This is a genomic window from Microbacterium oxydans (assembly GCF_900095745.1).
Taxonomy (GTDB): domain Bacteria; phylum Actinomycetota; class Actinomycetes; order Actinomycetales; family Microbacteriaceae; genus Microbacterium; species Microbacterium oxydans_B.
Genome location: NZ_FMIR01000017.1, coordinates 226,426 through 283,350 on the forward strand (window position 1 = coordinate 226,426; position 56,925 = coordinate 283,350).

General features: G+C 68.7%; 53 protein-coding genes (2 of these 53 cut by a window edge). 25 read left to right on the plus strand and 28 right to left on the minus strand.

What is annotated here, in order from left to right:
• Together rsgA and bcp are read left to right on the plus strand one after the other, a co-directional pair.
• Window positions 1-406: the 3' portion of a ribosome small subunit-dependent GTPase A gene (gene rsgA / locus BQ2383_RS11440; RefSeq protein WP_091034520.1), read on the plus strand. Its footprint begins 665 nt before the window's first position; 406 of the gene's 1,071 nt are visible here — the last part of the coding sequence; its start codon lies beyond the left edge, outside the window; it ends in the stop codon at window positions 404-406.
• A 9-nt stretch (window positions 407-415) separates the two neighbouring features.
• A complete protein-coding gene (gene bcp, locus BQ2383_RS11445; RefSeq protein WP_091033893.1) occupies window positions 416-889 on the plus strand; it encodes a thioredoxin-dependent thiol peroxidase in 474 nt (157 codons plus the stop codon).
• Window positions 890-927: 38 nt separating this feature from the next.
• Here bcp and BQ2383_RS11450 read toward each other — a convergent pair whose 3' ends face one another.
• On the minus strand, window positions 928-1,314 hold the full coding sequence (locus BQ2383_RS11450) for a hypothetical protein (protein ID WP_244175995.1): 387 nt from the start codon (window positions 1,312-1,314) through the stop codon (window positions 928-930).
• Between the two features lie 230 nt (window positions 1,315-1,544).
• Between BQ2383_RS11450 and BQ2383_RS11455 the strand changes: the two genes are divergently transcribed.
• Entirely contained in the window at window positions 1,545-1,793 is a 249-nt protein-coding gene (locus tag BQ2383_RS11455) for a WhiB family transcriptional regulator (protein ID WP_017203224.1), read from the plus strand.
• A gap of 63 nt (window positions 1,794-1,856) precedes the next feature.
• Here the strand turns inward: BQ2383_RS11455 and BQ2383_RS11460 are convergent, their stop codons facing one another.
• A complete protein-coding gene (locus BQ2383_RS11460) occupies window positions 1,857-3,341 on the minus strand; it encodes a sensor histidine kinase (protein WP_091033899.1) in 1,485 nt (494 codons plus the stop codon).
• 24 nt (window positions 3,342-3,365) lie between these two features.
• The gene (locus BQ2383_RS11465) at window positions 3,366-3,752 is read right to left on the minus strand and encodes an Rv3235 family protein (protein WP_091033902.1); all 387 of its coding nucleotides are present in this window, start codon (window positions 3,750-3,752) and stop codon (window positions 3,366-3,368) included.
• Between the two features lie 130 nt (window positions 3,753-3,882).
• On the opposite strand from BQ2383_RS11465, the gene BQ2383_RS11470 reads away from it, so the two are divergent.
• Entirely contained in the window at window positions 3,883-4,506 is a 624-nt protein-coding gene (locus BQ2383_RS11470) for a hypothetical protein (protein WP_091033904.1), read from the plus strand.
• Here BQ2383_RS11470 and BQ2383_RS11475 read toward each other — a convergent pair.
• A complete protein-coding gene (locus BQ2383_RS11475; protein ID WP_091033907.1) occupies window positions 4,494-4,772 on the minus strand; it encodes a helix-turn-helix domain-containing protein in 279 nt (92 codons plus the stop codon). The two genes, BQ2383_RS11470 and BQ2383_RS11475, sit on opposite strands and share 13 nt — an antisense overlap.
• Before the next feature lie 97 nt (window positions 4,773-4,869).
• Between BQ2383_RS11475 and BQ2383_RS11480 the strand changes: the two genes are divergently transcribed.
• Both BQ2383_RS11480 and BQ2383_RS11485 read left to right on the plus strand, forming a co-directional pair.
• A complete protein-coding gene (locus BQ2383_RS11480) occupies window positions 4,870-5,493 on the plus strand; it encodes an SAF domain-containing protein (RefSeq protein WP_091033909.1) in 624 nt (207 codons plus the stop codon).
• The gene (locus tag BQ2383_RS11485) at window positions 5,490-6,737 is read left to right on the plus strand and encodes an AAA family ATPase (RefSeq protein ID WP_091033912.1); all 1,248 of its coding nucleotides are present in this window, start codon (window positions 5,490-5,492) and stop codon (window positions 6,735-6,737) included. The genes BQ2383_RS11480 and BQ2383_RS11485 overlap by 4 nt, the downstream gene beginning before the upstream one ends.
• Here the strand turns inward: BQ2383_RS11485 and BQ2383_RS11490 are convergent.
• On the minus strand, window positions 6,661-7,887 hold the full coding sequence (locus BQ2383_RS11490) for a pyridoxal phosphate-dependent aminotransferase (protein ID WP_091033913.1): 1,227 nt from the start codon (window positions 7,885-7,887) through the stop codon (window positions 6,661-6,663). The genes BQ2383_RS11485 and BQ2383_RS11490 overlap by 77 nt on opposite strands.
• A 65-nt stretch (window positions 7,888-7,952) precedes the next feature.
• Window positions 7,953-10,754, minus strand: coding sequence for a preprotein translocase subunit SecA (gene secA / locus BQ2383_RS11495; RefSeq protein WP_091034522.1), 2,802 nt, complete (start codon window positions 10,752-10,754; stop codon window positions 7,953-7,955).
• A gap of 188 nt (window positions 10,755-10,942) precedes the next feature.
• On the opposite strand from secA, the gene BQ2383_RS11500 reads away from it, so the two are divergent.
• The 4 genes from BQ2383_RS11500 (at window position 10,943) to BQ2383_RS11515 (ending at window position 16,524) form a co-directional block, all read left to right on the plus strand.
• Window positions 10,943-11,563, plus strand: coding sequence for a PadR family transcriptional regulator (locus BQ2383_RS11500; RefSeq protein WP_091033916.1), 621 nt, complete (start codon window positions 10,943-10,945; stop codon window positions 11,561-11,563).
• Window positions 11,560-12,285, plus strand: a complete 726-nt coding sequence (locus tag BQ2383_RS11505) for an ABC transporter ATP-binding protein (protein WP_091033918.1) — start codon at window positions 11,560-11,562, stop codon at window positions 12,283-12,285. The genes BQ2383_RS11500 and BQ2383_RS11505 overlap by 4 nt, the downstream gene beginning before the upstream one ends.
• Complete coding sequence (locus BQ2383_RS11510) at window positions 12,282-15,122, plus strand: ABC transporter permease (protein ID WP_091033921.1); 2,841 nt, start codon at window positions 12,282-12,284, stop codon at window positions 15,120-15,122. Before BQ2383_RS11505 ends, BQ2383_RS11510 begins: the two co-directional genes overlap by 4 nt.
• Before the next feature lie 76 nt (window positions 15,123-15,198).
• Window positions 15,199-16,524, plus strand: a complete 1,326-nt coding sequence (locus BQ2383_RS11515; protein ID WP_091033923.1) for a hypothetical protein — start codon at window positions 15,199-15,201, stop codon at window positions 16,522-16,524.
• Window positions 16,525-16,599: 75 nt separating this feature from the next.
• Here BQ2383_RS11515 and hpf read toward each other — a convergent pair whose 3' ends face one another.
• The 5 genes from hpf to mtrA all read right to left on the minus strand — a co-directional run bounded on the left by hpf (window position 16,600) and on the right by mtrA (window position 22,215).
• Window positions 16,600-17,256, minus strand: a complete 657-nt coding sequence (gene hpf, locus BQ2383_RS11520) for a ribosome hibernation-promoting factor, HPF/YfiA family (protein WP_091033926.1) — start codon at window positions 17,254-17,256, stop codon at window positions 16,600-16,602.
• A gap of 135 nt (window positions 17,257-17,391) precedes the next feature.
• Entirely contained in the window at window positions 17,392-18,036 is a 645-nt protein-coding gene (locus BQ2383_RS11525) for a ComF family protein (protein ID WP_091033928.1), read from the minus strand.
• A 93-nt stretch (window positions 18,037-18,129) separates the two neighbouring features.
• Window positions 18,130-19,848 (minus strand): GerMN domain-containing protein, encoded by a 1,719-nt coding sequence (locus BQ2383_RS11530; RefSeq protein WP_244175996.1) that lies wholly within the window; start codon window positions 19,846-19,848, stop codon window positions 18,130-18,132.
• The gene (mtrB, locus tag BQ2383_RS11535) at window positions 19,845-21,527 is read right to left on the minus strand and encodes an MtrAB system histidine kinase MtrB (RefSeq protein WP_091033930.1); all 1,683 of its coding nucleotides are present in this window, start codon (window positions 21,525-21,527) and stop codon (window positions 19,845-19,847) included. The genes BQ2383_RS11530 and mtrB overlap by 4 nt, the downstream gene beginning before the upstream one ends.
• A gap of 7 nt (window positions 21,528-21,534) precedes the next feature.
• A complete protein-coding gene (gene mtrA / locus BQ2383_RS11540; protein ID WP_029261966.1) occupies window positions 21,535-22,215 on the minus strand; it encodes an MtrAB system response regulator MtrA in 681 nt (226 codons plus the stop codon).
• A gap of 106 nt (window positions 22,216-22,321) precedes the next feature.
• Here mtrA and BQ2383_RS11545 point away from each other — a divergent pair, with 106 nt between their 5' ends.
• Genes BQ2383_RS11545 through BQ2383_RS11565 form a run of 5 tightly spaced genes read left to right on the plus strand, consistent with a single transcriptional unit; the run spans window position 22,322 to window position 27,805 of the window.
• Window positions 22,322-23,689 carry a hypothetical protein gene (locus BQ2383_RS11545; protein ID WP_244175997.1) on the plus strand — a complete coding sequence of 456 codons (1,368 nt, stop codon included), beginning with the start codon at window positions 22,322-22,324 and terminating at the stop codon, window positions 23,687-23,689.
• The gene (locus BQ2383_RS11550) at window positions 23,686-24,327 is read left to right on the plus strand and encodes a DUF4129 domain-containing protein (RefSeq protein WP_091033933.1); all 642 of its coding nucleotides are present in this window, start codon (window positions 23,686-23,688) and stop codon (window positions 24,325-24,327) included. Before BQ2383_RS11545 ends, BQ2383_RS11550 begins: the two co-directional genes overlap by 4 nt.
• Complete coding sequence (locus BQ2383_RS11555; RefSeq protein ID WP_091033935.1) at window positions 24,324-25,529, plus strand: DUF4350 domain-containing protein; 1,206 nt, start codon at window positions 24,324-24,326, stop codon at window positions 25,527-25,529. Before BQ2383_RS11550 ends, BQ2383_RS11555 begins: the two co-directional genes overlap by 4 nt.
• 44 nt (window positions 25,530-25,573) lie before the next feature.
• The gene (locus BQ2383_RS11560) at window positions 25,574-26,497 is read left to right on the plus strand and encodes an AAA family ATPase (RefSeq protein WP_205829398.1); all 924 of its coding nucleotides are present in this window, start codon (window positions 25,574-25,576) and stop codon (window positions 26,495-26,497) included.
• Entirely contained in the window at window positions 26,498-27,805 is a 1,308-nt protein-coding gene (locus BQ2383_RS11565; protein ID WP_091033939.1) for a DUF58 domain-containing protein, read from the plus strand.
• A gap of 27 nt (window positions 27,806-27,832) precedes the next feature.
• Here BQ2383_RS11565 and BQ2383_RS11570 read toward each other — a convergent pair whose 3' ends face one another.
• On the minus strand, window positions 27,833-28,825 hold the full coding sequence (locus BQ2383_RS11570; protein WP_091033943.1) for a stage II sporulation protein M: 993 nt from the start codon (window positions 28,823-28,825) through the stop codon (window positions 27,833-27,835).
• 16 nt (window positions 28,826-28,841) lie between these two features.
• On the opposite strand from BQ2383_RS11570, the gene BQ2383_RS11575 reads away from it, so the two are divergent.
• Window positions 28,842-29,651 (plus strand): RDD family protein, encoded by an 810-nt coding sequence (locus BQ2383_RS11575; protein ID WP_091033945.1) that lies wholly within the window; start codon window positions 28,842-28,844, stop codon window positions 29,649-29,651.
• A 38-nt stretch (window positions 29,652-29,689) separates the two neighbouring features.
• Here BQ2383_RS11575 and ahcY read toward each other — a convergent pair whose 3' ends face one another.
• From ahcY to BQ2383_RS11600, 5 genes are all read right to left on the minus strand, one after another.
• Window positions 29,690-31,135: an adenosylhomocysteinase gene (gene ahcY / locus BQ2383_RS11580; protein WP_091033948.1), complete on the minus strand. Its 1,446-nt coding sequence runs from the start codon at window positions 31,133-31,135 to the stop codon at window positions 29,690-29,692.
• A 42-nt stretch (window positions 31,136-31,177) separates the two neighbouring features.
• Window positions 31,178-32,392, minus strand: coding sequence for an ABC transporter permease (locus tag BQ2383_RS11585; protein ID WP_091033950.1), 1,215 nt, complete (start codon window positions 32,390-32,392; stop codon window positions 31,178-31,180).
• On the minus strand, window positions 32,389-33,216 hold the full coding sequence (locus tag BQ2383_RS11590; RefSeq protein ID WP_244175998.1) for an ABC transporter ATP-binding protein: 828 nt from the start codon (window positions 33,214-33,216) through the stop codon (window positions 32,389-32,391). Before BQ2383_RS11590 ends, BQ2383_RS11585 begins: the two co-directional genes overlap by 4 nt.
• Window positions 33,213-34,139: an efflux RND transporter periplasmic adaptor subunit gene (locus BQ2383_RS11595; protein ID WP_091033953.1), complete on the minus strand. Its 927-nt coding sequence runs from the start codon at window positions 34,137-34,139 to the stop codon at window positions 33,213-33,215. The genes BQ2383_RS11590 and BQ2383_RS11595 overlap by 4 nt, the downstream gene beginning before the upstream one ends.
• Window positions 34,140-34,239: 100 nt before the next feature.
• Window positions 34,240-34,446 (minus strand): DUF3499 family protein, encoded by a 207-nt coding sequence (locus tag BQ2383_RS11600; RefSeq protein ID WP_029261978.1) that lies wholly within the window; start codon window positions 34,444-34,446, stop codon window positions 34,240-34,242.
• 77 nt (window positions 34,447-34,523) lie between these two features.
• Between BQ2383_RS11600 and BQ2383_RS11605 the strand changes: the two genes are divergently transcribed.
• A complete protein-coding gene (locus BQ2383_RS11605; RefSeq protein ID WP_244175999.1) occupies window positions 34,524-34,952 on the plus strand; it encodes a hypothetical protein in 429 nt (142 codons plus the stop codon).
• Between the two features lie 30 nt (window positions 34,953-34,982).
• Here the strand turns inward: BQ2383_RS11605 and BQ2383_RS11610 are convergent, their stop codons facing one another.
• The 4 genes from BQ2383_RS11610 to manA form a co-directional block, all read right to left on the minus strand.
• The gene (locus BQ2383_RS11610) at window positions 34,983-36,365 is read right to left on the minus strand and encodes a DUF5719 family protein (protein WP_091033958.1); all 1,383 of its coding nucleotides are present in this window, start codon (window positions 36,363-36,365) and stop codon (window positions 34,983-34,985) included.
• A complete protein-coding gene (locus BQ2383_RS11615) occupies window positions 36,362-39,388 on the minus strand; it encodes a glycosyltransferase (protein ID WP_091033960.1) in 3,027 nt (1,008 codons plus the stop codon). The genes BQ2383_RS11610 and BQ2383_RS11615 overlap by 4 nt, the downstream gene beginning before the upstream one ends.
• 100 nt (window positions 39,389-39,488) lie before the next feature.
• Entirely contained in the window at window positions 39,489-39,809 is a 321-nt protein-coding gene (locus BQ2383_RS11620; protein ID WP_081859873.1) for a WhiB family transcriptional regulator, read from the minus strand.
• 164 nt (window positions 39,810-39,973) lie between these two features.
• Window positions 39,974-41,104 (minus strand): mannose-6-phosphate isomerase, class I, encoded by a 1,131-nt coding sequence (manA, locus tag BQ2383_RS11625; protein ID WP_091033962.1) that lies wholly within the window; start codon window positions 41,102-41,104, stop codon window positions 39,974-39,976.
• A 68-nt stretch (window positions 41,105-41,172) separates the two neighbouring features.
• Between manA and BQ2383_RS11630 the strand changes: the two genes are divergently transcribed.
• On the plus strand, window positions 41,173-42,588 hold the full coding sequence (locus tag BQ2383_RS11630; RefSeq protein ID WP_091033964.1) for an O-antigen ligase family protein: 1,416 nt from the start codon (window positions 41,173-41,175) through the stop codon (window positions 42,586-42,588).
• Window positions 42,585-43,883, plus strand: a complete 1,299-nt coding sequence (locus BQ2383_RS11635; RefSeq protein WP_091033967.1) for an O-antigen ligase family protein — start codon at window positions 42,585-42,587, stop codon at window positions 43,881-43,883. The genes BQ2383_RS11630 and BQ2383_RS11635 overlap by 4 nt, the downstream gene beginning before the upstream one ends.
• Window positions 43,884-43,925: 42 nt before the next feature.
• On the opposite strand, the gene galE is transcribed toward BQ2383_RS11635, so the two are convergent.
• Window positions 43,926-44,915: a UDP-glucose 4-epimerase GalE gene (gene galE / locus BQ2383_RS11640; RefSeq protein ID WP_091033969.1), complete on the minus strand. Its 990-nt coding sequence runs from the start codon at window positions 44,913-44,915 to the stop codon at window positions 43,926-43,928.
• 148 nt (window positions 44,916-45,063) lie between these two features.
• Here galE and BQ2383_RS11645 point away from each other — a divergent pair, with 148 nt between their 5' ends.
• From BQ2383_RS11645 to BQ2383_RS19375, 3 genes are read left to right on the plus strand one after another with little or no spacing between them, the layout of a single operon-like run.
• Window positions 45,064-46,974 carry a glycosyltransferase gene (locus tag BQ2383_RS11645; protein WP_091033972.1) on the plus strand — a complete coding sequence of 637 codons (1,911 nt, stop codon included), beginning with the start codon at window positions 45,064-45,066 and terminating at the stop codon, window positions 46,972-46,974.
• Window positions 46,971-47,933, plus strand: coding sequence for a glycosyltransferase (locus BQ2383_RS11650; RefSeq protein WP_091033974.1), 963 nt, complete (start codon window positions 46,971-46,973; stop codon window positions 47,931-47,933). Before BQ2383_RS11645 ends, BQ2383_RS11650 begins: the two co-directional genes overlap by 4 nt.
• A 2-nt stretch (window positions 47,934-47,935) precedes the next feature.
• Window positions 47,936-48,547: a hypothetical protein gene (locus BQ2383_RS19375; protein ID WP_244176000.1), complete on the plus strand. Its 612-nt coding sequence runs from the start codon at window positions 47,936-47,938 to the stop codon at window positions 48,545-48,547.
• A 31-nt stretch (window positions 48,548-48,578) separates the two neighbouring features.
• Here BQ2383_RS19375 and BQ2383_RS11660 read toward each other — a convergent pair whose 3' ends face one another.
• Genes BQ2383_RS11660 through glf form a run of 3 tightly spaced genes read right to left on the minus strand, consistent with a single transcriptional unit; the run spans window position 48,579 to window position 51,278 of the window.
• Window positions 48,579-49,313, minus strand: a complete 735-nt coding sequence (locus tag BQ2383_RS11660; RefSeq protein WP_091033979.1) for an ABC transporter ATP-binding protein — start codon at window positions 49,311-49,313, stop codon at window positions 48,579-48,581.
• Entirely contained in the window at window positions 49,313-50,131 is an 819-nt protein-coding gene (locus tag BQ2383_RS11665; RefSeq protein ID WP_091033981.1) for an ABC transporter permease, read from the minus strand. Before BQ2383_RS11665 ends, BQ2383_RS11660 begins: the two co-directional genes overlap by 1 nt.
• A gap of 10 nt (window positions 50,132-50,141) precedes the next feature.
• Window positions 50,142-51,278: a UDP-galactopyranose mutase gene (gene glf, locus BQ2383_RS11670; protein WP_091033984.1), complete on the minus strand. Its 1,137-nt coding sequence runs from the start codon at window positions 51,276-51,278 to the stop codon at window positions 50,142-50,144.
• A 61-nt stretch (window positions 51,279-51,339) separates the two neighbouring features.
• Here glf and BQ2383_RS11675 point away from each other — a divergent pair, with 61 nt between their 5' ends.
• Window positions 51,340-51,768 (plus strand): GtrA family protein, encoded by a 429-nt coding sequence (locus tag BQ2383_RS11675; RefSeq protein WP_091033986.1) that lies wholly within the window; start codon window positions 51,340-51,342, stop codon window positions 51,766-51,768.
• Window positions 51,761-52,726, plus strand: coding sequence for a glycosyltransferase family 2 protein (locus tag BQ2383_RS11680; protein WP_091033989.1), 966 nt, complete (start codon window positions 51,761-51,763; stop codon window positions 52,724-52,726). Before BQ2383_RS11675 ends, BQ2383_RS11680 begins: the two co-directional genes overlap by 8 nt.
• 48 nt (window positions 52,727-52,774) lie before the next feature.
• Here BQ2383_RS11680 and BQ2383_RS11685 read toward each other — a convergent pair whose 3' ends face one another.
• Together BQ2383_RS11685 and BQ2383_RS11690 are read right to left on the minus strand one after the other, a co-directional pair.
• A complete protein-coding gene (locus tag BQ2383_RS11685; RefSeq protein WP_091033992.1) occupies window positions 52,775-54,070 on the minus strand; it encodes a nucleotide sugar dehydrogenase in 1,296 nt (431 codons plus the stop codon).
• A gap of 60 nt (window positions 54,071-54,130) precedes the next feature.
• Window positions 54,131-55,204: an acyltransferase gene (locus tag BQ2383_RS11690; RefSeq protein WP_091033994.1), complete on the minus strand. Its 1,074-nt coding sequence runs from the start codon at window positions 55,202-55,204 to the stop codon at window positions 54,131-54,133.
• Window positions 55,205-55,288: 84 nt separating this feature from the next.
• Here BQ2383_RS11690 and BQ2383_RS11695 point away from each other — a divergent pair, with 84 nt between their 5' ends.
• The gene (locus BQ2383_RS11695) at window positions 55,289-56,563 is read left to right on the plus strand and encodes an ArnT family glycosyltransferase (protein WP_091033997.1); all 1,275 of its coding nucleotides are present in this window, start codon (window positions 55,289-55,291) and stop codon (window positions 56,561-56,563) included.
• Here the strand turns inward: BQ2383_RS11695 and wecB are convergent.
• Window positions 56,509-56,925 carry the final stretch of a non-hydrolyzing UDP-N-acetylglucosamine 2-epimerase gene (wecB, locus tag BQ2383_RS11700; protein WP_091033999.1) on the minus strand. Its footprint extends 645 nt past the window's final position, so only the last 417 of its 1,062 coding nucleotides appear in the window; its start codon lies off the right edge, out of view — the gene reads right to left on this strand; it ends in the stop codon at window positions 56,509-56,511. The two genes, BQ2383_RS11695 and wecB, sit on opposite strands and share 55 nt — an antisense overlap.

Consider the following 56,925-nt stretch of genomic DNA (forward strand, 5'->3'; position numbering starts at 1 on the left):
CGTCGGCAAATCGACCCTCGTCAACGCGCTCGTGCCCACGGCTCTGCGCGCCACCGGACACGTGAACCAGGTCACCGGACGCGGCCGCCACACCTCCTCCTCTACCGTCTCGCTGCGTTACGAGGGGGCCGGTGGCAGCGGCTGGGTGATCGACACGCCCGGCGTCCGCTCGTTCGGTCTCGGCCATGTGGATCCCGCGAACATCCTGGCCGCGTTCACGGAGCTCGCGGCGATCGCCCAGGACTGCCCCCGGGGGTGCACGCACCTCGCGGATGCCCCCGACTGCGCCCTCATCGAAGCGGCGGAACGGGGCGAGCTGGGCGAGACCGGACGTGCGCGGCTCGACTCCCTGCAGCGGCTGCTCCAGACGTTCGCAGACAAGGCGGAGCAGGCTCCCGGACGTTAGGCTGGAGGCGTGACCCAGCGCCTCGAACCCGGAACCGCAGCCCCTGACTTCGCCCTCCTCGACCAGGACGGGAAGACCGTGCGTCTCGCCGATCTGCGCGGCCAGAAGACGGTGCTGTACTTCTACCCCGCCGCGATGACGCCCGGCTGCACCACGGAGGCCTGCGATTTCCGCGACAGCATCTCGTCGCTCCAGGGTGCGGGCTACCGGGTCGTCGGCATCTCGCGCGATGAGCCGGCCACGCTCACGAAGTTCCGCGAACGCGATGGACTCACCTTCCCGCTGCTGAGCGACCCCGACCACGCGACCCACACCGCCTACGGCGCGTGGGGCGAGAAGATGAACTACGGCAAGCTCGTCGAGGGTGTCATCCGCTCCACCTTCGTCCTCGACGAGGACGGCACGATCACTCTCGCGCAGTACAACGTGAAGGCCACCGGTCACGTGGCGCGACTGCGCAAGCAGCTCGGCATCGACGTCTGACACCCGGCGCTGAGTTCGCGCTCAGCGGCCGCGGGAACTCACTCCGCCGGGCGCTGCTCGGCCTCGCGTCGGGCGCTCGAGATCAGCAGCACGAAGCCCACCAGGCCGGGAAGCCCGACCCCGAGGGTGAATGCCCACGACACCGGCTGCAGCGTGAGGGATGCCAGCGCGAGGGCTACCGCGAGCACCTGGAACACCACTCCCCCTGACCGTGCCCACGACTTGCCGCTTCGAACACCGATCGCGAACGCCACGAGAGCGGCGGCGCCGATGAGGGTGAGCGCGATCAGTGCCAGCGCGGTCGGCAACGACGCCGCGTCGCCGGCGCCGAGCCCGACCAGTTCGATGACCGCGAAGACGAGAAGCGCCGCGGCTTCCGCGGCAAGCACCGCCGCTGCCGCGAGAGCGATTCCAGGTGCGCGCACAGCATCTCCCAAGCATCGAAAGAGGAGAAAACCCTTGATTTCGCGGTTTTCATGTAACAGAATAGAGAAAGTCATGTGCTCCCACAGCGGCGTGGGGCGAGCAATCTCGCTCGCATCACAAATCGCGGGCATTCCGTCCGCACATCACCAGGGTAGCCGAACCCGAACTGCTACCCGAATCCGAGAGGTCGCATCGCGACATCTCTTGAAATCCACACCGAGGAGCCCCCATGGACTGGCGCGATAAGGCCGCCTGCCTGACTGTCGACCCCGAGCTATTCTTCCCCGTGGGGAACACCGGCCCGGCCGTCGATCAGATCGAGAAGGCGAAGACCGTCTGCGCCACCTGCACAGTCACGGAGATCTGTCTGCAGTACGCCCTGGAGACCAGCCAGGACTCCGGCGTGTGGGGCGGTCTCTCCGAAGACGAGCGCCGCGCTCTGAAGCGTCGCGCCGCACGCGCACGCCGCGCCTCCTGAATCTGCACGAAGCGGCCTGAGACGAGGTCTCAGGCCGCTTTCGTCTGCCCTGCGTGCGTCAGGTCAGCGGTCGAGCCAGCGCAGAGGGATGTCGATGATCACCTCTGTGCCCTCTCCATCGCTTCCGTGCCACTCGATGGTGCCGCCCAGCTCCCCCTGGATGAGGGTGCGGATGATCTGCGTGCCGAGCCCCTGACCGATCCGCCCCTCGGGGAGACCGAGGCCGGTGTCACGCACCGTGACGCGGAGATTCTCCTCGGTCCGCGCGGCATCGATGGTGACGATGCCCTCCTGACCGGCGAGGCCGTGCTCGACGGCGTTCGTGACCACCTCGGTGAGCGCGAGGGCGAGGGGCGTCGCATACTCGCTCGGGAGCACACCGAACCGCCCGGTCGACTGCGTGCGCGCGCGTGTGTTCGGCGCCGAGGCGACCTCAGCCACGAGCTTGAGCACCCGGTGGAAGACCTCGTCGAAATCGACCTTCTGCGTGAGCCCCTGAGCCAGGGTGTCGTGCACGACCGCGATCGCATCGACGCGACGCATGGCCTGCGTGAGTGCATCTCGGGCTTCATCGGAGTGGGTGCGGCGCGCCTGGATCCGCAGGAGAGACGCCACGGTCTGGAGGTTGTTCTTCACCCGGTGGTGGATCTCGCGGATCGTCGCATCCTTGGTGATGAGCTCCTGTTCCTGATGGCGCAGCTCCGACACGTCGCGGCAGAGCACGATCGCGCCGATGCGCGTTCCGTGGTCCTTCAACGGGATCGCGCGCAACGACACCGTGACGCCGCGCGCCTCGATGTCGGTCCGCCAGGGAGCACGCCCGGTCACCACCACGGGAAGTGATTCGTCGACCTGCCGCGAGGGCGGGACGAGCCGCGTGGTGACCTCGGCGAGGGACTCCCCCTCGAGCTCGTCATCGAATCCCATGCGGTTGAAGGCGGAGAGTGCGTTCGGGCTGGCGAACGTGCTGATCCCGTCGACGTCGATCCGGATGAGTCCGTCCGACGCACGCGGTGCGCCTCGACGCGGTGAGGTCGGCGCGGCGAGGTCGGGGAAGCTGCCGTCCGCGATCATCCGGAACAGATCGTTCGCGCATTCGTCGAAAGTGATCTGCTGGCGAGAGGGCGTGCGCAGCTCGCCAAGGTTGGTGTGCCTGGTCACCACGCCGATCACGGTGGGCGGGGCATCTGCTGCGCGTCGTTCGCTCACGATCGGCACGGCGCGCACCCTGGTCGGAGTCTCCTCGAACCAGTCCGGCGACGACGAGTCCACGATCTCCGCAGACTCGAAGGCGCCCTGGACCTGCGTACGCCACTGCGGTCGTACCCGCTCTCCGACGATGTCGCGGTAGAACAGCGTCGCCGCCCCGCTCGGCCGCGCGTGAGCGACCGCGATGAAGGTACCGTCCTCCGTCTGAATCCAGATGACGATGTCCGCCGACGCGAGGTCGGCGAGGAGCTGCCCGTCACCGGCGAGTCGGTGCAGCCACTCGACATCGCTGTCGGTCAGGAGACCCTGGGCATGGGCGAGATCACTGAGGGTTGACACCCCACCAGCCTACGGTCAGATCCGTCAGAGGATGGCCAAGGACGTCGCGCGCCAACGCCGATCGATGCCGTCCAGCCGGACGGCGACCGCGCGCGTGCGCCCCGGCCCCGCCACCACGACGACGGCCTCGATCACGCCGTCAGTAGGCTCGGCCACGCGCAGCGACCTGATCGCGAATGCCGGTCGCGCCGGAGCGACACCCCGCGCGCTGCGCGCTCTCGCCGAGAGATTGACTCTGGTGACCAGACTCCGATACGCATCCTCGCTGAGCCAGCGGGCGAGCTGATCGACCTCCCTGACTCCGGCGAGAGCCTCGAGGACGCCGGTGGTGAGGCTCCGCAGGAGCGGTGCGGGGTCGGGAAGCTCGCTGGTCGGCGTGGGGTGGGCGGCGAAGTACTCGTGAGGCATCATGTCGGACTCTCGGTCGGGGAGGTCTGGAAGTCCGCCAGTACAGCACCGCGTCGTCCCCCGCCGGGGGCGCATCGAGCAACTATGTGGATAACTCGTACGTGAGATCTCCTCGTCGCCTACGCTCTGTCGGGTGCACTGGGACCGTCTGTTCGAAGACCTCGAAGGCCAGCTGGCGTCGGATTGGGAGGCGGAGCGAGCCGTGCTCGACGCCGAGTCCGAGCGACTACGCATCGCGAAGCTGGACCTGCGCGCCCGCCTCCGGACGTTGTGCAGCGCCAGCACCGACGCGACGATCGACCTCGTGAACGGACGACGGCTGCCGGTCACACTCCAGGCTCTCGGAGCAGACTGGCTCGCCGTGGTCTCACGCGATGTCGGCGGCGCCCGCCATGCGACGGGCACGGCAGCATCGGCGCTGATCCTCCCCCTGCACGCCGTCGCCGGCCTCACGACGGACCACGGCATGATCCTGGCGAGCCTCGATGACTCTACGACGGACGTACACCCGCTTCGCGAGCGGATGACGCTCGGATTCGTGCTGCGGGATCTCGCCCGACGGCGGATACCCGTGCACATCAGCGTGCAGGTCGGCGACGACGCCCACGGCACGATCGACCGCGCCGCGGCGGATCACCTCGATCTGGCGCTGCACGATCCGGGCCAGGCGCGTCTCGCCGGCGCTGTGCACGGCTTCCGCATCATCCCGTTCGACGCGCTCGTCGCCGTGCGTACCCCGGGAGATCAGCTGCGGTGAGCCGAGGATGTGCCCCAGACCTCAGGAAAGCTCGCGACCTGCGACTGCCTCCACAACGCCATGCGGCGGGCGATCTCCGATTCCTCCGCCAGGTAGTCCTCGAGACTCGACTCCTCCACCCGCCAGCGCGGCGGCGATCCGAGCTGCGCACCACGGAGTCTTCCTTCATGGAGGAGTTCGACCACCTCGTCCACACCGATGCTCAGGAGTTCGGCCACCTGCGCGGGGGCGAGGAATCGCGACGCGGGCCGGGTCGGGGGTGCCATCCCCTTATTCTCCATGACGGGGTCGGGAGGATCGGGCGCTCTGCCGTCCTGTGGATAACCGACGGTGCACGTGCGGGATTTCTGTGACGATATCGCCATGGCTTCCCTTTCTCGCCCTCGGCGTGCGTTCTGGGGCGACACCCGATTCCTCATCGGGATCGCCCTGGTGGCGCTCTCCATCACCGCAGTGTGGCTCATCGTCACCGGATCCGACCAGGCACGGCCGGTACTCCGAGCCGACCGCACCATCGTGGAGGGTGAGAAGCTGACCTCAGACGACTTCCAGGTCATCGAGGTGGGACTGGGCCTGTCTGCCGACGACTACCTCGGCCCCGAAGACCTGCAACCCGGCCAGATCGCGGCGCGCACACTCACCAAGGGCGAGATCGTGCCGTCTGCTGCGCTGGCGGATGCCGACCACGGCCGCAGCACCACGGTCGTCGTCGAGAGCAGCACCGGGATCCCCGGAGAGGTACAGGCCGGTTCGGTGGTCGACGTCTGGTTCGCCCCGCCTCTCGACGACGGTCGCACGTACGACACTCCACGAATCCTCGTCACGGACGTGGTCGTCCGCGACGTGATCGAGTCGAACGGCATGCTGGCCGACACCGCGGCGGCCCGGCTCGAACTCGTGATCGACAGAGGCGACACGGCCGACGTGCTCGCCGCGATCACCGAAGGCGCCTCCCTCTCCGTGCTGCCGGTCGGGGCCGGCTCGTGACGGCTGTCGTCGTGGCCATCCCGGAGCCGCGTGCGAGCGAACTGGCTGCGGAACTGGAGTTGGAGGGAGTCACGGTCCTCGCCATCCTGCCTCTCCCCACCGCCGAGTTCGACCTTCCTCGTGGTGCCGAGGCGATCATCGTGACGGCCGCACGTACAGTTCTCACGGCCGCGCTGGTCTCCACGTGCGATCGAGCAGGAGTCCGCATCCTCCCGCTCGGAGGAGCCGACAGCCGTCTGCTCGGACGCCTGGGCTTGTCCGCAGCCTTGCCGCCCGAGGCGGCCGGCTGGGAGATCGCGGCGGCGTTGCGCGCCGATGCCGACCACGTGCCCGCACCCCGGTCACTCCATCCGCACCGAGTCATCGCCGTGTGGGGGCCGCATGGCGCACCGGGCCGCTCCACGATCGCCATCGAGCTCGCAGTGGAACTCGCACGGTCCGGGCGCAGCACCGCCCTGGTCGACGCCGATACGGTCGCTCCGTCGCTCGCGCTGCTGCTCGGGCTCAGCGACGACGCACCCGGGATCGCTGCGGCCTGCCGTCGGGCCGAGCGCGGCGCCCTCGACGCCACGGAGCTGACCCGGCTCGCCACGATGGTGTCCTGCGGCGGCGGCGAGGCCGTCGAGGTGCTCGCGGGTATCAACCGCCCGAGCCGATGGCCGGAGCTGGGGGCAGCCCGTCTCCGAATGGCTTTGGGCGCCTGTCGTGAATGGAGGGAGGAGACGGTCGTCGACGTGGCGAGCGCCTTCGATGCAGACGACGAGGTGACCTACGACATCGCCGGGCCTCGACGCCATGCCGCGACGTCGGCGACGCTGAGCGAAGCCGACCTGATCGTCGCCGTAGCCGCAGCCGATCCGCTGGGGATCAGCCGCTTCCTCCGGGATCACGCGGAAGTGCGCCGGCTCACCGCGCCGACACCGGTGTCGGTCGTCGTCAACCAGGTCCGGCCGGGACCGCTCGGGATCGATGCCCGCGGGCAGGTGCGGCGCACCCTCGAGCGGTTCGCGGGCATCACCGACGTCACGTTCCTGCCGTTCGACCAGCGCGCCGCCGACGCGTCGTTGCTGCATGCCCGTCCGATGACGGACGTCACACCGCGCTCGACGCTCGTCGCGGGCATCCGAGGGCTCGCGGCGACGCTGTCTCCTGTCGACGCAGAGCCCGCTACTGGCGGTAGCTCGCGAGGAAGTTCCCCAGTCGCTCGACGGCTTCGCTCAATACTCGGGGCTCGGGGAGCGTGACGAGCCGGAGGTGATCCGGGGTCGCCCAGTTGAAACCGGTCCCCTGCACCAGGAGGATGTGCTCCGAGACGAGCAGGTCGTAGACCAGGCGGGCATCGTCTCTGATCTCGTGCACATTCGGGTCGAGCCGCGGGAAGGCGTACAGCGCGCCCTGCGGCTTGACGCACGAGACCCCCGGGATCGACTCGAGCCCTTCCCACGCGATATCCCGCTGCTCGTGCAGGCGACCGGTCGGCGCGATCAGCGCGTCGATGGACTGCACACCCGACAGTGCGGCCTGCACCGCGTGCTGGGCGGGCACGTTCGGACACAGTCGCGTCGACGCCAGCAGCGTGATGCCCTCGATGAATCCCTTGGCGTGGCCCTGCGGCCCGGTGATGACCATCCAGCCCGAGCGGTATCCCGCGACCCGGTAGGTCTTGGACAGCCCGTTGAAGGTCAGGCACAGCAGATCGGGAGCCAGCGTCGCGGTCGGGATGTGCACGGCACCGTCGAACAGGATGCGATCGTAGATCTCGTCCGACAGCAGCAGCAGCTCATGTTCCCGAGCGATCTGCACGAGCCCCTCGAGGATCTGACGCGAGTACACGACGCCGGTGGGGTTGTTCGGGTTGATGATCACGAGCGCCTTGGTGCGCGGTGTGATCTTCGAGCGGATGTCCTCGAGGTCGGGCTGCCACTCGTCATCCTCATCGCAGAGGTAGTGGACGGGGGTGCCACCGGCGAGGCTGGTCATCGCTGTCCACAGCGGATAGTCCGGGGCCGGGATGAGCACCTCGTCGCCCTCGTCGAGCAATGCCTGCATCGTCATGGTGATGAGCTCGGAGACGCCGTTGCCGAGATACACGTCGTCCGGGTCGAAGCGAGGAAAGCCCTCGATCTGCTCGTAGCGACTCACGACCGCGCGGCGGGCAGAGATGATGCCCTTGCTGTCGCTGTAGCCGTGCGCGGAAGGGAGCGCCGCGAGCATGTCATGCACGATCTGATGGGGAGCATCGAAGCCGAAGATCGCCGGATTCCCGGTGTTCAGCTTGAGGATCTTGTGCCCCTCGGCCTCCAGGCGCGCCGCCTCGACGAGGGCGTTTCCGCGGATCTCGTACAGGACGTTCTTGAGCTTCGACGACTGGTCGAAGTGGCGCGTTGGAGTCATCGGCCAAGCCTACAGCGACGAAAGGAGGGCCAATCCACGTGGACTGGCCCTCCTCTGCGCGGGAGCTACTTCTTCTTCTTGCCCTGGGCGCGGCGCTGCTCGCGGTTGCCGGCGGCCGGAGCCTCGGCATCGGTGCGCTGCCCGAAGGCGCCTCGCGGTGCCTCTTCCGGCTCGGTCTGCGGGGCCTGCGCGCGAGCCGCCGCCTGACGGACACGATCGGTTGCCGCCTGCTGGACCTGACCGCGATCGTTGCGGACCTCGACCTCGCCCGCGTCGTTCGCGGCGGAGTACTCGAGACGCTGCTCTCCCCCGTCGGAGGCGAGTCCCTTGGCCTCGACCTCGGCCGTCTGGGAGTCGCCGGCACGACGCACCTCGACTTCGAGGTTGTAGAGGTACCCGACGGATTCCTCCTTGATCTGCCCCATCATCGACTGGAACATCGCGTAGCCCTCGCGCTGGTATTCGATGAGCGGATCGCGCTGAGCCATCGCGCGCAGGCCGATGCCGTCCTTGAGGTAGTCCATCTCGTAGAGGTGGTCGCGCCAGCGGCGGTCGAGCACCTGGAGGACGACGCGACGCTCCAGCTCGCGCGTCGCCGCCTCGCCGAGCGCTTCCTCGCGCGTCTCGTAGGCGATCTTCGCGTCGGAGAGCAGCTCGCGGGTGAGTCCGTCGGCCGTGATACCGCCCTTGCGCCCCGCCGCCTCCGAGACGACCTCGTCGATCGTCACGCCCACCGGGTAGAGCGTCTTCAGCTCGGTCCAGAGCGCGTCGAAGTCCCAACTCTCGTTGTGCCCCTCGCCGGTGTGATCGCGGACCACGCCGCTGATGGCGTCCTCGATGAAGTGCTGGACACGGTCGGCGATGTCATCGCCCTGCAGGATGTGTCGACGGTCGGCGTAGATGGCCTCGCGCTGACGGTTCAGGACGTCGTCGTACTTGAGGACGTTCTTACGCATCTCGGCGTTGCGCGACTCGACCTGGGACTGGGCGCTGCGGATCGCACGGGACACGAGGCCCGACTCGATCGGCACGTCGTCCGGGAAGTTCGTGCGGGCGAGAATCGCCTCGGCGGCGCCCGACTGGAACAGACGCATCAGGTCGTCGGTGAGGCTCAGGTAGAAGCGGCTCTCACCGGGGTCGCCCTGACGCCCGGAACGACCACGGAGCTGGTTGTCGATGCGACGCGACTCGTGCCGCTCAGTGCCCAGCACGTAGAGTCCACCGGCCTCGATGACCTTCTCGGCCTCCTCTGCGACGATGCTCTTCATCGACTCGTAGGTCTCATCCCACGCGACCTCGTACTCCTCGGGCGTCTCGACGGGGTCGAGCCCCTTGCCCTTGAGCTCCTGGACCGCAAGGAACTCGGCGTTTCCGCCGAGCATGATGTCGGTGCCTCGTCCGGCCATGTTCGTGGCGACGGTGACGGCGCCCAGGCGCCCGGCGCGGGCGACGATCTCGGCCTCGCGTGCGTGGTTCTTCGCGTTGAGGACCTCGTGCTTGACGCCCTTCTTCGCGAGCAGGCGCGAGAGGTACTCGCTCTTCTCGACGCTCACCGTTCCGACCAGCACCGGCTGGCCGGCGGCATGACGCTCGGCGATGTCTTCCACGACCTGGGCGAACTTCGCGGTCTCGTTCTTGTAGACGAGGTCGGACTGGTCCTTGCGGACCATCGGCCGGTTCGTCGGGATGGGGATGACGCCGAGCTTGTAGGTCGACATGAACTCCGCGGCCTCGGTCTCGGCCGTACCCGTCATGCCGGCGAGCTTGTCGTAGAGACGGAAGTAGTTCTGCAGCGTCACCGTGGCGAGAGTCTGGTTCTCGGCCTTGACCGGCACGCCCTCCTTGGCCTCGATCGCCTGGTGGATGCCCTCGTTGTAGCGGCGTCCGACCAAGATGCGACCAGTGTGCTCGTCGACGATCATGACCTCGTCGTTCATCACGACGTAGTCCGTGTCCTTCTTGAACAGCGCGAGCGCCTTGATCGAGTTGTTGAGGAACGAGATGAGCGGGGTGTTGGCGGACTCGTAGAGGTTGTCGATGCCGAGATAGTCCTCGACTTTCTCGATACCGGGCTCGAGCACGCCGACGGTGCGCTTCTTCTCGTCGACCTCGTAGTCCTCTCCGACCTCGAGGGTGCGGGCGATCTTCGCGAACTCGGCGAACCAGCGGTTGGCCTCACCCGAGGACGGGCCCGAGATGATGAGCGGCGTACGGGCCTCGTCGATGAGGATCGAGTCGACCTCGTCGACGATCGCGAAGAAGTGCTCGCGCTGGACGAGGTCTTCCTTGCGCCACGCCATGTTGTCGCGCAGGTAGTCGAAGCCGAACTCGTTGTTCGTGCCGTAGGTGATGTCGGCGGCGTACTGCTCACGACGCACCGCGGGGGTCTGGCCGGAGACGATGATGCCGGTGGTCATGCCGAGGGCACGGAACACACGTCCCATCAGCTCGGCCTGGTAGCTCGCGAGGAAGTCGTTGACCGTGATGACGTGCACGCCCTTGCCGGCGATCGCGTTCAGATACGCGGGCAGGGTCGCGACGAGGGTCTTGCCCTCACCGGTCTTCATCTCGGCGATGTTGCCGAGGTGGAGGGCGGCGCCACCCATGATCTGCACGTCGTAGGCGCGCATGCCGAGCGTGCGCTTGGCTGCCTCCCGCACCGCGGCGAAGGCCTCGGGCATGAGCTGGTCGAGCGTCTCGCCGTTCTCGAAGCGCGCGCGCAGCTCGACTGTCTCGTTGCGCAGTTCGTCGTCGGTGAGCTTGGAGATGTCCTCTTCCAGCGCTCCCACTGCCTTGACGACCTGATTCAGGCGGCGGATGACCCGCCCCTCGCCAGCACGCAGCAGCTTCTCAAGAGGATTGGCCACGGATGTCATCTCCCTGTCAGTGGGTAAATCGCCGGCCGCCGGTGAACCCGACGCCAGGCATGCTTTGCCATGTTACCGGCCTGTGACCTGCACGTCGCCTGCACGAGGCTTCCGCGCGAAGATTCGAATAGTTGCCGAGTATGCATATACTCGGTATTGCATTCATCTCGACAACTAGGGAGCCCACCATGTCGGTACGTCAGAGCCTGCTCGCGATCCTCGATCAGGGCCCCTGCTACGGCTACCAGCTGCGGCACGAATTCGATCGACGCACCGGCTCCACTTGGCCGCTGAACGTCGGACAGATCTACAACACGCTCGAGCGTCTCGAGCGCGACGGACTCGTCGAGCGCGGTGACGCCGACGAGCAGGGTCATGTGTACTGGCAGATCACGGATGCCGGTTCCGCCGAGGTCGCGCAGTGGCTCTCCTCCCCCGTGGTGCGGACGCAGGCGACACGGGACGAGCTCGCGATCAAGCTCGCCGTGGCGGCGACGCTGCCCGGAGTCGATGTCTCAGCGGTCATCCAGTCGCAGCGCACGGCGTCGCTGCGACAGCTGCAGTCCCTGCAGCGGGCGAAGTACGCGGGCGGTGACGCGGACGGCCCGGAGGAGCTCTCCTGGGCGCTGGTCGTCGATTCGATGATCTTCGCCGCGGAGGCCGAGGTGCGGTGGCTCGACCACACGGAACAGCGTCTCGCGTTGCACCCGCGACAGGCGATGGCGCTCGAACTCGCGACCGAGCGCCCCAAGCGCGGGCGGCCCGCGAAAGCTGGTGCTCCCTTCGCGGATGCGGCTCCCTCACTGTGAGCGCCGAGACGGTCCTGCGCCTGGTCGGGGTGACGCAACAGTTCGGGGCGGGCGCGACGGCGGTCTCCGCCCTGTCCGGCGTGGACCTCGAGGTACGGCGCGGTGAACTCGTCGCCGTGATGGGTGCCTCGGGCTCCGGCAAGTCGACGCTGCTGGCCATCGCCGGCGGACTCGCTCGCCCCACCACCGGGGAGGTCGTGATCGAAGACGCCTACCTCAGCGAGCAGAGCGCGGCAGAACTCGCGCGCCTGCGCCGACGCTCCCTCGGATTCGTCTTCCAGGACTTCAATCTGATCCCCACGCTCACCGCGATCGAGAACGTGACGCTCCCGCTGGAACTCGACGGCTTCCGCACCCGGGTCGCCCGCCGCGCGGGGAAGGACGCCCTGCAGTCGGTCGGCCTGGCGGACAAGCTCGACTCCTATCCCGACGATCTCTCCGGAGGTCAGCAGCAGCGCGTCGCGATCGCCCGCGCCGTGGTCGGCGGACGACGACTCATCCTCGCCGACGAGCCGACCGGCGCACTGGATTCCGTCACCGGCGAACTCGTGCTCCGGATGCTCCGGGGACGAGTGGACGCGGGCGCGGCGGGCATCCTCGTCACGCACGAAGCCCGCCATGCAGCATTCGCCGATCGGATCGTGTTCCTCAGGGACGGGAGAATCGTCGACGAGACCCGGCGCGACGACGCCGAGGTGCTGCTGAGCGGGACGGGCCGATGACCTCGACCGTCGAGCGGCCGGAGACGAGGACGTCCGACCAGCCCTCCTCGTCCGTCCGACGGCCGGGGAGGCGTGCCCGCTGGCGCGTCGCCGCCCGGCTCGCGCACCGGCAGCTGCGCCGCACCCTCCTGTCGAGCGCGCTCATCAGCACCCTCGTCCTGCTCCCGATCGCCGCCATGACCGCCTATGCGGTCATAGGGGCGAGCATGATCGGCAGCCCACAGGAGCGCGTGACCGCGGAACTGGGACGGATGCAGGCGTGGATCTCGGTGGGTGGCCTGCCGGGAAGCGGATTCTGGCAGTCCCCCACCGACCCCACATGGACGGGATATCCCGACAACTCCGGCAATGCCCCCGAGGGGACGCCGATCGCGGATCCGACCACTGTGCTGCCGTCCGGCACCGAGGCGATCCGCGTCGTCGAGTCCACCGTGCGAGTGCAGACTCCCGACGGCTTGACGGGGATGCCCGCGTGGGGAGGCGAAGTCTGGGATGCGCGCTTCGAGGGACGGTACGAGCTTCTCGAGGGGACGACCCCGCGGTCCGGCAGCGAGATCATGGCGACCCCGGCCGCACTCGAGCGGCTCGGGATCGCGATCGGAGACGAGGTCGTCGTCACCGACGGCGAGCGCACCTACACCGTCGTCGGGACGCTGGGCTCCGCAGTTCTCTCCGATGCGACCTCCGCGCTCTTCCTGCCGGCGAGCGCTGGACTCTCCGGCGACGCCCGCTGGTATCTCCCCGACCTGTCACTCAACTGGCCGGAGGTCGAGAAGCTGAACGGAGACGGCGTCGTCGCCTACTCGCGGTCAGTGATCCAGGAACCGCCGGTCATCTCGGACCAGACGAGGGGCGGGTGGTCCGGAGCGGACGATGGCGCCCTGTGGACGGTGCTCATCGTGCTCGTCGCCGGCGGGCTCTTCGCCGCGTACGTGGTGGTGATGCTCGCGGGTGCCGCCTTCGCGGTCGCCGCACGGCGCCAGCAGCGGTCTCTCGCCGTCGCCGCAAGCGTCGGAGCGTCGCCGTCGGACCTGCGCCGGGTCATCCTGCTCCAGGGCACGGCTCTGGGCCTTATCGCCGGCATTCTCGGTCTGGCCCTCGGCGTCGGGGCGGCCGCGGTCACGATGGCACTCCTCGCCGACGGATCGGCCACCCAGTTCTGGGGTTTCCACGTGCCGTGGCTGATACTTGCGGGGATCCTTTTCTTCTCGGTGCTGGTCGGTACGGCATCCGCAGTGCTCCCCGCACGCACGGTCGCCCGCACCGACGCCCTCAGTGCGCTGCGCGGCGCGCGTCGTCCGCAGAGGCCCCGAGCGTCTCGGCCGATCTGGGGATCGATCCTCCTGATCCTCGGCGTCGCGCTCACGATCGGCAGCGCCTTCGCGATCCTCGCCATCGAGGTGACGGATCTCCCGTGGGACTCGCCGCTGCGGGCAATTCCTCCGTTCGGCATCGTGATCGGGCCGATCCTCGTGCAGATCGGCATCCTGCTCTCCGGGCGCTGGCTGCTGTGGATCACCGCCAAAGCGCTCTCGCCGGTCAGCGTCGCCGCTCGCATCGCCGCCCGCGACGCCGCAGCGAACTCCTCACGCACGGTTCCCGCTTTCGCCGCGATCGCCGCGACCGTCTTCGTCGCGGTCTTCGCCCTGAGCCAGACCTCCATGCAGAACGCGTGGACCGCGCGGGACTGGGCGTATCAGGCTCCGGTCGGCACCCTTGCGATCGGCATCCAGCCGACCGGAGCCGAGTCGACCGTCGATGCGTCCGTCGCTTCCGACGCAGCCGACGCGGGAATCGCGCTCGCGGACAGCGTGGGGGCGTCCGGCACGGCCGTCATCGCCCGCCAGCCTGAGGTGTGGGGCTACGCGAACGCGCTCGACATTCCCGCGGACGAGACACGGGTCATCGCCGTGATGCCGGAACGCCATCTCCTGGACCCCGAAAGCGAGGCTTCCTTCACGGCGAACGGCCAGAACCGACCGAACCCGATCGCGGTGGTCTCGGCGGAGGAGCTCGACGGGGCCCTGGGCATCACGGTGACTGCTGCCCAGCGTGCTGCGTATCGAGACGGTGCGGCGATCGTCACCGACCCACGGTATGTCACCGACGGCACGATCGAGGTCGGCGCCTGGAGCGGCCGGGATGTATACGACGGGAAGGCGCCCGACAACATCTGGACCGCATGGGTAGACGCGGCACCACGCGGCGAGCCGCTCTGGGAACGGAAGGTCGACGCCATCGCGCTCGAACTCCCCCACCAAGCCATCGCGATCGCGATTGCCCCGGAGACCGCGGCGGAGTTGGACATGGCGACGACTCCCAGCCTGGTGATCGCCTCGTTCGACGCCCCCGTGCCGGTGGAGGTGCGCGACCGCGTGCAGGAACACGCCGATGCGCTGGCGACAGCCGACTGGCTCGTCTCCCCGTACTTCGAGAACGGCCCGCCCGAGGACTCCCTGTGGATCGTGCCGATCCTGAGCGCGGTGGGTGTGCTCGTCCTCGGCGCGAGCGGTGTGGCTCTGAGTCTGGCGCGGTTCGAGCGCCGCCCCGACGACGCCACGCTCTCCGCGGTCGGCGGCACTAACGGCCTCCGTCGCCGAGTCGGCCTCTGGCAGGGACTCATCATCGCCGGGTTCGGCACTCTCGCGGGAGCCGTGGCCGGGGTGCTGCCCCCGATCGGTTTCGCGATCCAGTCGCGCGGCTTCCTCCTGATTCCGGACATCCCCTGGGCAGTGCTCGCCCTGCTCGCGGTCGCGCTGCCTCTCGCGATCGCCGCGGTCAGCTGGCTCATCCCCCCGCGGCGGGCAGAACTCACCCGACGTACGGCGATCGCCTGACGTGCCCTGAGCGAACAGTGCCCGCCCGAAGCGGATGCTCAGCCACCGCCTGTGCGCGAGAAACTAGGATCGAGCCATGGCTGGAATATGGGGCAGACGCAAACGCGAACAGGAAGAACTCGCCGCACAGGACGCCGATCTGGCGCGTCGCGCCGAGCAGGCACTGGTCGGCGCGGACGAGCGGATCCGCACGACGTCGGATGAGCTCTCCTTCGCCGAGGCCGAACTCGGCGAATCGCTGACCGCGGACCTGCGCACAGCTCTCACCGCGGTGCGCACCCACCTGCGCGAGGCATTCCAGCTCCACCAGCTGAACCATGATGAGATCCCCGACACACCAGAGGAGCTGCGCACGCGGAACGCGCGCATCCTGCAGCTGTGCGACTGGGCTCAGGATCTTCTCGACGAGAAGACCTCCGTCCTCGCCGAATCCGTCGCAAAGGTTCGCCGCGCACCCGAGATCATCGCGCAGGTGCGGGCGGATGCGGCCGCGCTCAGCACCCGCATCCCCCAGACCAACGAGGCCGTTGCCCGCCTCTCGGCGCGCTACGCCGACTCGGCCATGCACCAGATCACCGCCAGCGCCGCCGAGGCCGAGCAGCTCATCCGCTTCGCCACCCACAGCGCCGACATCTCCGAACGCCGTCGAGATGCCAAGCAGAACGAAGAGGCGAACATCGCCCTCGAGACGGCCACCGAGGCCACCCGGCGCGCATCCGCACTCCTCGATGCGGTCGAGGACTTCGAGATCGAGGCGCTCCGGGCGGAATCCACCCTCGCCGAGGTCGTCGCGGACTCCCGGGGTGACCTCATCGCCGCACGCAACGCCCCCGCAGTGCCCGCCGTCGCCGAGGCCGTCGCGGCGCTCCAGGCCGCGCTCTCCGCCCTCACGCCGTCCGGAAAGCCCAACGATCCGTTCGCCGAGCTCTCCCAGTTGCGCGACGCCAACTCGGCGCTCGACGAGGCCATCGCCAAGGCGCGCCACCGCGCCGAGAACCCCCTCCCGAGCATCGCGCAGGTGCAGCACGCGATCGACGACGCCGATCGTCAGCTCGGCGTCGCACGCGGCCTCATCGCGGGCCATCGCGGCTGGATCGGCGCCGACGCCCGCACGCGTCTCGCCGAGGCAGAGCGACTCCGCGTCGACGTCTCCGACCTCCTTCCGGCGGAGGACACGCGCGAGGCCGCCCTGATCCAGGCCCGTCGGGTCGCGCACCTCGCCTCCGAGGCTCTCCAGCTGGCCCAGCGCGACATCGACTCTTCGCGTCCGCGGGATCAGGACTGGGGCGGCGGCGGGGGCTGGGGCGGCGGACAGCGACGCGGCGGTGGCGGCGGCGACCTCGCATCCGGCATCCTCGGCGGACTCGTGATCGGGAGCCTCCTGGACGGCATCTTCGACTGACGACCCGCACCTGCGGCAGCGTCAGACGCCAGAACGGCCCGGTCCCTCGAGGGACCGGGCCGGTCTGCGACTCCGTCAGGAAGCGAGGGCCTCAGAGGGCGGCGCTTGCGTGCTCAATGCGATCACGCCGTAGTCCCAACCCTTGCGCCGGTAGACGACACTCGGGTGGTCGGTGCGGACATCGACGAAGAGGAAGAAGTCGTGCCCGACCAGTTCCATCCGATCGACCGCCTCTTCCACCGTCATCCACTCGGCGTCGAAACTCTTCGTGCGGATGACGACGGGCGAGTAGGACTCGTCCTCCGACTGCTGCACCGGAACACTGCCCGTCGCGACGGCGTGGAGCAGGTCCACGGATGCCGGCTGGACATCGATGCCCTCCAGCGATCCGGTGCCCTTCTCGAAGTGGGCGCCGCGCGGGTGCTGTCGGCCATCGACACGCTTCTCCTTCGCACGACGAAGCTGCTCGGACATCTTGTCGATGGCGAGATCGAGAGCCACGAACTTGTCACCGTCCGTCGCCTCCGCGCGGACGACCGGTCCCTTGCCGACCAGTGTCAGCTCGACGGTCTCGTCCGGGATGCGCCCATTGCGATACACGCGGTGGGTGACCTTGACATCCAGTCGTTGCGCCCGTGACGCAAACATCTGGACCTTGGCGATCTTCTCTTCGACAACGGTTCGGAAGCGATCGGTGATACCCACCCCGACGCCAACGATGCTTGTTTCCATTGCTGCCTCCTTGTCCCGGTCCTCCCGGCCAAGGGCGGACCGTGGTCGCCTTGTGTCACCCCACCGTAGTCCGACCGTCGACGGATGTCACGGGGTTGCGACCCTGTGTCGCCGGTGCGTTCTCGATGAGGTTCCTCAGAATCCCGACCGATGCGGCGTGGCGGCGAGCACCACCGCTGCCACGGTGCGATAGCCAGCCGCTTCGAGCGCTCTGGCCGCCTCATCGAGCGTCGCCCCTGTGGTCACGACGTCGTCGACGATCACGACCTCGGCGCCCTCTCCCCGCCCCCGCGCGTGCATCGTGCCGCGAACGTTCTCCTCACGCTCGCGCGCCCCCAAGCCGCGCTGATCGACGGCTGCGGCCACGAGCGAGAGCATCCGTTGCGGCTGGGCATGTGCGCGGCGGATCAGCAGCTCGGGCACGCGATAGCCGCGGCGGCGGAACGCTCCTCGTGCAGTGGGTACCGGCACGATCCAGGTCATCGGGGTCGCGAATGGGGAGAGCACCGTCGCGAGCGCCGCAGCCAGCGGCCGAGCGAGGTACGTCTCACCCTCGCCCTTGAGGCTGCGGATGCAGCGCGCCGCGACCCCGTCGAACTCGAGCGCGGCGTGCACCGGCAGGCCTCCCGGCGTCACCGACGATCGCGGACGCGGCGTCAGGTCGCACCGGCACCGCGGACACAGCAGTGTTCCCGGCTCATCGCATCCTGCGCAGGTCGCCGCCAGCAGGAACGCCGCCAGCTCCGCCCCGACTCCGAGGAGACGGGAAGATGTCTGCATCCGACGATTCTGGGGCCGCGCCCTGCACCCCGCCGACGACGAGGCCGCTACCGTCGACAACAGCGATCAATCCCCCCGGGCGTGCAGGAGGAGTCACTCCCCGACGCGCGTGGCGAGCACCGAGATGTCGGACGCGACCTCGCGCCACGCCGACCCCGCGTGTGCGAACAGCTGGCCGCCCGCGCCCAGGATGCGAACCCCGGCAGCAGTCCGTGCGCCGGCCGCCGAGACGGCGTCGCCCGGAGCGGCCTCCGACGTGCCGGGGCCGCCCACCGTCTGGGTGATGAGCCGAGGGCTGACCGGATCCACCAGCACACCCAGCCGGTCCGGCCCCAGCCACACCAGACCCGTCGCCGCCTCATCGAGCTGCACCAACTGCTTGGCATCTCCGAGCTCCACGGGGAGCCCCGCCGAGTCACGGATGACAGCGGCCACGACGACCCAGCGCTGCTTGCCGACGGTGAGCACCGCCGCCACGCGGCTGCCATCCCCGGCGACGCGCAGGTCCGAGACCGCCGATGCCGTCGGCCAGGCATTCCCGATCTTGTGCGCGGCGATATCGCTACCCCACGCCTGCAGGGCCGCCGGGTCACCTTCGGGAACGGTCCAGGTGTACCCGTACGGGTCGAGGGACGGTTCGATCAGTCCCGGTGGCGCATCGAACTCGTTGCGGCTTCCGTCGCCGACCCGGTACACCCGCCCGTCGCCGAGCTGGACTGCCGCGATGGAGTCGTCAAGGGCCACATCGATCGACGTGATGGGCTGCGGCATCGCGGCGATCTCGGCACTGATTCCGGCGATCGGGGAGATCTCGTCCCCCACGATCCGACCGAACACACCGTTCTGCAGTACGAGAGTGCCGATCTCCGCCGACGGCTCCACGACGTCGACGACCCCCGCGTCGACGCTGCGACCATCGACGGTGAACTGCACGCGGGTGACGGCGACCCCCGCGGCCCGCAGAGTGGCCTGCAACTGCGTGCGCATGCGAGAGAGCGTCGTCTCGTCGAGTGCGGCCGCAGGGCGGGTGAGGGCGACGTCGGCCACCTGCCCGGTGATGAGCACGGCATCCTGGGCCAACTGCACGTCGGCGGGGAAGGCGTTCTGCACCGCGGGGTCGAGCCAATCGCTCGGAGCATCGCCGATCAGGGCCTGGGTCACGGTGGTCGCCGGACTCTGCCGCCGCGGGAACCACCGCATGTCGGGCACCAGACGCGACCAGGTGAGGTCGAAGTACTGGAGCGGATAGCCCTCGAAGACGTTCTCGAATCGAGGCTCGTCGATCACGATCCCGTCGAGGGCTTCCGTGATGCGCCATTCACCGTCCTCCATGCGCTGCAGTGTGAACGGCATGGTGGAGGCACCGAGTGCTTCCGAGTAGGTGTTCGCATCGTCGACGCTGGCGACCAGATCGAGCAGGACCTGGACGTCGGCCGAGTCCGCGTTCTCGACGTCCGCCGGCGGAACGGTGGAAGTGATCGTGCGCGTGTCCGTACCGACGTCGATCGAGACCCCCGCTGCCGGCCGCCATGTGCGCTGCAGGTCGGGAGCCAGGAACTCCCGCGCCGTCGCCCAGTTGTCGGACGTCGTGATCCCCGCTTCGAGGAAACCCTCGACGATCTCCTCGGGACCGGCGCCCTTGATCGGTCCGGAGGCCACGGGAAGGAAGTCGACATCCTGCGTGGACTCCCCGAGTTCGAGCCCCACCGAGACCCCGCCGCTGGTCGGAAGCCCGGCGCAGGCGGTGAGCAGCAGCGCCACGAGGGCCACCGCGCCACCGCGCAGCGTCCTCGTCCATCTCGTCCGGTTCATGACCTGTCGCTCTCGTCGAAGAGCCCAGGGGGAGGCTCGGCCAGGGAGATCGGCTGCGTCGCATCCCCGAGTTCCGCGAGGGGCTCCTGCGGCTCGATCGGGACGGGGCTCGGGCCGTCCAGCACGCCCTCGTGACGGGGGATGGTGAGGACGAAGTTCGTGCCGACGCCGAGTTCGGACCAGACGGCGAGCGTACCGCCGTGCAGGGTGGCGTCGCCGAGCGCGATGGACAGCCCCAGTCCGGTCCCTCCGATCGTCCGCTGACGGGAGGGATCAGCGCGCCAGAATCGGTCGAACACCCGTTCCGCGTCGTCCGGCTCCATTCCCATCCCGAAGTCCCGCACCCCCGCCGCCACCGCATGCTGGTTGCTGTCGATCGTGATGACGACCGGGCGCCCCTCGCCGTGCTCGATGGCGTTGCCGATCAGGTTGCGCAGCACACGCCGCACGCGGCGGGGGTCCATGTCGACGGGCGAATACCCGCCGGGGGCGACCAGCCTCAGCTCCGTACCGTGTCCCTCCGCGAGCGGTCGCATCTGATCGATGATGTCCTCCGCCAGGTGCGCGAGGCTCGTCGCCTCCAGTTCGAGCTGCACCGACCCCGCGTCGTACCGACTGATCTCCAGCAGGTCGGACAGCAGCGTCTCGAACCGCTGCACCTGGGTGTGCAGCAGCTCGGCGGTGCGCGCGGTGGTGGGATCGAACTCCTCGCGCTGGTCGTTGAGCATGTCGGCGGCGAGCCGGATCGTGGTGAGCGGAGTGCGAAGCTCGTGCGAGACATCGGAGACGAACCGCTGCTGCACCATCGACAGCTCGCCGAGCTCCTTGATCTGCGCCTCGATGCTGTCGGCCATCGCATTGAAGGACCGACCGAGGACGGCGAGCTCGTCCTCGCCGTGCACGTCGATGCGCACCCCGAGCTCGCCCGCAGCGAGTCGTGCGCTCGTCTCGGCTGCCTGCACGATCGGGGAAGCCACTGCCCGCAACACGATCCAGGAGATCGCGGCGACGATGGCCACGAGCCCGATCCCGGCGATCCACAGCGTGCGCTGGACGAACACGAGGGTCTGATCGGCATCGCCGAGGTCGTAGGCGAAATAGATCTCGAAGGGTCCGGCCTCGGGGACCTGCAACTGTTGCCCCACGACGATACCGGGAACCGGGGGGCCGTCCTCCACCGGAAGCGCGACCGACTGCCATGCCTGGCGATCGTCGAGCTTGACCACACGTGCGCGCAGGTTCGGGCTCAGCAGGCTCTCGTTCAGCCCGGCCTCGAATCCGTTCAGTCGCGCGGTGTCCGCACCCGTGTCGATCTTGTAGCCCGCGAGCTGATCGGTGCTCGAGGTGCGGGCGAGCGTGTCCTGGATGCCGGCCCAGAGACTCGAAAGCGCCGCGGGGTCGTCTCCCACCTCGGCCACGTCGAGGATGCGCTGGGCCTGGTCGACCGCGCGGCGCGCGTCTTCGAGGGCGACCGTCTTGCGCGAGATGAAGAGGTCGTTCTGGATCACGAGCGCCATCGTGACGCAGGTGATGAAGATCGCCAGCGATGTCGCGAGCAGCGTGATCGAGAGGGTGCGGAAGCGCAGCGAGCGTCGCCACAGAGTGCCGAGCATCGTCGGCCAGCCTCGCCAGTCGCGCAGGACAGCGACCGTCGTGGTGGTCGCTGTCGTCGCGGCCATCGTGCTCCTAGCCGACGCTCCCGGCACGGTAGCCGACGCCACGCACCGTCATCACGATCTTCGGGTTGTCCGGGTCGAGCTCGACCTTGGCGCGGAGGCGCTGCACGTGCACGTTCACCAGACGGGTATCGGCCTTGTAGTGGTACCCCCACACCTGCTCCAGGAGCATCTCGCGGGAGAAAACCTGCTGCGGCTTGGAGGCAAGTGCGACCAGCAGCTGGAACTCCAGCGGAGTGAGGGCGATGGGCGCCGTGCCCCGGCGCACCTCATGGGCGTCGACGTCGACGGTGAGGTCGCCCACCCGCAGCTGCTCGCTGGTGGTCTGCGGCGTCGGACGAAGACGAGTGCGGATCCGTGCCACGAGCTCTTTCGGGTTGAAAGGCTTGACCATGTAGTCGTCGGCGCCCACCTCGAGTCCGCGGACGACGTCTGCGGTGTCGCTGCGCGCCGTGAGCATGATGATCGGGACGCCGGATTCCGCGCGTATGCGTGTGCAGATCTCGATCCCATCCATGCCGGGCAGCATGAGGTCGAGCAGCACGAGATCGGGCCGCTGCGAGCGCCACTCGTCGACGGCACGCGCACCGTCCGCGCAGAACACCGGCTCGAAACCCTCGGTGCGCAGCACGATTCCGATCATCTCGGCGAGCGCTGTGTCATCATCGACCACGAGAATGCGTGAGGTCATAACTGTTACCTTATGGCACCGAGTCCCGCCGACCCCAGGTCTGCGCACCACGTGTGCGGTGTGACACGATGGAGCCACCATGGAGGGAGTGCCTTTGAGTGGCCAGATGTGGACGCCCGCGCCGAAGAAGGGGATCATCCCCCTTCATCCGCTGACGTTCGGGATGCTGCTGGGCAGGGCCTTCGCGGCGCTGCGACACAACCCGAAGGTGCTGTTCGGCTTCGCCGTCGTGATCCAGCTCATCGCGACCGTCGTCACGGCGTCCGTGATGGGGGTCGTCCTGTTCACGACCTTCTCGCGCCTCGAGACCGTCTCCCCCTCCTCCCCCGACTTCGAGGCGGTGCTGGCCGGGACCATCGGGATCAACCTGATCGCCGGCCTCGGCGTCGGACTGGCGTCGATCACCTTCACGGCCATGATGCAGGGCGTGGTCGCCGCGGAGATCGGTTACGCAGCCGTCGGCGTCAAGGCCACGCTGCGAATGCTCTGGCGCCGGATGGTGCCGGCATTCTGGCGTCTCGCCGGTTTCGCGTCGCTTTCGGTGATCGCAGTGTTCGGTGTCCTCGCGATCGTCGTGACCATCATCGCCGCGTTCGTCGCCGGTGGTGCGGGGGGAAGCGTCGAGCTCATCGGGGTCGTCGTCCTCGTCGTGGTCCTCCTCGGACTCGCTGCGATCCCGCTGTCCGTCTGGCTGACGACGAAGCTGCTGCTGGTGCCGTCGATCCTCGTCCTCGAGCGCGCGCGCTTCCGCGACGCCTTCGTGCGCTCCTGGCGACTCACCCGGGGCCGTTTCTGGGTCGCGTTCGGAGTGACCTTCCTCATCAGCGCCATCATGGGCGTCGCCGCGCAGGTGGTGAGCATTCCGGCCACGCTGCTGAGCAGCCTTCTCGGGTCGGTCATCGCGCCGACGGGCGCCGAGGATCCGAGCGCCATCGTCGGCTTTGTCCTCGCCTTCCTCGCACCCCAGATCCTGCTCCTCGTCATCCAGGCGATCACCCTCGTCGTGCAGAGCACCGGGTCGGCACTCGTCTATCTCGACTGCCGGATGCGCTACGAGGGACTCGACCAGACACTCATCGCGTATGTCGAGCACCGGGATCTCGGGAAGACCGACGATGAGCTGGGTGACCCGTTCATCGTCGACCCCACGCGAGCCGTCACCTCGGCGCCTCCGCCCCGACAGGTGCCAGATCACGTGCTGATGACACCGGGCAATGCCTACCCCCAGCCCTACCCCGGACAGCCCTACCCCGGGCAGCCGTACACGCAGCAGCCGCCGCCGTACGGGCAACAGCCGTACGCGCCGCAGCAGAACGGCGCGACGACGACAGCGCCCGCGCCGGTCGCGGACGCTCCCGCGGCGTTCCCTCCGCCGCCGCCCCCTGCGGCGAGCGCGCCCACGCCGCACCCGACGACCGCGCCCGGACCCGCTGACGGAGGCTGGGCTGCTCCCGGCAGCGACGACACGGCATGATCTCCCGGTTCGACGACCTGTTCATCCCCGACGGCGATGAGGCACGCCGCTGGGCGGAGGACGAGCTCGCCAACCCGCGGTATGCGGAGGCGAAGCCGACATGGTTCGATCTGGTCGCGCGTGACATCGGCCGTTTCCTCGCCGATCTGTTCAGCTCGGACAACGGCGCGAACATCGGCCCGTCCGCGCTCATCATCGTGACGGCCGTCATCGTGGCGGCTCTCATCGCTGCCCTGATCATCTGGGGCCGGCCCCGCAGCTCCCGCGCCGTTCGGCGTGCCCGTGCAGACCTCCTCGGCGAGTCCGATGACCGCACGGCAGCGCAGCTCCGGTCCGATTCCGAGCGCAGCGCCCGTGCGGGCGACTGGAGCACTGCGACGATCCTCCGCTACCGCGCGATCGCGCGCAGCCTGCTGGAGCGCGATCTGATCGACCCTGCTCCCGGTGCCACCGCGCAGTCGATAGCCCGCGACGCCAGCGCAGTCTTCTCGGACGAGGCCTCGGCCCTGCGTCGCGCGGCCGTGGCGTTCGATGACGTCCGTTACCTCGGGCATCCGGCGACGGAGGAGAGCTATCAGGACCTCTCAGCAACCGACGAACGGCTCCGCACCCGTCGCCTCGAGGCGGTGCCCGCATGACGGCGACCGAGTTGAGCGGTGTCCCGGCGACCGCCGAGCACCGACCGCGCAGGACGAAGACCATCGTCGGCTGGCTGGTCCTCGCCGTCCTGGTCCTGATCGTCGTCTTCGTCACCATCCGCGTCAGCGCCACGGCGCCGGGGGAACACGGAGCTCTCGATCCCGAAGGGCGTGATGAATCCGGCGCACTCGCCCTCGCGGAGATCCTGCGTGACCAGGGGGTCGAGGTCGATGTCCACCGATCACGGGTGGAGGCACGTGCCGCCGTCGACGGCGAAACCACGCTGGTGATGGCGAACCCGTACACGCTGACCGATGGCGCCCTGGAGACGCTGATCGAACCGGCGGATCGCGTCGTCTTCCTCTCGACGAGCTCGCACCTGTTGAACACGCTCCGCATCGGCGAGAACGCCCCGGGGACACGCTCGGCCGTGGCAGCCGCGTGCGATGCGCCGGAGTTCGCCGAGGTAGGCATGATCCGTGCCGACCGGCTCTTCGCGCCCGCCGCCGAGGTCGAAGGGTGCTTCGGCGATGCGGACGGTGCCGCCGTGCTCGTCGATGACCGCAGCGGCGACCGCCATGTCGTCGTGGAGGGCACCAGGCACTTCAGCAACGGGTACCTGGCAGAGAACGGCAACGCCGCCCTCGCGCTCGCCCTGCTCGGGCAGACCGAGCGGGTCGTCTGGTACGTCCCGAGCTTCGGCGACTCCGACATCGAGGGCAAGTCGGTCGACACGCTGGGGAGCCTCACTCCGCCGTGGGTCACTCCGGCGATCCTGCTGCTGCTGCTCGCCGGAGTCACCGCGTCGATCTGGCGCGGTCAGCGTTTCGGCCCCCTGGTCGCCGAGACGTTGCCGGTGACGGTGCGCGCGTCCGAGACGATGCACGGTCGCGCACGTCTCACCGCCAGAGCCGCCGACGCCGCACACGCGGCCGAGGCCCTTCGCGACGGTGCGCAGCGGCGCCTCGCCCGCCGACTGGGCCTGGCCGTGCATGCCGGCGCAGACGAGGTCGCCGACGCCGCGTCCGACAGGCTCCGGATTCCTCGGGGAACCCTGCAGACACTGTTGGCGGGGCCTCTCCCCACCGACGACGCCGCTCTGGTCGACCTCGCTCGGCGTCTCGACGAGCTCGAGGCGGCCGTGGAGACCAGCACCCGCCGACCGACCATCCATCCCACAGAAGCCGAGGGAACCACGTGACCGTTGAGAACCACTCCACCGACGACGCCGCGCTTCGTCAGGCCATGCACCGGGTGCGCACCGAGGTCGACAAGGCGGTCATCGGCCAGGCCGGCACCGTCACCGGCCTCCTCGTCTCGCTGCTCGCACGCGGCCATGTGCTCCTCGAAGGAGTGCCCGGCGTCGCCAAGACTCTGGTGGTACGGTCGTTCGCCCGCGCACTCGGGCTCGACACGAAACGCGTGCAGTTCACGCCGGACCTGATGCCGGGCGACGTCACGGGTTCCCTCGTGTACGACGCACGAACGGGCGAGTTCGACTTCCGTGCCGGCCCGGTCTTCACGAACATCCTGCTCGCAGACGAGATCAACCGGACGCCGCCGAAGACGCAGGCCGCGCTCCTCGAGGCGATGGAAGAGCGCCAGGTATCGGCCGACGGCGTCAGCCGCACGCTGCCCGATCCCTTCCTCGTCGCCGCGACGCAGAACCCGATCGAGCACGAGGGTACGTACTCGCTGCCGGAAGCACAGCTGGATCGCTTCCTGATGAAGCTGGTCGTCGGCATGCCGGAGCGCGACGCCGAGGTGTCTGTGCTCCGCCGGCATGCCGAGGGCTTCTCCCCGCGTGAGCTGACCGGCGTCGAGTCCGTCGTCTCCGCAGACGAGATCCGGGCGGCGCAGCAGGCCGCCGCCGCGGTGGACGTCACGGACGATGTGCTCGGCTACGTCGTCGATCTGGCGCGCGCGACGAGGCAGTCCCCCTCGGTCGAGCTCGGTGCCAGCCCTCGTGCGTCGACCGGCCTCCTCGCCGCGGCCAAGGCCTGGGCGTGGTTGAACGCCTCCACCGCGGTGACCCCCGATCATGTGCAGACGATGCTGGTGCCCGTATGGCGGCACCGGCTCCAGCTGCGGCCCGATGCCCAGATGGAAGGCGTCTCCGCGGACGCGGTGCTCACCTCGGTGGTGCAGCAGACCAGGGTACCGATCTAGGTGTTCATCACCGGTCGTCTCGCCGTGGCTCTCGCCGTCGGCATCGTCCCGCTGGTCCTCGCCGGGCTCGCGGGTTACCCGGCGTACGCGGTGCTGGGCGCCTGGATCGGTCTGTGCATCCTGCTGGTGGTCGTCGACGTCTCTCTCGCCGCCAGCGCCCGGTCGGTGACCGTGAGTCGCCGCGTGCCGAAGCGCGCCCGCCTCGGCGAACAGGTCCCCGTGAGCGTCGCTGTCCACAACCACGGCACGAGGGCGCTGCACGCGGTGCTCCGCGACGCGTGGCAGCCCACGGCCGGTGCTCCTGCAGAGAGACAGCAGCTGCAGGTCGCCCCGGGCGAGCGCGGTCGCGTCGCCATCCCCCTCACCCCCCGCCGACGCGGTGAGCTGGTGAGCGATTTCGTGATGATCCGCTCGCGCGGGCCCCTCGGTCTCGCCGGTCGGCAGGCACGGCATCCGGTCCGGGGCGCGATCCGGGTGCTTCCCGCCTTCTCCTCGCGAAAGCACCTGCCGTCGCGCCTGGCACGTCTGCGCGAGCTGGACGGCAACACGAGCATCCAGGTCCGCGGCCAAGGCACCGAGTTCGACTCGTTGCGCGAGTATGTCCGCGGCGACGACGTGCGTTCGATCGACTGGCGCGCGACCGCCCGCGCCGGCACCACGATGCTGCGCACCTGGCGCCCCGAACGCGACCGGCATGTCGTCATCATCATCGACACCGGTCGCACAGCGGCCGCGCGCGTGGGCGACGGCACCCGCGTCGATGCCGCTCTCGAAGCGGCGCTGCTGCTGGCCGCGCTCGCCTCCCGCGCGGGCGACCACGTGCACCTGCTGCTGTACGACCGCGTGGTGCGTGGCCGGGTCACCGGCGTGGACGGCACGGCACTCCTGCCGGCGATGAGCGACGCCATGGCGCCCGTACACGCGCGCCTGGTGGACACGGACTGGCACGGTGCCTTCGCCGCCGTGCGCACGCTCACGACGCGGCCTTCTCTGATCGTCGTGCTGACCGCGCAGGACGCGGCCGAATCCGCTCGAGGGTTCCTCGGCGCCTTCCCGAACGCGTCACGTGCGACCACCGTGCTCGTCGGATCGGTCACCGATGACGGCATCGCTGCGCTGGCGCGCGAACGCGGTTCTCGCGAAGAGGTCTATCTCGCTGCCGCGGCGGAGCGGACGCTTCGTGACGCCGAGAACGTCGCGGATGCGATCCGCAGAGCCGGTGGCGAGGCGATCGCCGCCGACCCGGAGGAGCTTCCGCCCCGCATCGCCGACCGCTACCTGGAGCTGAAGGCGGCGGGACGGCTCTGACGGCTGCTGTCCTCGGCCCGTCCGCAGTCAGCCGGCGATGAGGCGCGGCGTCCCGGCTTCGTACTCGTCGAGGTCGCCGGTCTCGCCCCGTCGATGCGCCCGGCCGCCGATGACGAGCATGTAGATGAGGAACACGCCCAGGGCAGCGGCGCCGATGCCGATCTTGATCGGCCACGGCAGGCCCCAGCCGGTGACGAAGCCCTCGACGAGCCCGGCGAGGAAAAGAGCGAACACGAGCCCGAGTGCGACCGTCGCGAGTGAGCGCCCCTCTTCGGCCAGCGCCTCCCCGCGGGTACGGTGCCCCGGAGCCGCCCAGGCCCAGAACACGTGCAGACCGGCGGCCGCTGCGACGAAGATGCAGGTCATCTCGAGCATGCCGTGCGGAAGGATGTAGAGCACCATCAGGTCGGCCTTGTCGTGCGCGGCCATCACCGCGCCGGACGTTCCGAGGCCTATGGCGTTCTGCATGAGCATGTACACCGGCCAGATCCCCGTGACGCCGAAGAGCACGCACTGCATGGCGATCCAGGCATTGTTCGTCCAGACCATGCCCATGAACTCGGCAGCGGGGTTCTCGGTGTAGTAACCGGTGAAACTCTCGTCGGCGTACTGTTCGAGCAGGTCGGGCGGGCCGAGCGTCGCGATGAGGGCAGGATCGCTCGCGATCCACGCCGCTGTGCCGACCGCGACGGCGATGAAGGCGACCGCGATGATCAGCGTCGTCCACCGCAAGCGGTACAGGGCGGCCGGAAGCTGCAGTCGGAAGAACCGGGCGGTCTGGGTCAGGATGCTGTCGGATGCTCCGGTGAGGCGCAGCCGGGCGCGGACCAGGATCGTGGAGAGGTAGGCGCCCTGCGGGGAGTCGCCGACCGACGTCTTCAGCTCGGCGAGATCTGCAGAGGCCGCGCGGTATCGCACGATCAGTTCGTCCACCCCGGCACCGTCGAGCCGGGCTCGGCTGAGTTCCTCGAGCCGTTCCCATTCCGCACGGCGAGCATCGGTCAGCGCATCGGCATCCACCTGATTTACTGTACTCATGTCCGTCCCGATCGACGTCTCCGACGAGGTGCTCTCCGGCGAGGCCGTCGCGATCGACGTGCAGCCGGTCGGCTTCCTGCTCCGCGCGCTGGGTGCCGCGATCGACATGCTCCTGGGGTATGCGGTGTTCATCCTCTGGCTCTTCCTGCGCATCTGGCTGCTCGATGCCGGGGTGCTCAGCGATGCCACCGACCGCATCGCCACGGTCGCGGCGATCGTCGTGAGCTTCGTGGTGCTGCCCATCACGATGGAGGTCGCCTTGAAGGGCCGCAGCCTCGGCAAGCTCGCCGTGGGAGGGCGGATCGTCCGCGTGGACGGCGGCGCAGCCGGGTTCCGGCACGCGTTCATCAGGGCGCTTCTCGGCGTCCTGGAGATCTACATGACCTTCGGCGGTATCGCGGTGCTCACGGGTGCCTTCACGGCGCGATCGCAGCGTCTGGGCGACCTGGTCGCCGGCACCTACAGCCAGCGCGTCCGCACGCCCGCACTCCCCTCGCACGTCCCGATGCTGCCCCCTGCCCTCGACGGCTGGGCGCAGATCGCCGATGTGGCGCGCATGCCCGACCGGCTCGCGCGCCGGATCTCGCAGTTCCTCGTGAGCGCGCCGCGGATGGTCCCCGCCGCTCGAGCGCGGGTGGCGCACGACCTGCTCGCCGAGGCGACACCCTTCGTCTCGCCGATGCCGAGCGCGCCACCGGAACAGGTGCTCGTCGGCATCACGGTGCTGCGTCGGGAGCGCGAGCGCCGCGCGCTGGAGAACGCCGACCGTCGCGCCGAGCGGCTCACCGGCCGGCGCGTCGGCGTCTGATCCGGCGCAGCGCGCGCGGCGCTCGGTCGCGTGTGCGCTCAGTAACGGTAGTGCTCGAGCTTGTAGGGTCCGTCCACCGGAACGCCGATGTACGCCGCCTGCTCGTCGCTGAGTGTGGTGAGCTGCACCCCCAGAGCGTCGAGGTGGAGGCGCGCGACCTTCTCGTCGAGCGCCTTCGGCAGGACGTACACGCCCGTGGGGTAGGCGGCGATGTTCGTGTAGAGCTCCAGCTGGGCGAGCACCTGGTTGGTGAACGAGGCGCTCATGACGAACGACGGATGCCCCGTGGCGTTGCCGAGGTTCATCAGGCGCCCCTCGCTGAGCACGAGGACGCTGCGTCCGCTCGGCAGACGCCACTCGTGCACCTGCGGCTTGATCTCGACCTTCTCGACACCCTCGATGGCTTCGAGGCCCGCCATGTCGATCTCGTTGTCGAAGTGGCCGACGTTGGCGACGATCGCAAGGTGCTTCAGCGCCAGAAGGTGCTCGGTCGTGACGACATCGCGGTTGCCGGTGCCGGTCACCACGATGTCGACCTCGCCCGCGACGTCGATCAGGCGCGCCACCTGGAACCCGTCCATCGCCGCCTGCAGCGCGCAGATCGGATCGACCTCACTGACGATCACCCTGGCACCCTGTCCGCGCAGAGCCTCGGCTGCCCCCTTGCCCACATCGCCGTACCCGCACACGAAGGCGACCTTGCCGCCCATGAGCACGTCGGTCGCGCGGTTCAGCCCATCCGGGAGGGAGTGACGGATGCCGTACTTGTTGTCGAACTTGCTCTTGGTCACCGAGTCGTTGACGTTGATGGCCGGGAAGAGCAGCTCCCCGGAGGCGGCGAGCTCATAGAGACGATGCACGCCGGTGGTGGTCTCCTCCGTCACCCCGATGAGCCCGGCCGCGAGCTTCGTCCAGCGATCGGTCGACGACGCGAGCGACCTGCGCAACAGGTCGAGGATGACCGAGTACTCGTGCGAGTCGGACTCCGTCGTCGCCGGGACAGCACCGGTCTTCTCGAACTCGACACCCTTGTGCACGAGCAGCGTGGCGTCGCCGCCGTCGTCGAGGATGAGGTTCGGACCGTCGAATCCCGTCGAGGACCAGTCGAAGATGCGCTCGGTGCACGCCCAGTACTCCTCGAGCGTCTCCCCCTTCCATGCGAACACCGGCACCCCCGCCGGGGCGTCGACCGTGCCGCCCGGACCGACCACGACGGCGGCGGCCGCTTCATCCTGAGTGGAGAAGATGTTGCAGCTCGCCCACCGCACCTCTGCGCCGAGCGCCACGAGCGTCTCGATGAGCACCGCCGTCTGCACGGTCATGTGCAGAGAGCCGGCGATCCTGGCGCCCTTCAACGGCTGCGCCGCACCGAACTCCTCCCGGAGGGACATCAGCCCCGGCATCTCGTTCTCGGCGAGACGCAGCTGGTGACGGCCGGCTTCGGCCAGGGACAGGTCGGCGACGCGGTACTCGAGCTCAGGCATCCTCACATTCTTCCATTCCGTCGAAGCCGGCCGCAGTGTGCGTCAGAAGCGGATCGCGTCGATCACCTTCACCCGCAGCGCGACGAGTGCGGGGATGAACCCCGATACCGCGCCGACGATCACCGAGGCGACGAGCCCGATGAGTGCCGCCCGCATGGGGAACGGCGGCACGTCCTGGATGCCGTAGAACATCGAGGTGACGATCCAGTCCGAGCGCAGCACCGCGACGACGATCGCGATGCCGATCACCCCGGCGACCGTCGTCGCGACGAGACTCTCCAGGAACACCGCGAAGAACACCCGCCCCGAGCTGGCCCCGAAGGCACGTCGGACCCCGATCTCACGCACGCGCTGGCGCATCGCGACCAACTGGATGTTGATCAGGCTGAGGGCGCCGAGCGCGAGGATCAGCGCCGCGATTCCGCCCGTGATCATCTCGAACGTGGCCTGCACATCCATGCTTCCCGGCTGCGCCGCCCAGTCGGTGCGGCTCACCGAGACCGTCTGCCCCTCCGGCAGCCCTGCGCGCAGATCCATCGCCAGCACCGGTCCGATCTGGTCGGCTTGATCCGTGCCCACCCAGACCTCGTACTGCGTCGTCGCATCGGGCGGCAGGGCGTCGACGCGCGAGCGATACGCGTCGTAGAGCAGATCGACCCGCAGTTCCTCGTCGCCGAACCCCTGCCGCGGGACGATGCCGATCACCTGGTAAGTGCCCCCGGCCGGACCATCGAACACGACGGTCGGATGCTGCGTCAGGGGCACTCGTCCCAGACGGTCCCACAGCGCCTCCGTGATGACCACCGGTGGTGCCAGGGCCTCCAGATCGGAATCGAGGAACCAGCGTCCCTCGAGAAGCTGCTCGCGGTGGATCTGGGAGTAGGCGGGATCCATGATGCGTGCGGGTACCGGGGTGACGCCCTCCGGCAGCTGCGCGTCCAGCATCACCCCCTGCGCGATGCGTGCCGTGTGGCTGAAACCGAATCGCTCCGAGACACGGCTGAAGCGGGCGTCGAAGTCGTCGGCGTCCACGGGGGTGCCGTCGGCAGTGCTCGCGGCGACGACGATGGTGGCCGCGCGCCCTCCCCAGCGATCGGACTGCTCCGCCTGGAACTGGCGCTGATACTCCGAGATCGCCACGACCGCCGTGAGCGCACCGACCGACACGGCGATGCCGATCAGGCTGAGCAGCACACGGAGCTTGTGGACGCGGATCTCGGCCCACGCGTCGGAGAGCGCACCGAGGAAGCCGGTCACGAGACGACCTCGGATGCGGGCGCCGCGGCCACGGGCGGCACCGATGTGGGGGCCATGGGAGGTGCCGGAGCGGACGGCACGGACGGCGCCGGAGCGGACGGCACGGAAGCCGCGAGCGTCGAGGCCTCGAACGCGCGGCTGAGATCCGCGGTCTCCAGGCGCCCGGCGTCGAGGCGGTAGTGCCGGCGCGCGCGGGCCGCCACGTGGAGGTCGTGTGTGATGGTGACCAGTGCCGCGTCCGTCTCGGTGGCGACCTCGTCGAGCAGCGACATGACGGAAGCGCCGGTGTCGATGTCGAGCGCGCCTGTCGGCTCGTCCGCGAGGATCAGCACGGGTTTGCGCACCAGTGCCCTGGCTATCGCGACACGCTGCTGCTCACCACCGGAGAGCTTGTCGGCGATCTGGCCGACCCTGTGCCCGAGTCCCACCCGCTCGAGCATGTCCGCGGCGATCTGCCGACGGTTCCAGAACACCTTCCCCTTCGCGTGGCCGAGGGGCATAATCACGTTGTCGAGTGCGGTGCGCCCCGGCAGCAGGTTGAACTGCTGGAAGACGAAGCCGACGTTGTCGCCGCGCAGCCGGTCCAGACGCCCTGACCGCATGCGACGAACCTCCCGTCCCTCGAACGACACCGAGCCCGAGGTCGGCGAGTCCAGCATCCCGAGGATGTTGAGCAGCGTCGACTTGCCCGAGCCGGATCGGCCGACGATCGACACATGGTCACCGGCGCCGACCTCGAGCGTGATGCCGCGGAGGATCTCGAGCCGCGAATCGTCTGCCAGGAGGACGCTCTTGGTGACGTCCTCCAGAGCGACCAGAGTCACCAGCTCATCCCGCTGTCGCACTGCTCCACGCCCGGCGAGACCTCGTAGCAGAACTCCTCGACCGGGGCGACGAAGCCCGGCACGAACTGGCGGATGCTCTCGCCCTCTTCCAGCCCCTCGGTGACCTCGACGATCGTCCCGTCGTTCACGCCGAGCTTCACCGCGCGCTCCTCGGCTTCTGCGCCGTCGGCCGCATCGACCCACACGTTGCCGGAGCCCGCGCCGCCCTGGACTGCCGTGACCGGGATCACGAGCGCGTCCTCGACCTGACCGAGCGCCAGGTCCATGGTCGCGGGGAGCCCGGCGAACACGGTCTGGTCGGCGGGGATGGCGCAGCGCACGCTCGCCGTGCCCTCTGCCGTCACCTGCACGCGGACGCCGGTGCAGGCGAACGGCGCAGGACCTCCGGTGATGGTGACCGTGGCCTCGGTCGGCGCGTTGACCAGGCGGTACAGCTGTACGGGATCGACCGTGGCGAGGAGGTGGTAGCGCGCGGGGGTGAGGGTGAAGATCTCGGTGCCCACCGACGTCGGCTGCCCCTTCACGAGCGCGATCTCGGACACGTCGCCGGCCTCCGACGCGAGCACGTCGATGTCCTTGCGGGGATCTTCCTGGCGGATGGTGAACAGCTTCTGGCCGGCCGACACCGCGGCGCCCTCGCTCACGTGGACGGCAGTGACCGTGCCGTCGATCTCGCTGCGCACCCCGAAGATCTCATCGCGCGCGACATTGCCGGTCAGGCTCAGCGCGTTCACGACGGATCCGCGCTCGACCGCGACGACCGGATCGGTGATCGACGCTTCCGGGCTCACCATGCTCTCGGCTCGGTCGGGGAAGAAAGCGATCTTGACGAGTGCTGCGGCGCACGCGCCGATGACCACGACGAGAAGCAGGGGGAAGATCCAGCGACGCCAGACGATCACGAGTGCCTTTCCGGCAGCGCCGCCCTGGCACGCCTGGAGTCAGCGTACCCAAGAAATGATTTCCGGGTATAGCGAAGGCGACCGCGTGTCGGGGCGACCCTCAGGCTCGAAGCGCCTCGTGCCTCACGACGAGCCAGCCCGCGGGCACCGAGAGCCGATCGGCATGCGGCGAGCACAGGTCATGCGCCTGCGGGTCGTTCGCGGCGCCGAGCGGACCGAGCGCGGCCATCTTGTCCCCATAGTCGTAGGTGAGGGTGGCCACGGCTTCTCGCGCGCAGCCGACCTTCGAGCACAGTCGTCCGTCCATCTCCGCCAGCGTACGGTTCGCGGCATCCGAGCCGGGGAGGCCGCGCCGCACACGCCGGCACCGCCTAGACTTTCGACATGCCCCGTCGCCGCGCCACTCACACCTCTGCCGCACCACGGCGCGGTGCACGGCACGGCCGCCACGGGCGTCTGGGTCGCAGCGAAGTCGTGCGCCCGCCTCTCGCGCCCCTCGACGGTCGTCTCGATCGTTTCGATCTGACCGTGGGCACCGCCGTCGAGTTCTTGCGCGGGACGTGGCCGGAACTGCAGGACGTCAGGTTCGAGATCGGGGCCATCCCGGCATTCGACGCGACCGATGCGGTTCCGCGCTGGCACCTCGATCGGGAGAATCGACGCATCGTGTTGTTCCGGCTGCCCATCGAGCGTCTTCTGCCCCCCGGGCACGATGATGCAGCGCACCGCAGGATGGCGATCGAGAGCGCCGTGTTCCGGGCCGCTGCGGAGTACGTCGGCCGTGAACCGTGGGATCTCGGTCACGAGCACTGAGCTCGCGGCTCCTCCATCCCCCGGAACGGATCAGGGGTAGACCGTGATCGCCTTCTCGGCACCGGCACTCGCCTGCACCGGCAGCACCGCGAGTGCGCCCGGAGCGGTGAGCGCGACCGCCGCGTGCACCGCGCCCGTCGACTGCATCCGATAGGTCGTCCCGGGCGCGACGTCGATCCCGGCCGTCTCGCCTGCCGGGATCAGGACTTCCTGGGAGGCTCCGCCGTCGAGCGGCTCGATCGTCACCGTGGTGTCCTCATCCGACGAGTTCGCCAGCTGGAGTCGGCTGGGCGGACCGGACGGCACCGCGAACACCACCTCCCCGTCGATCTCCGGCGCCGGGGTGACCCACGCGAAGTCGGCGTCACGCCCGAAGCCGTCCTGCTGTCGCAGCGCGGCCACGACCGGTTCCTCCGAATCCACCTCGACGGTGTAACGGCCGGGTTCGAGACCACTGAGCGAGACCTGAGCGGGGAGATCGGGCTCGAGCGGAACCGTGAACTCATCCGCTGCGGAACCGGTTCCTTCCGCGACGACGCGCACCTGTACGCGGGCGTCCGCGCCGGGCGAGAGCAGCCGCAGCACCGCCATCTCATCGTCGTCCCCGTCCGAGGCGAACACCTCCACGCCGGTGAGCACCAGCTTCTGCTGCGCGCCGGGCACCGCGTCCTGCAGGTCCAATCCGGCGGGATCGAGCACCTGCATGAGCGACGACTGCAGCACGGCGCGGACCGGAGCCCCGGTCGCATCGACACGGATGACGGGCGCCGCGTTGCCGGCGGCGATCGAGGTGAGCGGCAGAGCGGTCTGCGTGCGGGCGGGTACGACGACCGTGCGTGCGCTTCTGGTCTCGCCGTACACCGACAGCGTCACGGTCGAGGGGACCTCCGCAGCATTTGTCAGGGTGAGGATGTCCTCGGTGCCGGTGGCGGTGCTCCCCCCGACGAGCCAGGAGTTCAGTCGGGGGACCCCGCACGGGGCGGCCGCGTACCCGGAGAGGTCGTCCGTGGCGAGTGCGATCGATTCCGCTGCAGCGATCAACGGTGCCGAGCGCCCTTCGACCGCGCCCGTGAGCACGCGCACCTCACCCGCGTCCGGAAGATCCTGCACCGTCAGACCGGCCGAGGACGGATCACCCGACGTCCCGCCCGCGGTGAGGGTCGGCGATCCTGCCGAGCTCAGCGCCAGCGGATCCATGGCATCGCGTCCGAGCGCGCGCAGGTCGCCGTTGCAGACCAGGACACTGTCTCCAGGGAGCGGCGTGACGTCGACCTGGGCGGCATCGTGTCGGATGACCGGCCACGGTGCGTGGATCGCGGCGACGGTCCCGACGACACAGGCGGCGATGACGGCGACTCCGGTGACGAGACGAGCGCCCGTCGCCGCGACCTTGAATGCGCGCGAACCACTCATCGGTCCCTCTCCTCCGTCGTCTCGGCTCTCTCGTCATCCTCGTCCGACTCCACGTCGGCCGATTCAGAAGGCTCCTCGACGATCGGCTCGGGCTCGGCGATCGGCATGAGCGCCTCGTCGTTCAGAGCGGCTTCGTCCTGCGGCTCCTCGATCGCTCCGACCGGCGTCTCCTCTTCGAGCGGGAACTGGTCCTCCGCGTGCCGAGGCAGGATCATCGGCTCATCCGGCGCGCGCCCGACGATACGGGATTGGGCTCGCGCCGCGCGACGCGAAGCCCGGGTCGGGATCGACAGCAGCAGTGCGACGAAGACGGCCAGCAGCTGGATCGTCAGCACGAGGCGAGCACTCCCCTCCTGCGCGGAGCTCAAGGTCGGCGGCGCAGCGATCTCGGCTTCCAGACGCCAGAGCACTCCGCGATCGCTCTCACCCGCGTGAACCAGGCCGGCTCGCTGATCGATCGAGGCGACGGCCGCGGTGCGGAGAGCGCGGGCCCTGTCTCCGTCGCTCCCCGACAGCTCGGACAGCAGCACATAGCTGATCCCCTTCGCCGCCAGCTCACCCGGGGCATCGAAGTCGCGGGCGGAGAGGAGATCGACGGCGAGCGTCGCGATGTCGTCTCCCTGCGGCTCCACGGCGGTCGAGACCATCGTGGTCTGGGATCCGAGGGTCTCGCTCGCCCCCCAGACCACCTCGACGGCGAGTCCTCCGTCGTTCTGGGGCGTCATCACGAGCGTCGCGAGCGGACGATCCCCCGCAGCCTGAGCGGCGACGTAGGCGGGCAGAGTCGATTCGGGGCCGTTCGTGAGGACGGAGCGACCCGCGTGGAAAGCGCTGAGCGCCGGTACGGCGCAGATTCCGAGCGCAACCGCTGCAGCGACGGCGGAGAGGACCCGCAGCCTCGGTAGCGTGATGGCGGTGTCGAGCGTGACGAGCGCCGCCCCCACCACCCCGACCCAGGCGAGGCTGAGCCCTGCCCCCGGCCAGATCGCCACTCCCGCGCCCTGCGCGAAACTCACAGTGATGCCCACGGCGAGGAACGCCGTGGCGAGACCGGCCAGAGCGACGACGAGCAGCGTGATGCCCGCACGCCACCGGGGCGCGACAGCAGCGCCGAGAGCGAGCAGGGCCATCGGCGCACACAGCACCGGCGCCCACGCAGCGATCGGTTCGGAGACGAACCACGACCACCCGGCGAGATCCGTGGTGGGGAATCCGGTCGCGAGCGCCAGACGACCGGTGGCGTCGGCGGCCGCCTGCGGGCCCGCCCACACCAGGCCGGGATCGCCCAGCAGCGCCAGCGGTGTCCCGTGCGCGAGCTGCCAGAAGACGAGCGGAGCGAAGAGCGCGGCCGTCGGCACGAGCAGCCACAGCAGACGACCGGCACCACGGAACTGCGCGGTGCCGAGCACGATGCCCACGGCGACGACCCACAGCAGCGCGAGCGCCGGAGCCAGCGACGGAGCACAGGCGACCACGGCGGCGAGCAGAAGGGAGGCACTTCCGGCCGCGCCCCAGGAGCGGTGCGCCACCACCGCGGAGTGGAAGAGCCACGGCAGCAGGAGGTGCACCAGCACGGCGCTCGGACGGCCGTCGACGAGCGCTGTGAGGAAGGTGGGCGCCAGCGCCCATGCGACACCGGCGAAGATGCGCAGCCCCGACCGGTCGGTCACTCGCGTCGCTGCGAACCACCCGCCGAGCACCGCGAGCGGAAGAGCGAAGATCCACAACAGCACCATCGCGAACGACGGTCCCGCCGGCCACAGCGAGCCGAGCACGGCCACGACCGCGGCGAACGGGTCGGCGGGGCCGACGAGGCCGATCGCCGTGCCGCGCGCACCCCATGCCGCATCGCTCCAGAGCGCCGAGACGGTCTGTCGCAGCGGAAGCAGCGCGCCGCCGCCGAGCGCCGGCCACGCGAGAAGAGTCGTGAAGGAGGCGATGCTCACCACGAGTGCCGCGAGCACGGCCCACGCGCCGCCGCCGGAGAAGAAACGCAGCTCGCTGACCGCGCCGCCTTCGCTGCCGTGCCCGTCGTCGAGGCGCCGTCGCAGATCAGACGACGTCACCCGCAGCGGCGCGATGCTCGCCCAGGTGGATGAGCGGAACGAGCGGATGCGCGACCGCGACCGCGCGATCGCCCCGACCCGCAGCATCGCGGTGAGGGCAGCTCCCCACTCGGGGAGGACCGCTTCCGGCCGCTTGCCGACGAGATGCGTGATGGAGCGCCACAGCGCGAGCGGGAGCAGGCTGAGCCAGTGCAGCGGCACCGCGCCCGCCGGAGCATAGGCGAGTCGCCGGTGCAGCTGCGCGAGCCGGGTGACGTAGGCGCGACGGGATCGGCCGGAGGGCAGCGCGGCGGGGCCGTCCGGCGCTGCGGAGACGCGCGCGCCCGGCGAGAGCACGAGCCGCCCGCCACCCAAGCGTGCGCGGACGCCCAGGTCGAGTCCCTCGTCGGCGCCGGCGAGCGCCGGATCAGGCCGCAGCGCGTCACGGACCTCTCCGCGGATGAGGATGCCGCGCACATCGGAGCCGAGCGCGTCGTCCATGCGGTCGTGCTGCCCCTGGTCGAGTTCCCCTGCCGCGAGTTCGACCGAGCGACCGAACGTCGTCATGCTGACACCGAGTGAGACGATCTCCCGATCGTTGTCGGTCGCGACGAGTTTGGGCGCGACGATCGCCGCGGAGGGCGACCGCTCGAGCGTTCCTCGGAGACGCTCCAGCGCCCGCGGATGCGGAGCCGTGTCCTGAGCGAGCAGCCAGATCGCCGAGCCTGCGCTCACGCGCGGACGGGCGAGCTCCACAGCTTCGGCGAACGAGGTCGTCGTGCGGGCTTCGATGATCCCCTCGACGACGGCCCCGACGGCTTCGCTCTCGCGCAGGGAAGCTGCATCGCCGCACATGACGAGGGTCACGGCCTCGGCGGGCGAGGTCTGGGAGCGAACGGCTTCGAGAGTGCGGAGGAGTTGCGCGCGGGAGGAGGATCCGGGGCGCGCGACGATGATGGCGTGAACTCGGGCTGGCATGACGTCGTCAGCCTATGCGCGTCGGGACCTGCCCTGGAGCAGTGGATGCGGCGCGCCTGCGAAGCGATGCGGCCACAGTCGAGACGACCGGCTCAGCCGATCAGCTGGCGCGACGCTTGAGCTTGCGGCGCTCGCGCTCGGAGAGGCCACCCCAGATGCCGAAGCGCTCATCATTGTTGAGCGCGTACTCGAGGCATTCGCCACGCACGTCGCAGGTGGTGCAGATCCGCTTGGCGTCTCTGGTCGATCCGCCCTTCTCCGGGAAGAAGGCTTCGGGATCCGTCTGCGAGCAGAGAGCGTCTGCCTGCCAGGCGAGGGCATTGTCGTCATCGGCGGCATCCGTGCGCCGCACCCCGGGAACACCGAGGTTGATCGGATCGACGAACCAGTTCTCCGGTACGTCGGAACGGTAACCCGTCATCTCGATCTCCAACCCTGTCTCCGCCCCCCGGCGGGCCGTGCGCATGACTAATTACACCCGTGTCATTCGCTCCGGTCAAGTCGCGGATGGTAAACCCTCAAGCGACTCTTGAAGGTTTTTGACGTTCTCTCGGCGTGTCGCGGCGTGGCGAGCGCGATGTGCGCTCAGAGACCGGGGCCGGCCACGAAGGCCTCACCGTCGCCGGACACCGTGAGTGTGCTCTCGTCACCGCCCGCGAAGGCCGCGCTTCCGACGGGAACCTGCACTTCCTCGCCGGACGAGGAGATGACGGTGATGTCTCCGGCCGTCGCGAGCACCATCGTCGGCCCCGAGACCTCGACCGTGACCGGCGCACCGTCCACGGAGACCCTGCTCAGCGCGAAGTCGGAGACGGGGACCGGATACGCCGTGATCGCTTGACCCTCCGCCGGCCGCAACACCGGGACCTCACCCGGCGTCGGGTCGAGGATCGCGAGCAGCTCGGGAACGTCGATGCGCTTGGGCGTCAGGCCGCCACGCAGCACGTTGTCGCTCGCCGCCATGATCTCGACACCGAGGCCCGAGAGGTAGGCATGCAGAAGGCCGGCGCGCAGGAACACGCCCTCCCCCCGTCGGAGCACGACGTGGTTCATGAGCAGCGCGACGACCACTCCGGGATCCCCCGGGTAGTTCGCCGCCACGCCCGCGATGGCGCTCAGCGTCGTGCCCCACTCCCCCGTATCGGCGCGCTCCGCTGCCCGCACCACCGCGGCGATGATCTCGTCGACCTCGCGCTGCACGTCGCCGCCGAGCAACCAGCCGATGGCAACCCGCAGCTCATCGGCTCCGCCCCCGAGACGGGCGCGGAGCTGTGCGACGCCGTCGTTGTCCTCCAGCAGGTCCAGCAGAGCGAGAGTGTCCTCCACCGGGCGCAGGCCGCTGAGCGATTCGAAGCGCTCGCTGAGAGCGACGATGAGCTCGGGCTTGTGGTTGTCGTCGCGATAGTTGCGCTGCGGATCGTCTGCGGCGAGCCCGCTCTCCCTCGCCCAGCCCTCGCGCGCCTGCGCGATCGTCGGATGCACCTGGATCGAGAGCGGCCCGCCCGCGGCGAGCAGCTTCAGCAGGTACGGGAGCGTGCCGCCGGTGATCTGATCGAGGGTGCCGCCGCCCGCGACGTCCGCGGGGTCGCCGGGATGATCCCCGAACCACACCTCTGCCTCGGGGGTACCGGTCGGCGTGCGTCCTTCGAGTCCGGCGAGGAGGGAGTCGGATCCCCAGGCGTAGTCGCGGGGTGCGTTCGTGAGGCTCAGCAGCATGCCACCAGCGTAGAGCCGCGCTGCGGCGTTCAGGCACGCGCCGAGTGCGGCGCGGTAGCCTGAACGCGATGGCCCAGTACACCAAGCACCCGGTGACAGCCCCGCCCTCGGCGCCGGAGCGCGAGTCGACGGGGCACCTTCTGCTGCGCGGGTATGTGATCCTCGTGCTCATCGTGACCTTCGCGCACACGGCGGTGTACAACCTCATCGGCATGGAGGGCGCCGCCATCACCCTCGTGGTCTTCACCCTCGCGACACTCGGCATCGGCATCCCGATGCTCGCCCGCAACCGCCCTCAGCCGTTCCGCTGGCGTCGCCTGCCGTGGACGGCGATGGGGTACACGACACTCGCCCTGGTCTCGGTCGCGTGGTCCCAGTGGCGAGGACCGACGCTGATCACGTGGGTGCTCCTGGCGGCCGTCACCGTGAACGGGCTGTTCATCGCCCACGTGCTCACCTGGCACGAGATCATCCGTGCCCTGTCCTCCGCCTTCAAGTGGATCCTCGGGCTGTCGCTGGCGATCGAGCTGTGGGTCTCGCTCGTCGTGCACGGGCCGCTGCTGCCGAACTTCGCCACCGTGCCGGAGGGCGAGATCGACCCGCAGTGGTATTGGGTCAGGGACAACCTCTTCGACGGCGGACGTATCCAGGGGATCGTCGGCAACGCGAACCTGCTGGCGATCATCTCCCTGTTCGCGATCATCACCTTCGGTGTGCTGTTCGCCGCTCGCGCGCGCTGGCGGACGACGCTCGCGCTGTGGATGCTGCTCGCGGCGTACTTCCTGTTGCGCACATCGTCGGTCACCGCACTCGTGTGCGCCGCAGCCGCCGCGCTGGTCCTCCTCGTGGCGCTGCTCATGCGCCGTGCCCGCACGCCGGGCGCCCGCACGCGGATCTACGTGACGGCCATCGGCGGCACGGCACTGGCCGCCGCCGTGGTCTGGCTGCTGCGCGAGCCGCTGCTCGGTCTCGTCGGGCGCAGCTCCGACCTCACCGGCCGCTCCGACCTGATCTGGTCGAAGGTGCTCGAGCGGGTGCGAGAGCATCCGCTGTTCGGCAACGGCTTCTCCAGCCCGTGGATCCCGAAGGACCCCGCCTTCGACCACTGGATCGTGGATCACGGCATCACCGTGTTCCACGCGCACAACATGTGGCTCGACGTGCTGTTCCAGCTCGGCGTGCTCGGTGTGGTCCTGATGGGAATCGCCTACCTGAGCCTGCTGTGGCGCTCCTGGTTCTTCGCGGTCGACCGGCCCCGCTGGGATCTCCACGCCCGTCGTCCCTTCTCCCCGCTGACCCTGCTTCCGAGCCTCTTCACCGTGGTCCTGCTGGTCCAGGGCTTCTCCGAGTCGACCCCGATCATGCTCTGGGGGTGGCTGCTCCTGGTGCTCCTGTCCTTCAAGCTGAAGTCGGTGCCGCTGGTGGGCGTCGGAGAACGCGACCTGGTGTTCGAACGCGGTACGCGGCAACGGCGGGTTCCGTGACACCGGTCCGGCCGCTGGTCCGCCTGCTCGGCTCCGTGGAGCTCGCGCGGGCCTTCACGCTCACGGCGCTCACCGCCATCTTCGGCTCGTATGCGATCGGGCGGATGACCTCGACGGTCACGCTGTCCACGATCATCGCGGTGCTGTGCGTGCTCGGCGCCGCGATCCTCTGGGTGCGCCGCGACGAGCTCTCCCCGCTGCGCATCGCCCCCTCGTCGCTCTTCGCCTTCCTGGGCTGGGCGCTGGTGAGCATGGTCTGGACGACAGACCGCTCGGACACGTTCTTCGGGTGGATGTCGCTGTTCGGATACGCGTTCCTCGCGATCACCATCGGCCACATCCGTGACACGCTGCAGACCGTGCGCGCCATCGGCGATACGCTGCGCGTGCTGCTGGCCGTCTCGCTCGGGGTGGAGATCCTCTCCGGCATCCTGCTCGACGTGCCGTTCACTTTCCTCGCGATTCAGGGCAACCTCGCCGCCGGCGGCCCGGTGCAGGGCGTGTTCGGCAGCCGCAACATGCTCGGATTCGTCGCGGTGATCGCGCTGATCACGTTCGTGATCGAGTGGCGGACGCAGTCGGTCAACGCTCCACTGGCGGTGGTGTCGGTCGGCCTCGCCGGGTCGCTGGCGTTCCTCTCCGCCTCCCCTACCGTGCTCGTGCTCGCGGTCGCGGTCGGCATCGTCACGCTCGCCCTCACGATCGTGCGGCACACGTCCCCGGCGCGGCGAAACCTCGTGCAGTGGATGCTCGGCATCCTGGTGGCGCTGGCGCTCACGATCGCGTTCGCGTTGCGCCATCAGATCATCGCTCTGCTCGATGCCGGATCGGACTTCTCGATGCGCGCATCGCTCTGGAACACGATCCTCGACTTCGTCGCACTCAAGCCGATCCAGGGCTGGGGGTGGTTCGGCGACTGGGCGCGCGGCGAGTACCCGTTCACGTACATCAACTTCCAACTCGACGACCATCACCAGAGCGCGCTGAACGCGTTCTTCGACGTGCTGCTCCAGCTCGGGGCGGCAGGACTCGTGCTCTTCCTGCTCCTCGGTGGGGTCGCACTGATCCGATCATGGCTGGTCGCGAGCGTCCGGCGGTCCGTGGTCTACGCGTGGACGCCGATCATCCTCGTCACGCTCGCCGTCGACTCGATGTTTGAGAGCTTCACGCTGGTCGGCGCCGGGTGGTTCATGCTCGTGCTGTGCGCGCTGCGCGCCGGACAGTCGCGCTCCTGGCGCGAGAACATCGACGCTGCGCACACGGGCGCGATCTCGACTCTGCGTTCCCTGGAGTAGCCGAGGCAATCGCCTCTCTCGGCGTGAGAGCGTGGCGCGGTATCAGAGTGTGGCGCGCAGCTTCTCCGCCCAGGCGATCGCGTCGCGGACCCCGTCGTCGACCGACCGCTGGGCCTGCCACTGGAGCACCGCGGCAGCGCGGTCGACGATCGCGAAAGCACCGGCCTGATCACCGGGACGGCGATCGGTCTCCGTCACCGGAAGCGGCTCGCCCGTCACTCGCTCGAACGCCGCGACGAGCTCGCGCACCGTCACGCCGTCTCCGGTGCCGAGGTTGATCACCTGGTAGGGGGCATCCGGCGTGGCGACCTCATCGAATCTCTGCACCGCTGCGACGTGCGCGAGCGCGAGGTCCCAGACGTGGATGTAATCGCGAAGACCGGAGCCGTCGCGCGTGTCCCAGTCCGTTCCCGTGATGGTGAAGGGCTCCCCGGCCACGCGCGCCTGCATGATCTTGCCCAATGCATGGGACGGGGTCGGGTTCTGCAGACCCGTCCGCAGCCGCGGGTCCGCACCGATCGGGTTGAAGTAACGCAGCGCGATCGCGCGGAAGTCTCCGGCCGTCGCGGCATCATCGAGGATCTGCTCGACCATCGCCTTCGTCCGGGCATACGGGCTCGACGGTGCGAGCGTGCCGCCCTCGTCCACGCCGTCGCCCGTCTCACCGGCGTAGACCGATGCCGAGGAGCTGAACACGATGCGTGGGATACCCGCATCGCGCAGACGCCGCAGCAGCACGACCGTCTTGCCGACGTTGGCGTCGTAGTACCCGAGCGGGTCGGCGACCGACTCCGGCACCACGATGCGGGCAGCGCAGTGGATCACGGCGTCGATGTCGGGATGATCTGCGAGCAGGGCCTCCACCACCGCCCCGTCGGCGATGTCGCCGACGTAGAGGTTCCGGCCTTCGCCGAAGGATCGAAGCCCCGTGGAGAGGTCGTCGAGGATGACGACCTCTATTCCGGCTTCGATGCATGCCGTCGCGACGGTTGAGCCAATGTAGCCGGCACCGCCGGTGATCAGTACCTTCATCGCGGTCAGTCTACCCAGCGCTTCCGAGGGGGCACCGGGCGACTCTCCGCAGATGCGAAGGTCATCGACGGTAGGCTACTCACTGCTCGTCGAGTCCCGCACTGTCCCCTGACAGTGGCCTGCGGCACCAACATCGGAGAACCTGCCAGTGGCCCACGTCCTTCAGAACGTCGTCTTCCCACTTGATCGCGACCCCGACCTTCTTCCGCTCTACGCCGACCCGGAGACCTGGTCCGTGATCGAGGACGAACCGGTCCGCGTCTCGAACCGCGCGCACCTCGGGAACATCCTCGGTCGGCATCGCGCGCGGATCGTTGCCGGGCGGCGCGTGTCGATGGGCACGTATTTCAACGCCTTCCCCGCGTCGTACTGGCAGCACTGGACGAGCGTCCGACAGGTGCGCCTGACCGTGCGCACGACCGGACCGGCGACGATCCTGGTGTACCGCTCCAACGGATCCGGGGTCCGCCAGCGCGTGGCCACGCGCGAGGTGACGGGCGAGGCCTCGACGTCGTTCGACCTCGAGCTCACGCAGTACAGCGACGGCGGCTGGATCTGGTTCGACATCGTCGCCGACGAGAAGCCCGCCGTGCTCGAGGGTGCGGAATGGACGACCGACCAGGAGCCGAAGCGCACCGGCAAGGCCTCGCTCGGCATCACGACCTACAACAAGCCCGATTACTGCGTCGAGACCCTGCGGGCACTCGCCGCGTCGCCGGACGCGCTGGAGTTCGTGGACCGCATCTTCCTGATCGATCAGGGGACGCAGCTCGTCGCGGATCAAGAGGGCTACGACGACGTCGCCGCGAGCCTCGGCGAGACCCTCCAGGTCATCCGTCAGGACAACCTGGGCGGATCCGGCGGGTTCGCCCGCGCGATGCACGAGACGCTCCAGCGTCCGGAGAGCGACTTCGTGCAGCTTCTCGACGACGATGTGCGGCTCGAACCGGAGTCGCTGCGCCGATCCATCGTCTTCGGTCAGTACGCGACGACCCCGGTCCTGGTCGGCGGTCATATGTTCGACCTGCTCGACCGCCCGAAGCTGCACGGCTGGGCCGAGGTCGTCGACGAGCATCCGTTCATGTGGCGCAACCTGTACCAGGAGAAGATGCCGCACGACTTCGGCGTCTCGAACCTGCGACAGTCCACGCTCCTGCACATGCGCATGGACGCCGACTACAACGGCTGGTGGATGTGCCTCATCCCCCTCGACGCGATCCGCAAGGTCGGTCTTTCGCTGCCCGCATTCATCAAGTGGGATGACGCCGAGTTCTGCCTCCGCGCCGGCGAGGCCGGCTTCCCGACCGTGTCCATGCCGGGCGTCGCGCTGTGGCATGTCTCCTGGGTCAACAAGGATGACACGATCGACTGGCAGGCGTATTTCCACGCCCGGAACCGCATCGTGGCAGGGCTCCTACACTCGAACGCGCCGAGGGGTGGTCGACTGCTCGTCCACAGCCGCCGCGTCGACCTCAAGCACCTCATGATGATGCAGTACTACCCCGTGGCGCTGCGTGCGCAGGCGCTGCGCGATGTGCTGTCCGGGCCCGAGCACATGCGTCGCAACCTGGCGACGGCCATGCCCGCAGCCCGTGCCCTCGCCGCCGACTATCCGGAGACGGTCGTGCACCGCGACCCGTCCGCCGTGCTGCATGCGCGTCGCGGCCGCCAGGTGTACAAGCAGCTCCCGAAGAACGACCTGGACAGCCCGAAGGGGATGCGGCTGCGGCTGTTCACCCTCTCCACGCTGACGTCGCACTTCCTCCACCGTCCGAACGCGGCGAACATCGCGCAGCCCGAGGTGGAGTTCGGCAAGGAGGATGCGCACTGGTGGCGCGTCCCGGCGTTCGACAGCGCGCTGGTGAGTGCCGCCGACGGCTCCGGCAAGAACATCTACACGCGTGATCGCGCGAAGTACCGACGGATGCTGCGCGACACGGTGCGTCTGCATGCTGAACTCCGCCGGCGCTGGCCGGACCTGCAGAAGCAGTACCGCGAGGCGCTGCCCGATCTCGTGTCACCCCAGTCCTGGCAGCAGATCTTCGAGGAGAAGGCATGACCGCGGCGCCCGCTGCATTCGACCCCACGGCCGCGACGATCGTCATCGTCACCTTCAACCGCTCTCACCTGCTCTCGGGTCTGCTCACGAGCATCACCGCGATGGACCCCAAGCCCGGCCACGTCGTCATCATCGATAACGCCTCGGCAGACGACACCACCGACGTCGTCGAGTCGTTCCGAGAGGACATCGGCACCGAGATCGTGTACCGACGGCTCGAGAAGAACACCGGCGGCTCCGGTGGCTTCAGTGAAGGCATGCGCACCGCGTACGAGCTCGGCTCCGAGTGGATCTGGATGATGGACGACGATGTCGAGGTCCTCACCGAGGGACTCGCGAAGATGGGCGCCTGGAGCAGCAGGTTCAAGAGCATCCAGGGACGCCGCTTCGACTACGACGGCAGCGAGTTCTATTGGCAGTACCGCATCGCCGAGCGCATGGGCATCCCCATTCCGTTCGCCCCGTCCGGCTTCGACGAGACGGGCTACAAGGAGATGAACAGCGGCTGCTTCGAGGGCATGTTCATCCATCGCTCGATCGTGCAGCAGATCGGTCTGCCCGACCCGCGGTTCTTCATCTACTGGGACGACCAGATGTACGGGTGGCTGGCTTCTCGCCTGACGACCGCGGTGATCGTCGACGAGTTCGTGCTGCGGCGCACCCGTGAGATCAAGCAGTGGGACATGGGTATCCGCCACATGAACGCGTCCAGCAACGCGTACCGCTACTACATCATGCGCAACCGCGGATTCATCAAGCAGTACTACCGCGTCCACGGCGTCTACAACCCGGTGCTCTTCGGCCTCGGTACCGCGGCGACGTTCTTCAAGGAACTCATCCGGCTCGTGTTCGTCGAGCGGACCGTGCGCGGCACGAGCAACCTCTTCCGCGGCATCCGCGACGGCGGGAAGGCCGGCCGGGATCGCAGCTGGCAGCCGATGCCACCCCTGGAGGCGTGACGGTGGACGAATCGCAGCCGGACCTGAGCTGGGCACCCCTACCCCCTCAGCCGAAGAGGACCGGACGGGTTTGGCTCATCGTCGGCCTTTCCGTTGCCGCTCTCGCGATCGTGGGCCTGCTGCTCTTCTTCCTCCTTCCGCGGGGCGACTCCCCCGAGCCGTCGGAGTCCGCATCGCCGACGCCGACCGCATCCGCCACTCCCACGTCGACACCGACGCCGACACCGACGCCCACACCGACGCCCACCGCTGCTCCCGAGCCGGAGCCGACACCGGCCCTCACTCCTCCGCCCGCGACCGATCCCACCGTCGAGGTGTTCCGCGGACAGGTGAGCGGGTGGCTGAACTCCGCGCCCCGCGGGCTCGACATCATCGCCGGTGCGAGCGGGCAGGACGCCCTTCCCGTCGTCGACACCCTGCAGCAGGACGCGCAGCGGCTGTCGGACGCGCAGGCGCCCTCGTCCATCGCCACGAAGTGGTACGACGGCGTGACGGACTACGCCCAGCGTCTCACGCAGCTCCAGGCAGCGATCACGAACGATTCCGGGGTTCCCGCGGCCGTCGACGCGGCGCGGAAGTCCGTCAACGCCTTGCGGAGCTTGGTGGGACTCTGAGCGGACCGCCGGTCAGCTCGTCGAGTTGCCGCTAGACCGCGTAGTCGGCGTTGTAGCGGTCGAGCACTTCGGCGATCGGCGCATCGAGCGCCAGCGCGCCCTTGTCGAGGTAGAGCCCGCGAGTGCAGAACCGTCGGAGGTCGCGTTCGTTGTGACTGACGAAGAACAGGGTTCGCCCCTCGGCGAGCAGTTCGTCGATGCGCTTGTAGCACTTGTCACGGAAAGCCTTGTCGCCGACGGCGAGCACCTCGTCGACCAGCAGGATCGGCTCATCGAGCTGGGACACGACGGCGAATGCCAGCCGGACCTTCATCCCGTTCGAGAGGTGCTTGTAGGGCGTGTCCTCGAACCCGGCGAGCTCGGCGAACTCGATGATGCCGTCGTAACGGCGCGAGACCTCCTCGCGTGACATCCCGTGCAGACCGGAGGTCAAGCGCACGTTCTCCCGCACCGTGAGGTCTCCCACGAAGCCACCGGTGATCTCGATCAGGGGGGCGACGCCCCCGTTCACCGTGACCGTCCCCTCGTCGGGGAGGAGAACCTTGGCGACCAGGCGGAGAAGCGTGGACTTGCCCTGCCCGTTGCGCCCGACGACCCCGATCGACTCCCCCGGCTGCACCGAGAACGACACGTTGCGCAGCGCCCAGAACTCGCCGGGACGAGAGCGCCGCGAGGCTCCAGCGAAGAGATCCTTGAAGCTCCGGCTGCCCCGCCTGTTCCGACGGAAATGAACGCCCAGATTCTGCACTTCGATCGCCGCGGACATCACAGCTCCTTCAGCACGGGTCGTTCGAGGCTCCGGAAGGTCCAGATGCCGAGCGCGAGGATCAGAAGAGTCATCAGGACGCTGATCGTCAGCGTGAACAGGTTCCACTGGTCGGGGAAGAAGGGCATCCGGTAGAGCATGAAGATGCCCGCGAGCGGGTTGAATGCGCCGAGGGTCTGGAAGATGCCGGGAAGATCGGTCACGTTGTAGATGATCGGTGTCGCGTAGAACATCGCGCGCAGGATCAGCGCGGTCGTGCGCTCGAGATCGACGAAGAGCACGCAGAGCGGCGCCACCAGGAGCCCCAGTCCGATCAGGAGGATCGTCTGCAGCAGCACTGCCACCGGCAACCAGAGGATTCCCCAGCCGATGTGCACCGTCTGATTCGGATCGAGCTCCACGACCAGGTTCACGACGATGAACAGCACGAGGACCGGCAACGAGAACAGGTACTCGATGCCCTTGCTGAGCACGATCCGATTCACCCAGATCGAACGCGGGATCGAGGTCGACCTGACGAGTCGGGCATCCTTCTTGAAAGCGCGGGTGAAGTCCGACACGGAGGCGTTGAACCACACCCACGGAAGCAGCGCACTGATCAGGAAGATGATGTACGGCTCTTCACCGACGTCGCGCTGGAAGATCTGCGTGAAGACGAACCAGTAGATCGCACTCATCACGAGTGGATCCAGCACGGACCAGAGGTAGCCGAGGAAGCTCGTCGAGTAGCGGACCTTCAGGTCGCGGGCCGACAGCAGCCACAGCGAATGCAGATAGCGCCGGGGCGTCCCGGGCGCCCCGACAGCAGCGTGACTCACGATGTCGAGTCTAGGAGAGAGTGTTGTTCCAGAGCGACAGCGCCGAGCCGATGGCCATGTGCATGTCGAGGTACTGGTACGTACCCAGTCGGCCGCCGAAGTGGACGTCCTTCTCCCCCTTGGCGAGTTCGCGGTAGGCCAGCAGGCCATCGCGGTCGGTCGGGGTGTTCACCGGGTAGTAGGGCTCGTCTTCGCGCTCGGCGAAGCGCGAGAACTCGCGCATGATCACCGTCTTGTCCGAGTCGTACACGTCCTTGCGCTCCGGGTGGAAGTGCTTGAACTCGTGGATGCGGGTGTAGGGCACATCCATGTCCGGGTAGTTCATGACGCTCGTGCCCTGGAAGTCGCCGACGTTCAGCACTTCCTGCTCGAAGTCGAGCGTGCGCCAGCTGAGCGCGCCCTCGGTGTACTCGAAGTAGCGGTCGACAGGTCCGGTGTAGACGACCGGGAGCTGACCGACGGTCGCCTTCTTGCTGAGCGGCTGTGCATCGTCGAAGTAGTCGACGCCGAGCTTGACCTCGATGTTCGGGTGATCCGCCATCCGCTCCAGCCACGCGGTGTACCCGTCGGTGGGAAGGCCCTCCCAGGTGTCGTTGAAATAGCGGTTGTCGTACGTGTAGCGCACGGGAAGGCGGCTGATGATGTCGCCCGAAAGCTTCTGCGGGTCGGTCTGCCACTGCTTCGCCGTGTAGTCACGGAAGAAGGCCTCGAAGAGGGGGCGTCCGACGAGGGCGATGCCCTTCTCCTCGAAGTTCGCGGCCGTCTTGGCATCGAACTCGCCCGCCTGCTCCTTGACCAGTGCACGCGCCTGATCGGGCGTGTAGGCCGACTGGAAGAACTGGTTGATCGTGCCGAGGTTCACCGGCATGGGGAAGACCGTGCCCTTGTGCGTCGTGTAGACGCGGTGGACGTAGTTCGTGAAGCTGGTGAAGCGGTTGACGTACTCCCACACCGTCGCGTTCGAGGTGTGGAAGAGGTGCGCACCGTAGCGGTGCACCTCGATGCCGGTCTCGGGCTCCGCCTCGCTGTAGGCGTTGCCGCCGATGTGCGGGCGGCGGTCGATGACGGTTACCTTGCGGCCGGCTTCGGCGGCGCGCTCAGCGATGGTGAGGCCGAAGAAACCCGACCCGACGACGAGAAGATCCATGCACCAATCGTATCGGCGGCGGCTGCCCGAACCTGCGCGTGTCGTCTGAGAGACTGTAACCATGCCGAATCGAGTCGGCGGTGCCGTGCGCCGCATCTGGGGCCACAGCGCGGTTCGCTACCTCGTCATCGGCGGATTCTGCTTCCTGGTCGATGCCGGATTGCTCTGGGTCGCTCACGACCTCCTCGGTGTGCCGCTCGCCATCGCCACCCCCGTCGCCTTCCTCGCATCGTTCGCGGTCACCTACACGCTGCAGCGGGTGGTCGCGTTCGCCTCCGATTCGAAGGTCGTGCCCAGCGTCGCCCGCTACACCGCACTCGTGATCTTCAACACGATCGCGACGACGGCGATCGTGTGGTTCGTAGACTCGCTCGGCGGCGGATGGTTCGTCGGCAAGGTGCTCGCCGTGGTCGCGACCACCGTCTGGAACTACTTCGCCTATCGTTACTGGGTGTTCACCAATCCACCGGCTCGGAGTTCGGATGTATAAGAATGCGGTCATCGCGGCCGTCGTCCCCGCGTACAAAGAAGAGAAGATGATCGCGAAGGTCATCCAGACGATGCCGGACTACGTCGATCACATCGTGATCGTCGACGACTGCAGCCCCGACGGGACCAGCGACGTCGTCCGCGGCATCGAAGATCCCCGTGTGACGCTGATCCGCCACGAGGAGAACCAGGGCGTCGGCGGCGCGATCATCACCGCGCATCGGACCGCGATGGACCTCGGCGCGGACGTCAACGTCGTGATGGCAGGCGATGCGCAGATGGACCCCGACTACCTGCCCACGCTGCTGGACAAGGTCACGGACGGGGGCTTCGGGTTCGCCAAGGCCAACCGCTTCTACTCCCCCGAATCGTTCCGTGGCATGCCGGGGTACCGGGTGTTCGGCAACGTCGTGCTCTCCTTCTTCACGAAGCTGGCGTCCGGCTACTGGAACCTCTTCGATCCGCAGAACGGATACACGGCGATCCGCACCGAGGCCCTCGCACGGGTGCCGCTCGAGCGCGTTGCGAAGCGCTACAGCTTCGAGAACGATCTGCTCATCCACCTGAACATCCTCCAGGTGCCGGCGACCGACGTGCCCATTCCCGCGGTCTACGGCGACGAGGTTTCCAGCATCCGCCTGAGCAAGGTCGTCCCCGAGCTTCTGCACCGGCTGACGGTCGGCTACTGGTCGCGGATCTGGTACCGCTACGTGCTGTGGTCCTTCTCTCCGATCGCGCTTCTGCTGTTCATGGGCCTGTTGCTGTTCATCGTCGGGCTCGGCATCGCGGTCTGGGTGATGTTCCAGATCGCGAGCTCCGTGGTGGCGACCGCCGCCACCGTCATGCTCGCGGCGCTCCCGCTCATGATCGGGACGCAGATGCTGATCAGCGCGCTGCAGCTCGACATCCAGGCGACGCCCTCGACGCCGACGTACTCGCCGTTCGACGCCAGAGAATGAAAGAGCGGGCGGCCGACAGATGTCGGCCGCCCGCTCTTCCTCGCAGCGCTAGGCCGCCGTACCGACCACGATGCGGGGCGTGCCCGTCCATCGCTCGGCGTCGGTAGCGGCGCGTCCATCGACGAGCAGCTTGACTCCGGGCAGCTGGGCGGGAGCGAGCTCGCGGTAGTCGGCGTGGTCGGTCTGCAGGATCGCGAGGTCGACCTCGTCGCCGATCTCGTAGGGCTCGAAGCCGAGACCGCGCAGTTCCTCGTCAGTGTAGAGCGGATCGTGCACCCGCACCTCGGCACCACGATCGCGCAGCGCCTTCACCGTGGGGAAGACTCCCGAGAAGGCCGTCTCCTTGACGCCTCCGCGGTAGGCGGCACCCAAGACGACCGCGCGCTGCCCGGAGAGGGAGCCGAGGATGCCCTCTGCCTGCGCCACCAGACGCTCCGGCATCGACGCGTTGAGCTGGCGGGCGACCCGCACGATGTCCGCGTCGGGGTCGGTCGCCAGGTAGAGCCGCGGGTAGACGGGGATGCAGTGTCCGCCGACGGCGATGCCAGGCCGGTGGATGTGGCTGTAGGGCTGAGAGTTGCAGGCTTCGATGACCTTGTAGACGTCGATGCCGTGCGATGCCGCGAAGAGGCCGAACTGATTGGCGAGACCGATGTTCACGTCACGGTAGGTGGTCTCGGCGAGCTTCGCCATCTCGGAGGCCTCGGTGCTCCCGAGATCCCAGACACCGTTGGGGCGGGGCAGGTCGGTGCGCTCGTCGAACTGGAGGACGGCCTCGTAGAACTCGCGCGCACGGCGGTTCCCCTCGGCGGAGAGCGCGCCGATGAGCTTCGGGTACTTGCGGAGGTCTTCGAAGACGCGCCCGGTGAGCACGCGCTCCGGCGAATAGGCGAGGAAGAAGTCCTCGCCCTCCGTGAGGCCCGATCCCTCTTCCAGCATCGGCTTCCAGCGGCTGCGCGTCGTCCCCACGGGCAGGGTGGTCTCGTAGGACACGAGGGTTCCCGGCGTCAGGTGCTCGGCGAGCGACGCGGTGGCAGCGTCCATGTACTTGAAGTCCGGTTCCCAGGTCTCGTCGTTCACGAAGACCGGCGCCACCAGCACGACGGCATCCGCGCCGGGAATCGCCTCGGCGTAGTCGGTCGTCGCACGCAGACGACCGGCGGGGATGAGCTCGGCGAGTCGCTCCTGGAGGTGCGCCTCGCCGGGGAAGGGCTCGCGCCCGGCGTTGATGGTGTCGACAGCCTTCTGGTTGACGTCGACTCCGATGACGTCATGGCCGGATGAGGCGAACTGGACGGCGAGGGGGAGCCCGATCTTTCCGAGGGCCACGACGGCGATACGCATGGGGTCCAGTCTACGGGCCCGTGGGTGCCCCAGAGCTCCCCCGCCGCCGTGTGACCGCGGTCAGAAGATGCGCCCGATCACCGGCACGAGACGCAACGGCACGACCAGTGCGAACGACAGCACCACCACGATGAGCCAGACCAGAACGGCCGACACGACGGACGTGGTCGCCGCGTCGGCGAACCAGGGCACCGACCGCACGGCGATCAGGAGCGCGAAATGCACGAGGTAGACCCCGAAGGTCGCTTCCGACAGCGTCCGGATGACCCGCCCCGCACCGGTGCCGACGTCCCCGGAGAAGAGACTGTTGACGAAGACGAAGAGAGTGAGGGCGATCACGACCGTGACGGGGCCGAGATAGCTCTGCGGAAGCAGCGCTGCGAGCAGCGACGCGGGATCGACGGAACCCGCCTGAAGGATCGTCCACGCGATGGCCGCCGCCGCGATCGCGCCGCACGCCCACATGCGCGCACCGGTCAGTCGGAGATCACGCAACGCGTAGCCCGCGACGAAGTAGCCGACGTAGGGCAGCCACTGCGTGAGCGCGCTCAGGATGATGGGCGACGGGCTCCCCGCCCACGCCAGCAGCGCTGACGTCGAGTACGTCGCGACCGTGACCAGGATGAGGACCCCGCCGAGAACGAGCGCGCGCCGACGTCCCCCCTCTCTGAGGAACGGGGCGAGAACCGGTGCGATGGCGTAGAGACCGACGATGAGCCAGAGGAAGTAGAGGTGAGTGTACGGCTGCCCGCGCAGGACGAGCGCGAGCATCGTCGCCGCGCTCTCGTCGAGCCCGCTCATCCACTGCCGCACGACGATCAGATAGAAGACCTGCCAGAAGATGAAGGCCGGCGCGAGCCGCATCAGACGCTGACGATAGAACGCGGCGGGGCCGGCGGCATGCGGCCGCGGGTCGAGCAGGAGGGCGCCGCTGATCATGACGAAGACCGGGACCGCCCAGATGAATCCGGCGTTCAGCGCGACCGCCACCCACCAGGAGCGGGATCCCTCCAGCTCAGGAGAGGAGCGCAGCGCTCCGAACGTGTGGATGCTCACCACGCCGATGATCGCCACGATGCGGAGGATGTCGAGTCCCCAGCGTCGGTGAGTGAGGGTACCTGGAAGCGATGTCACCCCCGTACGCTATCCCGTCCACGACCCGCGCATCGAAACCGCCGAGCCGCCACCGCGAAACCTCCGTGCTAGCGTGATATCGCCATGGCACACTCTCCCGCGCGCACCTGGTTTCTGCGCCACCGCAGCACGCTCCTCCTGTGGACGATCCTCGCATCGACGTTCCTCCTCACGTACGCCACGTATGTGAGGTGGTACCGGATGTTCTATCCGGACTCGCGCTACTACCTCGCCATGGCCTATCTCTTCCTCGGCAACGATCCCGAGACGGCCCGGCAGCTCACCGTGGACTACGCGGGCCCGCGCAACATCGACGTCCCCCCGGTGGAGGATCTCTTCGGATGGGGCCTGGTGCAGCCGCGCGTGGTCCTTCCGACACTCAGCGCCCCGTTCATCGCGCTCTTCGGTCCAGCCGGCCTCGCCGTCATCCCCCTGCTGGCGACGGCAGCGCTCATGGTCATCGCGGTGATCATGCTCCGTCGTCGCTTCGGCACGCTCGTCGCGCTCCTCATCGGCCTCCTCCTGAACACGTCGATGTTCCTCGTCTCCATCGGAACCGGGATGCTCACCGAGGGCCTCTCGGCGCTGTTCACGGCCGTCGCACTGCTGCTCGCGTGGCGTTGGCTGGAAAAGCCCCGCCCCTGGATGCTGATAGCGATCGGCGCGGTCACGGTGCTCTCGGCCTTCACGCGCCAGGCGACCCTCATCATGGCCGGCGCTTTCATCGCGGCCTGGGTCATCGGCTCACTGATCGAGCGTCGCAACAGCCGCATGATGCTCCCCGCGATCATCGTGGGCGCGGCGACGATCGGCTGCCAGGTCCTGCAATCGCTCATCTTCCCGTCGTTCTCGCAGCTGGACCAGTTCCTCATGCAGGCCGGGGCGAGTTCGCTCGGCGAAGCCCTCCTCAACGTTCCGCGCATGGCGTTCGACATCGTCAGAGCCGATGTCGTGACGATGCTGCGAGGCGACCGTTCACTGCTCGTGCTGATCTGCCTCGCGGTCGCCGGGATGATCATCTTCTGGCGGCGCGTGGAGTCGCATCTGCTGCTCGGTGCCATCGCCGCCACGGCGATCTACAACATCACGAACGGCACGCCCACGCAGTTCCGGTACGCGACTCCCGGACTGATCTTCTGGCTTCTCGCCGCCGGGATGCTCGTCAGCGCGACCGTGACCTGGGTGCAGCGGTCACGGACCAATCCGACCGGCCTTCCGGGCGCGCGCGATGACTCCGATCCCGTGGCACGCGAGTCGGAGGCGTCGGCCGAGCCGGAAAACGTGTCCCAGCCGGACGACGGGCCTCAGCCGGCGGACAGCACCTCGACGACGCGCCGCGCCGCGGAGCCGTCTCCGTAGGGAGCCTCGTCGGTCGGCGACGGGGCAGGACGTGCGACGGTCTCGGCCAGGACCGACGGGTCTGAGACCAGGGCGTTCCAGCCGAGCTGCACGGTTTCGACCCACTCGGTCTCGGTGCGCACCGTCGTGCACGGCACCCGCAGCAGGAAGGCTTCCTTCTGCAGCCCGCCCGAATCGGTGACGACGTGTCCGCTGCTGAGCACCGCGGCGATGAGATCCCGGTATGCGAGGGGTCGGTGCACGCGCAGGTTGCCCTGCTCGAGATCGATGTCGGCTTCCGCCGCCTTGGCGACCAGCCGCGGGTGGGCGAGCAGGACGGTCGGAGTGGCCAGCGCGCCCAGCGCCTCGATGATCTGCGCGAG

Bases quoted from the DNA above. Each gene is read 5' to 3' on its own strand.
- BQ2383_RS11455 (WP_017203224.1), top strand. From the start codon at position 1,545: ATGGACTGGCGCGATAAGGCCGCCTGCCTGACTGTCGACCCCGAGCTA.
- BQ2383_RS11465 (WP_091033902.1), bottom strand. From the start codon at position 3,752: ATGATGCCTCACGAGTACTTCGCCGCCCACCCCACGCCGACCAGCGAG.
- BQ2383_RS11475 (WP_091033907.1), bottom strand. From the start codon at position 4,772: ATGGCACCCCCGACCCGGCCCGCGTCGCGATTCCTCGCCCCCGCGCAG.
- BQ2383_RS11480 (WP_091033909.1), top strand. From the start codon at position 4,870: ATGGCTTCCCTTTCTCGCCCTCGGCGTGCGTTCTGGGGCGACACCCGA.
- BQ2383_RS11490 (WP_091033913.1), bottom strand. From the start codon at position 7,887: ATGACTCCAACGCGCCACTTCGACCAGTCGTCGAAGCTCAAGAACGTC.
- BQ2383_RS11500 (WP_091033916.1), top strand. From the start codon at position 10,943: ATGTCGGTACGTCAGAGCCTGCTCGCGATCCTCGATCAGGGCCCCTGC.
- BQ2383_RS11510 (WP_091033921.1), top strand. From the start codon at position 12,282: ATGACCTCGACCGTCGAGCGGCCGGAGACGAGGACGTCCGACCAGCCC.
- BQ2383_RS11515 (WP_091033923.1), top strand. From the start codon at position 15,199: ATGGCTGGAATATGGGGCAGACGCAAACGCGAACAGGAAGAACTCGCC.
- hpf (WP_091033926.1), bottom strand. From the start codon at position 17,256: ATGGAAACAAGCATCGTTGGCGTCGGGGTGGGTATCACCGATCGCTTC.
- BQ2383_RS11525 (WP_091033928.1), bottom strand. From the start codon at position 18,036: ATGCAGACATCTTCCCGTCTCCTCGGAGTCGGGGCGGAGCTGGCGGCG.
- BQ2383_RS11530 (WP_244175996.1), bottom strand. From the start codon at position 19,848: ATGAACCGGACGAGATGGACGAGGACGCTGCGCGGTGGCGCGGTGGCC.
- mtrB (WP_091033930.1), bottom strand. From the start codon at position 21,527: ATGGCCGCGACGACAGCGACCACCACGACGGTCGCTGTCCTGCGCGAC.
- mtrA (WP_029261966.1), bottom strand. From the start codon at position 22,215: ATGACCTCACGCATTCTCGTGGTCGATGATGACACAGCGCTCGCCGAG.
- BQ2383_RS11545 (WP_244175997.1), top strand. From the start codon at position 22,322: ATGTGGACGCCCGCGCCGAAGAAGGGGATCATCCCCCTTCATCCGCTG.
- BQ2383_RS11550 (WP_091033933.1), top strand. From the start codon at position 23,686: ATGATCTCCCGGTTCGACGACCTGTTCATCCCCGACGGCGATGAGGCA.
- BQ2383_RS11555 (WP_091033935.1), top strand. From the start codon at position 24,324: ATGACGGCGACCGAGTTGAGCGGTGTCCCGGCGACCGCCGAGCACCGA.
- BQ2383_RS11560 (WP_205829398.1), top strand. From the start codon at position 25,574: ATGCACCGGGTGCGCACCGAGGTCGACAAGGCGGTCATCGGCCAGGCC.
- BQ2383_RS11575 (WP_091033945.1), top strand. From the start codon at position 28,842: ATGTCCGTCCCGATCGACGTCTCCGACGAGGTGCTCTCCGGCGAGGCC.
- ahcY (WP_091033948.1), bottom strand. From the start codon at position 31,135: ATGCCTGAGCTCGAGTACCGCGTCGCCGACCTGTCCCTGGCCGAAGCC.
- BQ2383_RS11600 (WP_029261978.1), bottom strand. From the start codon at position 34,446: ATGGACGGACGACTGTGCTCGAAGGTCGGCTGCGCGCGAGAAGCCGTG.
- BQ2383_RS11605 (WP_244175999.1), top strand. From the start codon at position 34,524: ATGCCCCGTCGCCGCGCCACTCACACCTCTGCCGCACCACGGCGCGGT.
- BQ2383_RS11610 (WP_091033958.1), bottom strand. From the start codon at position 36,365: ATGAGTGGTTCGCGCGCATTCAAGGTCGCGGCGACGGGCGCTCGTCTC.
- BQ2383_RS11615 (WP_091033960.1), bottom strand. From the start codon at position 39,388: ATGCCAGCCCGAGTTCACGCCATCATCGTCGCGCGCCCCGGATCCTCC.
- BQ2383_RS11620 (WP_081859873.1), bottom strand. From the start codon at position 39,809: ATGACGGGTTACCGTTCCGACGTACCGGAGAACTGGTTCGTCGATCCG.
- manA (WP_091033962.1), bottom strand. From the start codon at position 41,104: ATGCTGCTGAGCCTCACGAACGCACCCCGCGACTACGCCTGGGGATCC.
- BQ2383_RS11630 (WP_091033964.1), top strand. From the start codon at position 41,173: ATGGCCCAGTACACCAAGCACCCGGTGACAGCCCCGCCCTCGGCGCCG.
- galE (WP_091033969.1), bottom strand. From the start codon at position 44,915: ATGAAGGTACTGATCACCGGCGGTGCCGGCTACATTGGCTCAACCGTC.
- BQ2383_RS11650 (WP_091033974.1), top strand. From the start codon at position 46,971: ATGACCGCGGCGCCCGCTGCATTCGACCCCACGGCCGCGACGATCGTC.
- BQ2383_RS11660 (WP_091033979.1), bottom strand. From the start codon at position 49,313: ATGTCCGCGGCGATCGAAGTGCAGAATCTGGGCGTTCATTTCCGTCGG.
- glf (WP_091033984.1), bottom strand. From the start codon at position 51,278: ATGGATCTTCTCGTCGTCGGGTCGGGTTTCTTCGGCCTCACCATCGCT.
- BQ2383_RS11675 (WP_091033986.1), top strand. From the start codon at position 51,340: ATGCCGAATCGAGTCGGCGGTGCCGTGCGCCGCATCTGGGGCCACAGC.
- BQ2383_RS11680 (WP_091033989.1), top strand. From the start codon at position 51,761: ATGTATAAGAATGCGGTCATCGCGGCCGTCGTCCCCGCGTACAAAGAA.
- BQ2383_RS11685 (WP_091033992.1), bottom strand. From the start codon at position 54,070: ATGCGTATCGCCGTCGTGGCCCTCGGAAAGATCGGGCTCCCCCTCGCC.
- BQ2383_RS11695 (WP_091033997.1), top strand. From the start codon at position 55,289: ATGGCACACTCTCCCGCGCGCACCTGGTTTCTGCGCCACCGCAGCACG.